Origin of the sequence: Lentibacter sp. XHP0401 (assembly GCF_025751535.1) — a bacterium.
Lineage (GTDB): Bacteria > Pseudomonadota > Alphaproteobacteria > Rhodobacterales > Rhodobacteraceae > Lentibacter.
In genome coordinates, this window is the sequence record NZ_JAOWLC010000015.1 from 1 (window position 1) to 56412 (window position 56412).

The 56412-nt window shown below is 57.3% G+C and carries 54 protein-coding genes, 1 tRNA gene, 1 pseudogene and 1 riboswitch (1 of these 57 only partly in view); of the genes and pseudogenes, 22 read left to right on the forward strand and 34 right to left on the reverse strand.

The window, feature by feature from the left end:
- Window positions 1-203: 203 nt before the first annotated feature.
- From OE750_RS16715 to OE750_RS16730, 4 genes are read left to right on the forward strand one after another with little or no spacing between them, the layout of a single operon-like run.
- Window positions 204-2315 (forward strand): N-6 DNA methylase, encoded by a 2112-nt coding sequence (locus OE750_RS16715; protein ID WP_263765455.1) that lies wholly within the window; start codon window positions 204-206, stop codon window positions 2313-2315.
- Complete coding sequence (locus tag OE750_RS16720; RefSeq protein ID WP_263765456.1) at window positions 2312-3538, forward strand: restriction endonuclease subunit S; 1227 nt, start codon at window positions 2312-2314, stop codon at window positions 3536-3538. The genes OE750_RS16715 and OE750_RS16720 overlap by 4 nt, the downstream gene beginning before the upstream one ends.
- A 44-nt stretch (window positions 3539-3582) precedes the next feature.
- Entirely contained in the window at window positions 3583-6651 is a 3069-nt protein-coding gene (locus tag OE750_RS16725) for a type I restriction endonuclease subunit R (RefSeq protein WP_263765457.1), read from the forward strand.
- On the forward strand, window positions 6641-7366 hold the full coding sequence (locus tag OE750_RS16730) for a M48 family metallopeptidase (protein ID WP_263765458.1): 726 nt from the start codon (window positions 6641-6643) through the stop codon (window positions 7364-7366). The genes OE750_RS16725 and OE750_RS16730 overlap by 11 nt, the downstream gene beginning before the upstream one ends.
- Before the next feature lie 87 nt (window positions 7367-7453).
- Here OE750_RS16730 and tnpB read toward each other — a convergent pair whose 3' ends face one another.
- Entirely contained in the window at window positions 7454-7804 is a 351-nt protein-coding gene (tnpB, locus tag OE750_RS16735) for an IS66 family insertion sequence element accessory protein TnpB (RefSeq protein ID WP_263765459.1), read from the reverse strand.
- A 737-nt stretch (window positions 7805-8541) separates the two neighbouring features.
- Between tnpB and OE750_RS16740 the strand changes: the two genes are divergently transcribed.
- A complete protein-coding gene (locus tag OE750_RS16740) occupies window positions 8542-9297 on the forward strand; it encodes an SDR family NAD(P)-dependent oxidoreductase (RefSeq protein WP_263765460.1) in 756 nt (251 codons plus the stop codon).
- Window positions 9298-9336: 39 nt separating this feature from the next.
- Here OE750_RS16740 and OE750_RS16745 read toward each other — a convergent pair whose 3' ends face one another.
- From OE750_RS16745 to OE750_RS16755, 3 genes are all read right to left on the reverse strand, one after another.
- Window positions 9337-10050 (reverse strand): class I SAM-dependent methyltransferase, encoded by a 714-nt coding sequence (locus OE750_RS16745; RefSeq protein WP_263765461.1) that lies wholly within the window; start codon window positions 10048-10050, stop codon window positions 9337-9339.
- A 119-nt stretch (window positions 10051-10169) separates the two neighbouring features.
- Window positions 10170-11504, reverse strand: a complete 1335-nt coding sequence (locus OE750_RS16750; RefSeq protein ID WP_263765462.1) for a sulfatase-like hydrolase/transferase — start codon at window positions 11502-11504, stop codon at window positions 10170-10172.
- A gap of 125 nt (window positions 11505-11629) precedes the next feature.
- Window positions 11630-12463 (reverse strand): tryptophan 2,3-dioxygenase, encoded by an 834-nt coding sequence (locus OE750_RS16755; RefSeq protein ID WP_263765463.1) that lies wholly within the window; start codon window positions 12461-12463, stop codon window positions 11630-11632.
- Window positions 12464-12595: 132 nt separating this feature from the next.
- On the opposite strand from OE750_RS16755, the gene OE750_RS16760 reads away from it, so the two are divergent.
- The 8 genes from OE750_RS16760 to OE750_RS16795 are packed head-to-tail and all read left to right on the forward strand — an operon-like array spanning window position 12596 to window position 20519.
- Window positions 12596-14890, forward strand: coding sequence for a bifunctional salicylyl-CoA 5-hydroxylase/oxidoreductase (locus OE750_RS16760; protein WP_263765464.1), 2295 nt, complete (start codon window positions 12596-12598; stop codon window positions 14888-14890).
- Window positions 14887-15642 (forward strand): SDR family NAD(P)-dependent oxidoreductase, encoded by a 756-nt coding sequence (locus OE750_RS16765; RefSeq protein ID WP_263765465.1) that lies wholly within the window; start codon window positions 14887-14889, stop codon window positions 15640-15642. The genes OE750_RS16760 and OE750_RS16765 overlap by 4 nt, the downstream gene beginning before the upstream one ends.
- Window positions 15639-16133: a MarR family winged helix-turn-helix transcriptional regulator gene (locus tag OE750_RS16770; protein WP_263765466.1), complete on the forward strand. Its 495-nt coding sequence runs from the start codon at window positions 15639-15641 to the stop codon at window positions 16131-16133. The genes OE750_RS16765 and OE750_RS16770 overlap by 4 nt, the downstream gene beginning before the upstream one ends.
- Window position 16134: 1 nt before the next feature.
- On the forward strand, window positions 16135-16935 hold the full coding sequence (locus OE750_RS16775) for an enoyl-CoA hydratase family protein (RefSeq protein WP_263765467.1): 801 nt from the start codon (window positions 16135-16137) through the stop codon (window positions 16933-16935).
- Window positions 16935-18095 carry an acyl-CoA dehydrogenase family protein gene (locus tag OE750_RS16780; protein WP_263765468.1) on the forward strand — a complete coding sequence of 387 codons (1161 nt, stop codon included), beginning with the start codon at window positions 16935-16937 and terminating at the stop codon, window positions 18093-18095. The genes OE750_RS16775 and OE750_RS16780 overlap by 1 nt, the downstream gene beginning before the upstream one ends.
- Window positions 18095-19723, forward strand: coding sequence for a benzoate-CoA ligase family protein (locus OE750_RS16785; protein ID WP_263765469.1), 1629 nt, complete (start codon window positions 18095-18097; stop codon window positions 19721-19723). Before OE750_RS16780 ends, OE750_RS16785 begins: the two co-directional genes overlap by 1 nt.
- A complete protein-coding gene (locus OE750_RS16790; protein ID WP_263765470.1) occupies window positions 19720-20124 on the forward strand; it encodes an acyl-CoA thioesterase in 405 nt (134 codons plus the stop codon). The genes OE750_RS16785 and OE750_RS16790 overlap by 4 nt, the downstream gene beginning before the upstream one ends.
- Complete coding sequence (locus tag OE750_RS16795; protein WP_263765471.1) at window positions 20121-20519, forward strand: RidA family protein; 399 nt, start codon at window positions 20121-20123, stop codon at window positions 20517-20519. Before OE750_RS16790 ends, OE750_RS16795 begins: the two co-directional genes overlap by 4 nt.
- A gap of 12 nt (window positions 20520-20531) precedes the next feature.
- Here the strand turns inward: OE750_RS16795 and OE750_RS16800 are convergent, their stop codons facing one another.
- From OE750_RS16800 to OE750_RS16860, 13 genes and pseudogenes are all read right to left on the reverse strand, one after another.
- Entirely contained in the window at window positions 20532-21386 is an 855-nt protein-coding gene (locus OE750_RS16800; protein WP_263765472.1) for a DUF6544 family protein, read from the reverse strand.
- Window positions 21387-21410: 24 nt separating this feature from the next.
- Complete coding sequence (locus OE750_RS16805; RefSeq protein WP_263765473.1) at window positions 21411-21902, reverse strand: cupin domain-containing protein; 492 nt, start codon at window positions 21900-21902, stop codon at window positions 21411-21413.
- Window positions 21899-23212, reverse strand: a complete 1314-nt coding sequence (locus OE750_RS16810; RefSeq protein ID WP_263765474.1) for a TRAP transporter large permease — start codon at window positions 23210-23212, stop codon at window positions 21899-21901. The genes OE750_RS16805 and OE750_RS16810 overlap by 4 nt, the downstream gene beginning before the upstream one ends.
- On the reverse strand, window positions 23209-23781 hold the full coding sequence (locus OE750_RS16815; protein WP_263765475.1) for a TRAP transporter small permease: 573 nt from the start codon (window positions 23779-23781) through the stop codon (window positions 23209-23211). The genes OE750_RS16810 and OE750_RS16815 overlap by 4 nt, the downstream gene beginning before the upstream one ends.
- A gap of 118 nt (window positions 23782-23899) precedes the next feature.
- Window positions 23900-24676: an ABC transporter ATP-binding protein gene (locus OE750_RS16820; RefSeq protein WP_263765476.1), complete on the reverse strand. Its 777-nt coding sequence runs from the start codon at window positions 24674-24676 to the stop codon at window positions 23900-23902.
- Window positions 24673-25260: pseudogene (locus OE750_RS16825) on the reverse strand (FecCD family ABC transporter permease); the annotation flags it as partial. The gene OE750_RS16820 and the pseudogene OE750_RS16825, both read right to left, overlap by 4 nt.
- Window positions 25260-25461: riboswitch (cobalamin riboswitch) on the reverse strand. It overlaps the preceding pseudogene by 1 nt.
- 153 nt (window positions 25462-25614) lie before the next feature.
- Window positions 25615-26379 (reverse strand): SDR family NAD(P)-dependent oxidoreductase, encoded by a 765-nt coding sequence (locus tag OE750_RS16830; protein ID WP_263765477.1) that lies wholly within the window; start codon window positions 26377-26379, stop codon window positions 25615-25617.
- Between the two features lie 79 nt (window positions 26380-26458).
- Complete coding sequence (locus OE750_RS16835) at window positions 26459-27313, reverse strand: alpha/beta fold hydrolase (RefSeq protein ID WP_263765478.1); 855 nt, start codon at window positions 27311-27313, stop codon at window positions 26459-26461.
- A complete protein-coding gene (locus OE750_RS16840; protein ID WP_263765479.1) occupies window positions 27310-28389 on the reverse strand; it encodes a branched-chain amino acid ABC transporter permease in 1080 nt (359 codons plus the stop codon). The genes OE750_RS16835 and OE750_RS16840 overlap by 4 nt, the downstream gene beginning before the upstream one ends.
- 10 nt (window positions 28390-28399) lie before the next feature.
- Window positions 28400-29392, reverse strand: a complete 993-nt coding sequence (locus tag OE750_RS16845) for a branched-chain amino acid ABC transporter permease (RefSeq protein ID WP_263765480.1) — start codon at window positions 29390-29392, stop codon at window positions 28400-28402.
- Between the two features lie 12 nt (window positions 29393-29404).
- Window positions 29405-30109, reverse strand: coding sequence for an ABC transporter ATP-binding protein (locus tag OE750_RS16850; protein WP_263765481.1), 705 nt, complete (start codon window positions 30107-30109; stop codon window positions 29405-29407).
- The gene (locus OE750_RS16855) at window positions 30106-30885 is read right to left on the reverse strand and encodes an ABC transporter ATP-binding protein (protein ID WP_263765482.1); all 780 of its coding nucleotides are present in this window, start codon (window positions 30883-30885) and stop codon (window positions 30106-30108) included. The genes OE750_RS16850 and OE750_RS16855 overlap by 4 nt, the downstream gene beginning before the upstream one ends.
- A gap of 73 nt (window positions 30886-30958) precedes the next feature.
- Window positions 30959-32155, reverse strand: coding sequence for a substrate-binding domain-containing protein (locus OE750_RS16860; RefSeq protein WP_263765483.1), 1197 nt, complete (start codon window positions 32153-32155; stop codon window positions 30959-30961).
- Window positions 32156-32267: 112 nt separating this feature from the next.
- Here OE750_RS16860 and OE750_RS16865 point away from each other — a divergent pair, with 112 nt between their 5' ends.
- The 3 genes from OE750_RS16865 (at window position 32268) to OE750_RS16875 (ending at window position 34478) form a co-directional block, all read left to right on the forward strand.
- Window positions 32268-32861, forward strand: a complete 594-nt coding sequence (locus OE750_RS16865) for a LuxR C-terminal-related transcriptional regulator (RefSeq protein WP_263765484.1) — start codon at window positions 32268-32270, stop codon at window positions 32859-32861.
- Between the two features lie 194 nt (window positions 32862-33055).
- Window positions 33056-33370 carry an ArsR/SmtB family transcription factor gene (locus OE750_RS16870; protein ID WP_263765485.1) on the forward strand — a complete coding sequence of 105 codons (315 nt, stop codon included), beginning with the start codon at window positions 33056-33058 and terminating at the stop codon, window positions 33368-33370.
- Window positions 33371-33425: 55 nt separating this feature from the next.
- Window positions 33426-34478 carry a permease gene (locus OE750_RS16875; RefSeq protein WP_263765486.1) on the forward strand — a complete coding sequence of 351 codons (1053 nt, stop codon included), beginning with the start codon at window positions 33426-33428 and terminating at the stop codon, window positions 34476-34478.
- A 3-nt stretch (window positions 34479-34481) separates the two neighbouring features.
- Here the strand turns inward: OE750_RS16875 and OE750_RS16880 are convergent, their stop codons facing one another.
- The 5 genes from OE750_RS16880 to OE750_RS16900 are packed head-to-tail and all read right to left on the reverse strand — an operon-like array spanning window position 34482 to window position 38960.
- Window positions 34482-35207, reverse strand: a complete 726-nt coding sequence (locus tag OE750_RS16880) for an SDR family NAD(P)-dependent oxidoreductase (RefSeq protein WP_263765487.1) — start codon at window positions 35205-35207, stop codon at window positions 34482-34484.
- Complete coding sequence (locus tag OE750_RS16885) at window positions 35204-35749, reverse strand: DUF3833 domain-containing protein (RefSeq protein WP_263765488.1); 546 nt, start codon at window positions 35747-35749, stop codon at window positions 35204-35206. Before OE750_RS16885 ends, OE750_RS16880 begins: the two co-directional genes overlap by 4 nt.
- A 6-nt stretch (window positions 35750-35755) precedes the next feature.
- A complete protein-coding gene (locus OE750_RS16890) occupies window positions 35756-36925 on the reverse strand; it encodes an SAM-dependent methyltransferase (protein ID WP_263765489.1) in 1170 nt (389 codons plus the stop codon).
- Window positions 36925-37671 (reverse strand): DUF1365 domain-containing protein, encoded by a 747-nt coding sequence (locus tag OE750_RS16895; protein WP_263765490.1) that lies wholly within the window; start codon window positions 37669-37671, stop codon window positions 36925-36927. The genes OE750_RS16890 and OE750_RS16895 overlap by 1 nt, the downstream gene beginning before the upstream one ends.
- On the reverse strand, window positions 37668-38960 hold the full coding sequence (locus OE750_RS16900) for an NAD(P)/FAD-dependent oxidoreductase (protein WP_263765491.1): 1293 nt from the start codon (window positions 38958-38960) through the stop codon (window positions 37668-37670). Before OE750_RS16900 ends, OE750_RS16895 begins: the two co-directional genes overlap by 4 nt.
- A gap of 105 nt (window positions 38961-39065) precedes the next feature.
- Here OE750_RS16900 and OE750_RS16905 point away from each other — a divergent pair, with 105 nt between their 5' ends.
- Window positions 39066-39719 carry a sigma-70 family RNA polymerase sigma factor gene (locus tag OE750_RS16905; RefSeq protein ID WP_412176239.1) on the forward strand — a complete coding sequence of 218 codons (654 nt, stop codon included), beginning with the start codon at window positions 39066-39068 and terminating at the stop codon, window positions 39717-39719.
- On the forward strand, window positions 39716-40348 hold the full coding sequence (locus OE750_RS16910) for a ChrR family anti-sigma-E factor (protein ID WP_263765492.1): 633 nt from the start codon (window positions 39716-39718) through the stop codon (window positions 40346-40348). Before OE750_RS16905 ends, OE750_RS16910 begins: the two co-directional genes overlap by 4 nt.
- Window positions 40349-40462: 114 nt before the next feature.
- On the opposite strand, the gene OE750_RS16915 is transcribed toward OE750_RS16910, so the two are convergent.
- From OE750_RS16915 to OE750_RS16930, 4 genes are read right to left on the reverse strand one after another with little or no spacing between them, the layout of a single operon-like run.
- Window positions 40463-41290: a metal ABC transporter permease gene (locus OE750_RS16915; RefSeq protein ID WP_263765493.1), complete on the reverse strand. Its 828-nt coding sequence runs from the start codon at window positions 41288-41290 to the stop codon at window positions 40463-40465.
- A gap of 5 nt (window positions 41291-41295) precedes the next feature.
- Window positions 41296-42153 (reverse strand): metal ABC transporter permease, encoded by an 858-nt coding sequence (locus OE750_RS16920; RefSeq protein ID WP_263765494.1) that lies wholly within the window; start codon window positions 42151-42153, stop codon window positions 41296-41298.
- On the reverse strand, window positions 42150-42998 hold the full coding sequence (locus tag OE750_RS16925) for a manganese/iron ABC transporter ATP-binding protein (RefSeq protein ID WP_263765495.1): 849 nt from the start codon (window positions 42996-42998) through the stop codon (window positions 42150-42152). The genes OE750_RS16920 and OE750_RS16925 overlap by 4 nt, the downstream gene beginning before the upstream one ends.
- A complete protein-coding gene (locus OE750_RS16930) occupies window positions 42998-43882 on the reverse strand; it encodes a metal ABC transporter substrate-binding protein (protein ID WP_263765496.1) in 885 nt (294 codons plus the stop codon). The genes OE750_RS16925 and OE750_RS16930 overlap by 1 nt, the downstream gene beginning before the upstream one ends.
- Before the next feature lie 144 nt (window positions 43883-44026).
- Here OE750_RS16930 and OE750_RS16935 point away from each other — a divergent pair, with 144 nt between their 5' ends.
- Window positions 44027-44695 (forward strand): SDR family NAD(P)-dependent oxidoreductase, encoded by a 669-nt coding sequence (locus tag OE750_RS16935; RefSeq protein ID WP_263765497.1) that lies wholly within the window; start codon window positions 44027-44029, stop codon window positions 44693-44695.
- A 125-nt stretch (window positions 44696-44820) separates the two neighbouring features.
- Window positions 44821-45744, forward strand: coding sequence for an XdhC family protein (locus tag OE750_RS16940; protein WP_263765498.1), 924 nt, complete (start codon window positions 44821-44823; stop codon window positions 45742-45744).
- A gap of 113 nt (window positions 45745-45857) precedes the next feature.
- Here OE750_RS16940 and OE750_RS16945 read toward each other — a convergent pair whose 3' ends face one another.
- The 7 genes from OE750_RS16945 to OE750_RS16975 form a co-directional block, all read right to left on the reverse strand.
- Window positions 45858-47339: a protein adenylyltransferase SelO gene (locus tag OE750_RS16945; RefSeq protein ID WP_263765499.1), complete on the reverse strand. Its 1482-nt coding sequence runs from the start codon at window positions 47337-47339 to the stop codon at window positions 45858-45860.
- Window positions 47340-47780: 441 nt separating this feature from the next.
- A complete protein-coding gene (phoU, locus tag OE750_RS16950; protein WP_263765500.1) occupies window positions 47781-48491 on the reverse strand; it encodes a phosphate signaling complex protein PhoU in 711 nt (236 codons plus the stop codon).
- A 10-nt stretch (window positions 48492-48501) separates the two neighbouring features.
- The gene (gene pstB / locus OE750_RS16955; protein ID WP_263765501.1) at window positions 48502-49299 is read right to left on the reverse strand and encodes a phosphate ABC transporter ATP-binding protein PstB; all 798 of its coding nucleotides are present in this window, start codon (window positions 49297-49299) and stop codon (window positions 48502-48504) included.
- A 17-nt stretch (window positions 49300-49316) separates the two neighbouring features.
- Window positions 49317-50609: a phosphate ABC transporter permease PstA gene (gene pstA, locus OE750_RS16960; RefSeq protein WP_263765502.1), complete on the reverse strand. Its 1293-nt coding sequence runs from the start codon at window positions 50607-50609 to the stop codon at window positions 49317-49319.
- A 10-nt stretch (window positions 50610-50619) separates the two neighbouring features.
- Window positions 50620-51996 (reverse strand): phosphate ABC transporter permease subunit PstC, encoded by a 1377-nt coding sequence (gene pstC / locus OE750_RS16965; protein WP_263765503.1) that lies wholly within the window; start codon window positions 51994-51996, stop codon window positions 50620-50622.
- Window positions 51997-52068: 72 nt separating this feature from the next.
- Window positions 52069-53112, reverse strand: coding sequence for a substrate-binding domain-containing protein (locus tag OE750_RS16970; protein ID WP_263765504.1), 1044 nt, complete (start codon window positions 53110-53112; stop codon window positions 52069-52071).
- 286 nt (window positions 53113-53398) lie between these two features.
- Window positions 53399-54346 (reverse strand): phosphatase PAP2 family protein, encoded by a 948-nt coding sequence (locus OE750_RS16975; protein WP_263765505.1) that lies wholly within the window; start codon window positions 54344-54346, stop codon window positions 53399-53401.
- A gap of 237 nt (window positions 54347-54583) precedes the next feature.
- Between OE750_RS16975 and OE750_RS16980 the strand changes: the two genes are divergently transcribed.
- Entirely contained in the window at window positions 54584-55462 is an 879-nt protein-coding gene (locus tag OE750_RS16980) for a glycerophosphodiester phosphodiesterase family protein (protein ID WP_263765506.1), read from the forward strand.
- A gap of 127 nt (window positions 55463-55589) precedes the next feature.
- On the opposite strand, the gene OE750_RS16985 is transcribed toward OE750_RS16980, so the two are convergent.
- Window positions 55590-55665: transfer RNA gene (locus OE750_RS16985), tRNA-Lys, on the reverse strand.
- Window positions 55666-55761: 96 nt separating this feature from the next.
- Here OE750_RS16985 and dapF point away from each other — a divergent pair.
- Window positions 55762-56412, forward strand: the 5' portion of a protein-coding gene (gene dapF / locus OE750_RS16990) for a diaminopimelate epimerase (protein ID WP_263765507.1). 171 nt of this gene lie beyond the right edge of the window; the window shows 651 of its 822 coding nt (coding positions 1-651); its start codon is at window positions 55762-55764; its stop codon lies off the right edge, out of view.

Consider the following 56412-nt stretch of genomic DNA (forward strand, 5'->3'; position numbering starts at 1 on the left):
CAGTGGTTATGATGAGCCAACAACACTCTCTTATCAAATAACGCTATTTGGACCCATAAGCGCTGACGTCAGACAGTGGAACCAAAGAAATCGGCGAGGGCATCGACACTGCTATCGCAGGCATCGCCGAGGAGAATGACCTCAAGAACGTAATCGACCGCGCCTATTTCAACGATACCGAAAAGTTCGGGCGCGGTGCCAAGATGATCACCACGCTCACCGCTCTGATCAACATTTTCAGCCGCGAAGAGTTGAACTTCAGCCGCAACCGGGCAGATGGCGACGACATCCTCGGTGACGCCTACGAATACCTGATGCGAAACTTCGCGACGGAGTCAGGCAAAAGCAAAGGGCAGTTCTACACCCCCGCCGAGGTCTCGCGCATTGTAGCAGAAGTCGCAGGCGTCAATCGCGCCAGTAGCCCACAGCAGACGGTATATGACCCCACCTGTGGTTCCGGCTCGCTGCTTCTGAAGGCTGCAGACGCAGCCGATGTCAGCCTGACCATCTATGGGCAGGAAATGGACATCACCACCCGCGGCCTCGCCAAGATGAACATGATCATGCACGGGCGCGAGGATGCCGAGATCGCTCAGGGCGACGTCATAGGCGAACCGCAATTCAAGGCATCCGAGACCGAACTCCAGACCTTCGACTTCGTTGTGGCCAACCCGCCCTTCTCTGCCAAGGCTTGGGGTTCAGGCTTGACCGCCGATACCCGTTTTGGACGCTTTGATCTCGGCATGCCACCAGACAAGAACGGCGACTTTGCCTTCCTGCTCCATATCCTCGGCTCGATGAAGGCCACAGGCTCCGGCGCGGTCATTCTACCCCATGGGGTCCTTTTCAGGGGCAACAAGGAATCTGAGCTGCGCGAAAAGATCCTCAAACGCGGTTACATCAAGGCGATCATCGGCTTGCCTGCGAACCTGTTCTACGGCACCGGCATCCCTGCCTCGATCATCGTGCTCGACAAATCCGGTGCCTGCGCTGATCGCCCGGTTTACATGATCGACGCCTCCCGTGGCTTCATCAAGGACGGCAACAAGAACCGCCTGCGCGAGCGTGACATCCACAAGATTACCGACGCCTACACCCGCGAGGCCGAGATCAAAGGCTACAGCCGCCTCGTCCCCTACACCGAGATCAAGCGCAACGACTTCAACCTGAATATCCCACGCTATATCGACGGCTCCGATCCCGAGGATCTCCAAGACATCGAGGCGCACCTGAAAGGCGGCGTGCCGAACCGCGATATCGACCTGCTGGCCGAATTCTGGGACGTCATGCCGGGCGTGCGCGCTACCCTCTTTGGGCCAAACCCACGTGCAGGCTATTCTGATCCTCTGATCGAACCGGAGGAGGTCCGCACCACCATCCGCAACCATTCCGAATTCGACGCCTTCAGGAAGCAGGTTCAGACGATCCTCAACGGCTGGGAAGACCAGAACAAGCCGCTCATGGATGACATCCAGATCGGCGACAAGCCGAAAGACCTGATCCACACCATCGCCGAGGACGTGCTGACCCGCTTTGCCGAGGCACCGCTCATCGACCAGTATGAGGCCTATCAGCGGCTTATGTCCTACTGGGCGGAGGTTATGCAGGATGATGTGTTCATCGTCGCCCACGATGGTTGGGAGGCCGCGAAGGAACTGCGCGAGGCCCGCAAGGAGACCGACGCCAAGGGCAAGGTCAAATGGCTGGAAGAGGCCGACCTGACCGTGAACAAGGTGCGCCTTGTGGCCGATGTCATCCCGCCCCGGCTGATCGTTACGCGGTTCTTCCCGGACATGCAGCAGGCGCTGGACGATGCGCAGGCCAAGGCCGAGGAGCTGGGCCGCGAGATCGAGGAAATGGTCGAGGAACACGGGGTCGAAGGCGGGCTGCTGGCCGATGCACTGACGGAGGCGGGCAAGCTGACCGCCGCATCGGTGAAGGCGCGCACAAAATCCGGCGAGGCAGAGCCGGAGGAGGCAAAGCTGCTGAAACTGGTGACCAAGCTGATGACGGCCGAGACGGCGGCGAAGAAGGCCGTCAAGGAAGCCGAGGAGGCGCTGACCGAGGCCACGCTGAAGAAATACCCCGAATTGACCGAGGAAGAGATCCGCACGCTGGTCGTGGATGACAAATGGCTGACCGACATCGCCGAGCTGATCGAGGCCGAGATCGAGGCACGGACCGAGCAACTGACTGCGCGGGTTCGGGTGCTGACGGAGCGGTATGGGCACACGTTGCCGGAGGTGTCAGGGTCTGTTGAGGCCTTGTCGCTCAAGGTGTCTGAACATCTTCGCGCGATGGGCTTTGCAGAATGAACATGGACGGACAAAGCATAGCGGCTGATTGGCGTGAGATAGATCTCGGAGAACTTGCAACGTTCCGGACCGGACCCTTTGGAAGCACTTTCCACAAATCGGACTACGTAGTCGGGGGAACCCCCCTCATAAATCCTTCACACATCATCGACGGCGACATTGTCCCAGATGAAACCGTCACCGTGCGCCCTGAGCTTGCAAAGCGACTCAGTGTTTTCGCCCTACGCGAAGGTGAGATCGTAATCGGTAGGCGCGGAGATATGGGCCGGTGTGCTGTTGTGAAGCGACATCATGAGGGCTTCTTGTGCGGCACAGGCTCTATGATCGTGCGCCCCCGCCTTGGCACCAATCCACACCTGCTGCAATCGCTGCTCTCGAGTCCGGAAATCATTGCCAAAATTGAAGAAAACTCGGTCGGCACGACCATGATTAACCTGAACCAAGGGACCTTGTCAGCCTTGAAAATCAGGATGGCAGCGGAACCAAAAGAACAGGAAGCCATCGCCGAGGCGCTTTCGGATGCGGATGCGCTGATCGAGGGGCTGGAGCGGCTGATCGCCAAGAAGCGGCTCATCAAGCAGGGCGCGATGCAGGACCTCCTGACCGCCAAGCGCCGCCTTCCGGGGTTCTCGGGTGAGTGGACGAGAGCCCCACTTCGACAGCTATGCTCCCAAATACAAGACGGCACCCATTTCACGCCAACCTACGTCGAATACGGGACACCATTTTACAGCGTTGAAAACGTGACCGCTCGGAACTTCGATAATTGCAAATACGTGACGCCAGAAGCACACGAAGCGATGGCCAAGCGGTGCAGGCCAACACGCGGCGATATTCTCATGACCAGAATCGGCAGCATCGGAGATACCTATCTCGTCGACTGGGATCACGAGGCAAGTATCTACGTTAGCCTATGCCTGTTGCGTCCGGGGAAATCTATCGACGCCAGGTATCTCTACGCCTACTCGCGCTCAAGCATGTTCGTGAAAGAGGTTGAAGAACGTTCGTTGCCGAACGCAATTCCCAAGAAGATCAACCTTGGTGACATTGCTGACGTTAATATCTCAATTCCTATTGACCCAACTGAGCAAGCTGAAATCGCCTCTGTCCTGAACGACATGGATGCCGAAATCCAAGCCCTCGAAGACCGCCTCGAAAAGGCGCGGCAGGTGAAAGAGGGCATGATGCAAAACCTTTTGACCGGGCGGATCAGGCTGCTCTGACAATATTTTAAGCAAGTGAATTTCAAGAGATAGGGATAAGGGCCATGAGCAAGATCGGCGAGGCAGAACGCAAAGCGCAGAACAGGGTCATCGACCTGCTCAGCGCACACCAGATTGACGCCCCCGGCGGTCTCGGCTGGCGCTACCTCGGCGATTGGCAAAAGCGCGACGGCAACGCCAATATCGAAGAGGACCTGCTGCGCCCTTGGCTCCTGTCCCGCGGCTACGCGCCCGACATCGTCACCCAGGCCATCACCCTGCTGAAACGCGAGGCGCGGATGGAGGGCACCAAGCTCTACGAGGCCAACCAAAGTTTTTACGAGATGCTCCGCTACGGCGTGGCCGTCGCCCCCGGCCCGGGCGAGGCCCCCGTCACCGTCCGCTTCATTGACTGGTCTGACCCCACCGCCAATGACATGGGCGTTGCCGAAGAGGTCGCCATCAAGGGCAAGGACGCCAAAGCCTGGAACAAGCGCCCCGATCTGGTGCTTTACGTCAATGGCATCGCACTGGGTGTGGTGGAGTTGAAGAAATCCACCGTGGGCGTCGGCGAAGGTATCCGCCAAACCCTGGATAATCAGCGGCCCGAGTTCATCCAGCATTTCTTTACCACCGTTCAGATCACCTTCGCCGGCAATGACAGCGAGGGGCTGCGCTATGCCGCGATCCAGACACCACAGCCCTATTGGCTGGCCTGGAAGGAAGACAGCGAAATCACCGGCCCGCTGGACCGTGATGTCACGCAGATGATGACCCCCGCGCGGTTCCTTGAGATCATCCACGACTTCACGCTGTTTGACGCAGGGAAAAAAAAGATCACGCGCCCAAACCAGTATTTCGCTGTGAAGGCGGCACAAGACCGTGTGCGGGAAAAGCAAGGTGGGATCATCTGGCAGACGCAAGGGTCCGGCAAAAGCCTGATCATGGTGATGCTCGCCCGCTGGATCAGGGAGGCATTTCCGGATGGCCGCATCCTGATCGTCACCGACCGCAAAGAGCTGGACAGCCAAATTGAAGACGTATTTGGGAACACAGGCGACAAAGTGCGCCGCGCTCGCAGTGGCAACGACCTGATGGCCGCTCTGGCCGACCCTACCGACAGGATCATTTGCTCACTCGTCCACAAATTCGGCAAGCGCGAAGAGGGCGAGATGGAAGGCCTGATCTCCGACATCCAGAACGCCAATATCGGCGCCCCTGTCGGCGAATTCTTTGTCTTCATCGATGAAGCCCACCGCACGCAATCCGGCAAGCTTGCGAATGCAATGCGCAAAGTGCTGCCAGAGGCAATGTTTGTCGGCTTTACAGGCACGCCATTGCTGAAGTCCGACAAAGGCACGTCGTTAGAGACATTCGGCCCTTACATCGGCAAGCCTTATCGCTTTGATGAGGCGGTCGAAGATGGCGTGGTATTGGACCTGCGCTATGAGGCACGAGACATTGACCAGAGGATCAGTGCGCCGGGCAAAATCGACGCCTGGTTCGAGGCGAAGACCAAAGGGTTGACCCCGAACGCCAAAGCGACCCTGAAGCAGCGCTGGGGCACTTTGCAGCGTGTGCTGTCGAGCCGTGACCGGCTGGAGCAAATCGCCAACGACATCATAATGGATATGGAGATGAAACCGCGTCTGCATTCTGGCATGGGCAACGCTATGTTGGTTGCGGGTTCAATCCCAGAGGCTTGCAAGTTCTTCGAAATATTCAAGAAATCTGGTTCTGTCCTGGCTGAAAAATGCGCGATTGTGACCTCATACAAACGTGCGGCGCCTGAAATCACCGGCGAAGAAACCGGCATGGGCGAAACAGAAAAGCAATATGTCCATCGCGTCTATACGGACCTCCTGGGCGAAACCTCAGAAGAAGATTACGAAGAGGAAGCACTGCGGCTGTTCAAGAAAGAACCGGGGCGGATGAAGCTGTTGATTGTCGTCAGCCGCCTCCTGACTGGCTTTGATGCGCCGACGGCCACATACATCTACATCGACAAGCAGATGCGCGATCATGGTCTTTTCCAGGCAATCTGCCGCGTTAACCGTCTCGATGGTGATGACAAGGATTTCGGCTATATCGTCGACTATAAAGACCTGTTTCGGAACATCGAAAGTGCCGTCGAAGATTACACCTCCGAGGCATTCGATGCCTTCGACAAAGAGGACGTTGAAGGCTTGATCACTGATCGTGCCGATCAGGCAGATCAGGATCTACGTGTTGCCCGCGACGCTTGGTTGGGCCTTATGGATTGCGTAGAACAACCAAAGTCGGATGCAGAGATTTTCACATATTTTTCCAGCCCACAGGGCATCGACAACGATCCGGATGCAGAAGAAAAATCGCGACGCCGTCAGGCGCTCTACAGGATTTCCGGACGCTATGCCCGAGCATACGCCAACGTAGCCGCAGAACCCGAAGGAACCGGTTTCAACGATCTTGAGTTGGGTGAATGTCGGCGCGAGGTGGAGCGTGCTATCGGGATCAGGGATGCGGTAAGACTACACAGCGGCGACGCCGTGGACATGAAGCTTTACGAGCCTGCCATGCGGCACCTGATCGATAGTTACATTCGGGCTGAAGACTCAGAAATCATATCCCACCTCGACGACATTAGCCTGATCGACCTGGTTGAAAGTAAAGGGGCCGCTGCAGAAGAGGATCTACCTCCGGCATCAAAACGCAAACGCGAGAATGTCGCTGAAGCGATCGAAAACAACGTCAGAAAACTGATTATCGAAGAAAGTCCGGTTAATCCCCGGTTTTACGAGAAGATGTCCGAACTGCTGACTGATCTTATCCGTCAACGGCGCGAAGATGCTATTGAATACGCTGAATATCTTGAGCGCATCGCCGCACTCGTAAAGGATGCCAAAGCTGGCCACGGTAGAGAATACCCCAAAACGGTGGATAGCACAGGCAAAAAGGCACTGTTTGATAACCTTGGTGCCAACGAGGAGCTGGCGTTGAAAGTCGACACCACCGTGCGCGAGACAGCCCCATTCGGCTGGCGAGGTAATGCAATGAAGGAAAGAAAGGTGCGACGCTGCTTGGAACAAGCCCTGGATGACCCGGAAACGGTGGAGCAGATATTTGAAGTATTGAAGAACCAACATGAATACTGAGGTTTCGCAGATCGGAGGTCTCGAAGTCGAGATCGTGCGCAAGAAGATCAAGAATTTACACATCGGTTGCTATCCGCCTGAGGGTAGGGTCAGAGTCGCGGCTCCAGAACTTGTAACTACAGATGCGATTAGGCTCGCTGTCTTAACTAGAATACCCTGGATCAAACGTAAGCAGGCACAATTTCTTCAACAAGAGCGCCAGTCCCCGCGCCGCTACGTTTCCGGTGAAACGCATTTTCTGTTTGGGCGGCCTCTTAGGCTAGAGGTTCAAGTATGGGGAAAAAAGGTTCATCGAGTTTCTCGGCGGTCCGGTGAACGTCTACTTTTGAACGTTCCAATGAACAGTAATGCAGATCAACTGCATCGCTGGATGAACGCATGGTATAAAGCAGAACTTCGGAAGTTGGTCGCGCCACGCATTGAAACATGGGCTATGCGAATGGGCGTGCAACCTGAGAAGTGGGGAATTCGTTCAATGAAGACTAAGTGGGGTAGTTGCAATCCTAACAAAGGCATTGTGTGGCTGAATGCTGAGTTGGCCAAGAAGCCGGAAAAGATGATCGACTATGTTATTGTTCATGAGCTTGCCCACTTCGTTTCATCTAGGCATGACGAACTTTTCACATCTGTGCTGGATCGGGAAATGCCCTCGTGGCGGCAACTTCAACGCGAATTGAATGCACTGCCGCTCGCTGCTTGGGAGGCCCATGACTAATGTCTCTTTGGGTTGGCCTTTAGTATTTCAATTCGGACTTGAGGCGTAATACAGCCCGAATAGAAAGAATGGAACTACAGGCACACTCTAGGCATGTTGGGGATGGTAATAGGGAGCGCTGGCTACACGGCGCCAATCAATCCCTTCAAGAAGGGATTCAAATTGTGCTTTCGTCATTGTGATTATGCCACCTGACATCTTTGGCCAAACGAACCCTTTGCCTTCGATCCTTTTGTAGATCAAAACAAGGCCAGTCCCATCCCACATGAGAACCTTTATTTTGTCGTTGCCCTTGGAGCGAAAGACAAAGAAAGCCCCCGAAAACGGGTCCATTTCAAAGTTGTTCAGAACACAGCTGGCAAGACCATCCATACCTTTGCGGAAGTCGACTGGCTGCGTGGCCAAGTAGATTTTGTATGTGTTGGATGGTGCGATCATGTTGTCTGTCTCATAGTCTTGACTATTGCACTGAGTGCCGTTTCAGAAATGTCGACTGGGAACTCCAATCGAACGTCGCCGAAATCCATAATGGCCACCCCGCTACCTGAGGATGAGGGAACGGACACATTGGGTCGGTTTCCTTCAGATGTGATTTGAACAGGTGCGAACGCCGGCTCATCTCTGCCCAGAAGTTCTCCTCGGCTTCTGCGATCTGCAACGGACCATTTTCGGACCAAGCATTCATGCGCACCGATTTCGGCAGCTATTGCGCCAGGCGTTGCACCATCCTCTCGGATCCGACGTGCCGCTTCTATTTTGAGCTTATTGGGCCAGATTTTCTTATCTGAGGGGGTGCGCTCGATCGTGAAACCCCAGACTTCGTGCTTGGACATGTTTGCCTCCGTTGCTTGCGAAGACTGTTATACAATTCACCGGCCAAGATAGTTTAGGGGGTAATCAAGGGGTCAGATGCAACGCTTACCCTAACTGCGCGCAGGCGCTGACTTAACGCACCTGAAGGTGACGAACAGTCAGCGGTTCGATCCCGCTATGCTCCACCAAAACCACCTTCTCTGCGAAACACCCCCCAGCACCTCCAACTGCGCGCAGGCGCTCTAAAGGCGGTTTTACCTGCGCCTTTAGCAACGTCTGTTGCGGTGAATGACAAAGATCAACGCGGTCGCATTCCATCGGTGAGACAATGAATCCGATCAGTCAATTTGAAGGAATGTCTCATGCAGTTTGATTTTCAGAACAAAACGGCAATCGTTACGGGTGCTGCGTCTGGTCTTGGCGCGGAAATTGCGCGGGACCTGGCGCGCTACGGGGCTACGGTTGTTCTGGCGGATGTAGACGAAGCTGGGCTTTCAGCTGTGGCTTCGGAGATCAAGGCATCCGGCGGTGTGGCCTTGACCCACAGAGCAGACACAAGCGCCGCCGCTGATGTAGAAGCTTTGGTGGAATTTGCTGTCGCGCAGACCGGTGGGCTGCATCTGCTGGTGAACAACGCCGGGATCGGCGGGGATACGGCGCCTGTTGGCGAATATCCTCTGGAGGGCTGGCACAAGGTGATTGATATCAACCTGAACGGTGTCTTTTACGGGATGCGCTACGGCATTCCCGAGATGGTCAAGGCGGGAGGCGGTGCTATCGTCAATATGGCCTCGATTTTGGGGTCTGTCGGCTTTGCCAACTCAAGCGCCTATGTGGCCGCGAAACATGCTGTGGTTGGCCTCACGAAAACGGCGGCAATAGAATATGCGGCGGCGGGTGTGCGGCTGAATTCGGTTGGCCCGGGGTTTATCGCGACACCGCTTCTGGAGAAAAATCTCGACGCGGACACATTGGGCGGGCTTGCCTCCCTGCATCCGATCGGACGCTTGGGCGAGGCAGCAGAGGTTTCTGCGTTGACCTGTTTTTTGCTCTCGGATCAGGCCAGCTTCATAACCGGAAGCTACCACCTTGTAGATGGCGGCTATACTGCGCAGTGATATCTGCTGAGGCGGGCGCGCATTCGGTTCGGGTTTGCTTTATTTCTGAACCCTTGAGTGCGTCGGCCTCAGTGCTTCGGCCTTGTCGATCACTACAATTGAATCGTGCACGTGAATGCCGCTGAATTCGCGCGCCAGTTCTGGCAGGCGCGGTTTGCCTTTGTGGTGATACCACATATGCATATCGTCTATCATCTTGCGCACCGTGTTGAAAAAATTTCCCGGAGCTTTGAACCCGCCGCCAAAGCGCGGATAATATGCGGTGTGCAGGTCTTCGATCATGTAAGTGCCGCCTTGGGTGAGGAGCGGAAACAGCACTTTGAGTGACGTATCGACATGTGGCATCCGGTGACTGCCATCATCAAGCACCACATCAACGCCGCCCATTTCTGCCACGACCTCTGCCAGAAACGCAGGATCATCCTGCGATCCGATCCGCACCATGCCTGACTGGCCATCGTATTGCGCACAGGCAGGGTTGATATCAATCCCGCAGATCACCGCGTCTTTGCCGAAATAGCGCCGCCACATCTGAAGACTGCCACCATTGTTCACTCCGATTTCAAGGAACTTGACGGGTGTGCCGCGATACCGGCTGAAATAGCGGTCATACAAAGGCAGATAATGATGCCATTTGTGCACCTTCACCCCTTCGTTATTTGCATAAATGTCCAGCAAATCACCATCAAAACCATAGCGCTCACGAATATCCGCGGCGACATCGCCGTCTTCGGGGAACCTGAATTTTTTCATCTCTGCCTGTCCTGCTCGCTTTTGTGAAAAGCCTGTCTGCCATGCGATGATATCGCTGCACTACGTTTAGGGGCAAGTGCGCATAGGGGCTTACTGTCGTTCCTGCACGGTTACGCGCTTCAAGTACCGGTTGGGGCTGTCTCGTCGAGTGTCAGGCCGTATTCCTCGCTGGCTTTGAGAAGCGCGGCGTAGACATCCTGAAAGGCCGGGTGATCCGAGCCAAGGCTTTTGTATTGCCACGGGTCTTGGTTGAGGTCGTAGAACTGGGTTTCGCCGCCTGCGTAGCGAATAAGGCGGTATTGGCCTTTGCGCACAGCGACGTTGTTGTAGTGAAAGGTCGGCACGGCACGCTCAGGGGTTCTTGCGCCTTCAAGGTATGGTCGCAGGGAGCTGCCAGCACAGTTTTCAAGCGGGGGAAGGCCTGCGTAATCAAGCAGGGTTTGGCCCACATCCAGCAGCGGAACAGGATCGTTTACCACAGCGGCGTCTTTAATTGACGGGTCATGGACGATCAGCGGGACATTGGCGACCTGCTCCCAGAGCGTTGTTTTGCCGAAGCGGTTTCTTTCACCAAGGTGAAAGCCGTGATCGGACAGGATGACCACAATTGTATTATCGGCGTGCCGCGAGGCTTTGAGCGCATCCCAGACGCGGCCGAGTTGCTCATCAACATAAGTGTAAGCGGAGTAATAATTTCGCACGCTTTTGCCCCAGAAACTTGCGCCTTGCTTCTCCGGGTCAAAGGCCTCGTTTTCCTTGCCCTTTTCATAGAGGCATGGGTCGTAGGCCTCATCCCAAGCCGCAGGCTTTTTGAACTTGCGGTGATCATAGGCTTTTTTGTGCGGTAAAGGCGTCACGAAGGGGCCGTGCGGGCTGTGGAAGCCGATTTCGCGGTAGAACGGTTCTTCGGCGTCGTAACTTTGCAGAAAGTTGATGGCCGAGGTTGCGGCCTGGGTATCATAGAGCGCGTCAAAATCTTTCTCATCGGTCAGCGCGAAGCCTTTGCGCCAGCCGCCGGTGCGGACATGGGGCTGCTTGGGGGGCATTCCTCCCAGCCCGCCAAACTGCTTTGGTCTGTCGGAATAGAGCGCTTCACTGACTTCTTCGGGAAAGCCGCGGCCATGGTGAACCTTGCCACCCGCCGAGCAGAAATAGCCAGCGTCCTTGAGCTTGTGAGGCCACATTGTGCTTGGTTCGATCTTGTCGAAAAAGCGGGTTTTGTTCTCGAATATCTGCGACTGCTGCGGGCTTTGGCCCGACATGAAACTTGTCCGCGAGGGGCCGCAGACCGGCGACTGGCAATAAGCGGCCTGAAAGGCTGTGGAGCGCTCGCATATTCTGTCGAGATTGGGTGTTTTGAGCTCTTCACCGAAAACATCACGATACTTCCAGAAGGCGACGGCATCATCAAAGCTGATCAGAAGAATGTTCGGTCTTGGAGGACGGGAGGCCACTGGGCAACGACTTTCAAAAGCGTGTTAACTGCTTGATTTATCATATTGTGGCAGTTTCCCGCAGCTTATCGAAAGCTGTGTGAAACGGTCAAGCGCTATTCGGCTTTGTGCGGCGGGGCGCGGGGTTAGAGCGCGCCGCGGACGTTCCATAGCTCGGGGAAAAGCTCCACTTCCAGCATTTTGCGCAGGTATTGCACGCCGCTTGTGCCGCCTGTGCCACGCTTGAAGCCGATGATGCGCTCGACCGTGGTGACATGATTGAAGCGCCAGCGGCGGAAGTAATCTTCCAGATCAACCAGCTTTTCGGCGAGTTCGTAGAGGTTCCAGTATTTGGCGGGGTCTTGATAGACTTTGAGCCAGGCCGCCTCGACCGCTTCATCGGCTTTGTGGGGCGCGCGGTGGCGGAAGATTTCGGGGGCAAATGTGGCGCCTGTTTCGGCTGCCAGCGCTTTGAGCGCAACATGGTAGAGCGACGGGCGCGCCAGTTCGTCTTCGAGCAGCTGGTGCAGCTCGGCGCGGTGCTCGTGAACCTTCATCAGGTTTTCGTTACGGTTGCCAAGGACATATTCGATGAGGCGATACTGGTGCGACTGAAAGCCCGAGGATTTGCCCAGCGTCTCGCGAAATGTCGTGTAATCACTCGGGGTCATGGTGCGCAGAACATCCCATGCGGAGTTGAGCTGATCAAAAATACGGCTGAGGCGTGCGCACATTTTGAAAGCGGGTTGATACTCGCCTTTCTCAAGCAGCGCGCGGGCGGCGGCGGCCTCGTGCAGAGCCAGTTTCATCCAGAGTTCGCTTGTCTGGTGCTGGATGATGAAAAGCATTTCGTCATGCGCTGTGGAAAGCGGCGTCTGGGCGTTGAGTATCTCGTCCATGTGGAGATAATCACCATAGCTCATGTCACGCGCGAAGGACATTTGAGCGCCATCTGTTTCCGGGTTGTAGCTTTCACTCATAGGGCTTCCTCTGGATTTGACGTAAGCGTATTTGCGGATCGCAACTATTTCAAGCCTAAAACTTTAAGCTTGAAATAAGTTTCTGCCTGCGCAAGGTTGTATGTGTAACCTATACGGAATCAGGGAGATGTCATGCGTGTAGCGTGTTTGGGCGGCGGTCCTGCGGGACTTTATTTTGCAATTTCAATGAAACTGCGTGACCCCTCTCACGAGGTTGTTCTGTTTGAGCGCAACAAGGCAGATGACACCTTTGGCTGGGGCGTTGTGCTTTCGGACGATGCACTGGCGAATATGCAGGAAAATGACCCGCAATCTGCCAATGCGATCCGCGACAACTTTGCTTATTGGGACGATATCGCCGTGGTGCATGACGGTGTGCGCACCGTTTCGGGCGGGCATGGCTTTGCGGGCATTGGCCGCAAGAAAATGCTGCTATTGCTGCAAGACCGCGCGCGGGAGCTGGGCGTTGACTTGCGGTTTGAAAGCGTTGTCGGCCCTGTTGAGGACTACAAGGACGAATTTGACATTGTGGTTGCTTGTGATGGCATCAATTCCAGTGTCCGCACTGCTTGGGCCGAGCATTTCAAGCCTGATGTCGATGTGCGCGAGTGCAAGTTTATCTGGCTTGGCACACATCAGAAATTTGATGACGCGTTCACGTTTATTTTCGAGAAGACAGAGCACGGCTGGGTCTGGGTTCATGCTTACCAGTTTGATGACGACACAGCGACTGTGATCGTCGAATGTCAGCAGGATACATGGGACAAGATCGGCTTTGAGAGCATGAGCAAAGCCGAGATTATTGCCAAATGCGAAGAGATTTTCGCCGATCATCTTGGCGGGCACAAGCTGATGTCAAACGCGGATCACTTGCGCGGCTCGGCTGTGTTTATGAACTTCCCCCGCGTGCTCTGCGAGAAGTGGCACCACGAGAATGTGGTGCTGTTGGGCGATGCTTCGGCCACGGCGCATTTCTCGATCGGGTCCGGCTCGCGGCTGGCGTTTGACTCAGCGATTGCTTTGGCACAGTTGCTCCATGAAGAACCGAATATGGAGCGCGCCTTCGAGCGGTATCAGAGCGAGCGTCGGCTTGAGGTTTTGAAACTTCAGTCGGCAGCGCGCAACTCGCTTGAGTGGTTCGAGCAGGTCGAGCGCTATTTGGGCATGGACCCGGTTCAGTTTAACTATTCGCTTTTGACACGCTCGCAGCGGATTTCGCATGAGAACCTGCGCTTGCGCGACCCTGACTGGCTTGCAAGCGCCGAAAAGTGGTTTCAGCAGCACGCGGGCGCACCTAAGGAAGCCCCTGTGCGGGCGCCGATGTTTGCGCCGTTTGCATTGCGCGACATGAAACTGGCGAACCGTGTCGTGGTGAGTCCGATGGCACAGTATAAGGCTGTGGACGGCTGCCCGACCGACTGGCATTTTGTGCATTATGCCGAGCGCGCCAAAGGCGGCGCGGGGCTTGTTTACACCGAGATGACCTGTGTAAGCCCCGAGGGGCGGATCACGCCCGGTTGCCCCGGGCTTTATGCGCCCGAGCATGAGGCCGCATGGGCACGGCTGACCTCGTTTGTGCATGATGAGACGGAAGCGAAGATTTGCTGCCAGATCGGCCATTCGGGGCGCAAAGGCTCAACGCAAGTGGGCTGGGAAGTTATGGATGCGCCATTGAAGGCGGATAACTGGGAAATTGTCAGCGCTTCCGATGTAGCATGGTCGAAGAACAACGCCACACCGCGCGCGATTACGCGCGCCGAGATGAACACCGTGAAGGCGCAGTTTGTGAGCGCGGCGGAAATGGCCGAGCGCGCAGGGTTTGACATGATCGAGCTGCACGCGGCGCACGGGTATTTGATTTCGTCGTTTATCTCGCCGGTGTCGAACGTGCGCTCTGATGAATACGGCGGGAGCCTTGAAAACCGGATGCGCTATCCTCTGGAAGTGTTTGAAGCGATGCGCGCGGTATGGCCTGCGGCAAAGCCCATGTCTGTACGGATTTCGGCAAACGACTGGGTGGGCGATGCAGGTGTGACACCTGACGAAGCGGTCGAGATTGCGCGGATGTTTGACGCGGCCGGGGCGGATATTATTGATGTATCCGCAGGCCAGACCAGCACCGAGGCGCGGCCTGTTTACGGGCGCATGTTCCAGACGCCGTTCTCGGACCGTATCCGCAACGAGGCGGGCTTGGCGACAATGGCTGTCGGCAACATTTATGAGGCAGATCACGCCAACTCTATCCTGATGGCCGGGCGTGCAGACCTTGTGGCCGTGGGCCGCCCGCACTTGGCAGACCCATACTGGACGTTGCATGAAGCGGCCAAGATTGGTGACCGCGAGGGGCGCTGGCCTCTGCCCTATGAAGCCGGACGCGAACAGCTTTGGCGGCTCGCCGACCGTGAGGCCGAGACGATCAGGGCATGAGTATTGCGGGCAAACATATCGTGATATCGGGCGGCGGCAGCGGTGTTGGCGCAGCCATGGCCGAGGTGTTTGCGAAGGCAGGCGGCAAGGTGAGCATTCTGGGGCGGCGGCTTGAGCCGCTTCAGGAAGTGGCGGCGCGCACGGGGGCTTTGCCTGTTGTTTGCGACGTGACAGACGCGGGCGCAGTCAAAGCGGCGCTGGAGACGGCCCGCGAAACGCACGGGCCTGTGCATGTGGCTGTGGCCAATGCAGGCGCGGCCTTGAGCAAACCTTTTGCCAAGATGAGCGCCGAGGAATTGAACTCGGCGCTTTCTGTCAACGTATTGGGCGTGTTCAACCTGTGGCAGGCGGCTTTGCCTGACATGAAAGCAGAGGGCCGGGGGCGGATGATTTGTGTGGCTTCCACCGCGGGCCTTAAGGGCTACCCCTATGTGGCGGGGTATGTGGCGGCAAAGCACGCGGCCGTAGGCCTGACCAAGGCGCTGGCGCTTGAGCTGGCAAAGACAGGGGTGACCGTGAACGCGCTGTGCCCCGGATTTGTGGAGACGCCGCTTCTGGAGCGCTCGATCGAGAACATCGTCTCAACCACGGGAATGAGTGAAGAAGACGTGGCGAAAGCCCTGAAGAAAGACAACCCGCAGGGGCGATTTGTGCAGCCTGAAGAAGTGGCCGAGGCCGCGCTTTGGCTGTGCTCGGAGGGCGCAGGAAGTGTCAACGGGCATACGCTGACGATCTCGGGGGGCGAGGTATGAGCGCCTTGGAGAAGATATCGGATAAAGCCACAAGCAAGACCGCAGATAAGACCACCAGCAAGGCACGGCTAAGGCTTTGGCTGCGGTTGCTCAAGGCTTCGAAGCTGATTGAAACAGAGCTGCGCGAGCGGATGCGGCGGGAACTGGACACCACCCTGCCCCGTTTTGATGTGATGGCGGCACTGAGCCGCAACCCTGAGGGGCTGAAAATGTCGGCTCTTTCCGGGGTTCTCAAGGTATCAAACGGGAATGTGACGGGGATTGTGGAGCGACTGGTGGAAGACGGCTTTGTGCGGCGCGATGCTGTGGAAAATGACAGGCGCGCTTTTTTGGCGAAGCTGACAGACGCAGGGCGCGCGGAATTTGCGCGGCAGGCCGAAGCACATGAAGCCTGGGTTGATGAACTTTTAGACGATGTAGAGCCCGAGCGCGCCGAGCGGCTGGCCCAGTTGCTGGGCGAAGTGGCCGCGCATATGGAAGAGGAAAACTGAGATGAGAACCGATGTTAAGCATTTCAAATGCGCTGTGAAAGACGGGATCGCCACTGTGGCGCTTGACCGCCCCGAACGAAAAAACCCGCTGACTTTTGAAAGCTATGCCGAGCTGCGCGACTGGTTTCGTGACCTCGTTTATGATGACGAAGTGAAGGTTGTTATTTTTGCCAGCAACGGTGGCAATTTCAGCTCGGGCGGCGATGTGCATGACATCATCGGGCCGCTCACCAGGATGAGTATGAAAGAGCTTCTCAACTTCACCCGCATGACCGGCGACTTGGTGAAAGCGATTGTGAATTGCGGGCGACCTGTGATTGCGGCGATTGACGGTGTGTGCGTGGGTGCGGGAGCGATTATTGCGATGGCTTCGGATCTTCGGATAGCAACGCCTGAAGCCAAGGTTGGCTTTTTGTTTACGCGCGTCGGCCTTGCGGGCTGTGACATGGGCGCTTGCGCAATTTTGCCGAGGATCATCGGGCAAGGGCGCGCAGCCGAGTTGCTTTATACCGGGCGGTCTATGAGCGCCGAAGAAGGCGCAGCCTGGGGCTTTCACAACAAGTTGGTTGAAGCCGGTGCTTTGGATGCGGAAGCACTTGAATGGGCCACGCGGCTCGCGGCAGGGCCGAATTTTGGCCACATGATGACCAAAACGATGCTTGCACAGGAGTGGTCCATGTCGATCGAGCAGGCGATTGAAGCGGAAGCACAAGCGCAGGCGATTTGTATGCAAACGGGTGACTTCGAGCGGGCGTATAACGCGTTTGTTGCGAAAGAACGCCCTGTATTTGAGGGCGACTGATGGCAGACCGTAGCTTCCTTGACTGGCCGTTTTTTGAACCGCGCCACCGTGAACTTGCCGAGCGGCTCGACGCTTGGGCAAGCGCTGAACTGAGCGGAATTGACCACAGTGATGTTGATGCGGCGTGCCGCGCGCTTGTAGAGGCTTTGGGCCGCGACGGCTGGCTTGAGCACAGTGGTGCGGAAGGGGATGAGAAGCTTGATGTGCGCACGCTTTGCCTCATTCGCGAGACGCTGGCGCGGCATGATGGCTTGGCAGATTTTGCGTTTGCGATGCAGGGGCTTGGCACCGGGGCGATCAGCCTGTTTGGCAGTGATGCCCAGAAGGCCGAGTGGCTGCCTTTGACCCGAAGTGGCAAGGCTATGTCTGCGTTTGCTTTAACAGAGCCGCAGTCAGGCTCGGATGTGGCGAACTCGACGATGACGGCTGAAGAAGACGGCGACAGCTTTGTTCTCAATGGCGAGAAGACGTGGATTTCAAACGGCGGGATTGCGGATGTTTACACACTTTTTGCCCGCACCGGCGAGGCTGAGGGCGCACGGGGGCTGAGCGCCTTTATCGTGCCTGCGGGGCTTGTTGGATTTGAGGTAACCGAGCGGCAGCAAGTGATTGCGCCACATCCTCTGGCGACATTGCGCTTCACCGATTGTCGCATTCCAAAAAGCGCTTTGCTGGGTGAACGCGGGGCAGGCTTCAAAATTGCCATGTCGGTTTTGGATGTGTTCCGCTCGACTGTTGCGGCGGCGGCGCTTGGCTTTGCAAGGCGTGCTTTGGACGAAGCTTTGACACGGGTAAGTGAACGGCAAGTTCAGGGTGCGCCGCTGTTTGAGCTGCAAATGGTGCAGGGTCATATCGCGGATATGGCTGTCGATATCGACGCGGCGGCGCTGCTGATTTACCGCGCAGCCTGGGCCAAGGACAGTGGTGCTGCGCGGGTGACGCGCGAGGCCGCGATGGCAAAGCTTTTCTCGACGGATCAGGCGCAGCTTGTTATTGACCGCGCCGTGCAGTTGCACGGGGGTGACGGTGTGCGCCACGGACAGAAGGTTGAAGAACTATACCGCGATATACGCGCCTTGCGGATTTATGAGGGCGCAAGCGACGTGCAGCGTGTTGTGATTGCACGGCAGACTATGAGCGCTTTTCTGGGAGGGAAGTGATGCTTGGACTTTCGGCACATGAAGATACATTCGCGCGTGACAACCTGCCTGACGCGGCGCTTTGGCCCGAGATGAACCTAGCGGGGTTTGACTACCCCGAGGTGCTCAATGCGGGCTATGAGCTGACCGATGCGATGGTAGCCAAGGGATTTGGCGACCATACCGCGCTGATCGGCAACGGGCGGCAGCGGACCTATAAGGAGCTGACCGACTGGACCAACCGCTTGGCGCATGCGCTTGTTGAGGAGCTTGGCGTGAGGCCGGGAAGCCGTGTGCTTATTCGCTCGGCAAACAACCCTGCAATGGTTGCGTGCTGGCTGGCAGCGACAAAGGCAGGGGCAGTTGTGATCAACACAATGCCGATGCTGCGGGCGGGCGAGCTTGGCCAGATTGTGGACAAGGCAGAAGTTGAATTTGCGCTCTGTGACATGCGGCTGATGGATGAAATGGAAGCCTGCGCGGCGGACAGCGCCTTTCTCAAGCGGGTTGTCGGATTTGACGGAAGCTCGAACCACGAGGCAGAGCTTGACCGCATGGCGCTTGAGAAGCCTGTCCGCTTTAAGGCTGTCCAGACAGGGCGCGACGATGTGGCTTTGCTTGGCTTCACCTCGGGAACCACGGGCGAGCCGAAAGCAACGATGCATTTTCACCGCGACTTACTGATTATTGCGGATGGTTATGCGCGCGAGGTTTTGGGTGTGACGCCCGAGGATGTATTCATCGGTTCACCGCCTTTGGCCTTTACCTTCGGGCTTGGGGGCCTGGCTATTTTTCCGCTGCGGTTTGGGGCGACGGCAACTTTGCTTGAGAATGCCTCACCACCAAACCTGATCGAGATTATCCAGAAGTATAGGGCAACTGTCTGCTTCACTGCGCCCACCGCTTACCGCGCGATGCTACGTGCGATGGAAGAAGGCGCGGACCTGAGCAGCCTGCGCGCTGCTGTTTCGGCGGGGGAGACGCTGCCTGCCCCTGTTTACGAGGAGTGGATGGCCAAGACGGGCAAGCCGATGTTGGACGGGATCGGTGCAACGGAGATGTTGCATATCTTTATCTCGAACCGCTTTGATGACCACCGCCCCGCCTGCACGGGCAAGCCCGTGACAGGGTATGAGGTGAAGATTATCGACGACAACGGCGCAGACGTGCCACGCGGTGAAGTCGGACGGCTGGCCGTGCGCGGGCCCACGGGCTGCCGCTATTTGGCGGATGCGCGGCAAGAGGTTTATGTGCAAAACGGCTGGAACGTGACAGGCGACAGCTTTGTTATGGACGAGGACGGGTATCTGCATTTTGCCGCCCGCAACGATGACATGATCCTCTCGTCGGGCTACAATATTGCCGGCCCCGAAGTTGAGGCGGCGCTCTTGAGCCACGAGGCTGTTCTGGAATGTGGCGTGATTGGTGCACCCGATGAAGACCGTGGCGCTATTGTGGAAGCGCATGTGGTTCTGGCCGAGGGCTGGGCGGCGGATGACGCAACTCGAAAAGCGCTTCAGGACCATGTGAAGGCAAAGATCGCGCCGTATAAGTATCCGCGTTCTATTGTATTTATCGAGGCACTGCCAAAAACGCAGACAGGTAAAATCCAGCGGTTCCGCTTGCAGGCAGGAGACCCTGAAAAATGACATTTCAGTTCAGGCAAAAGGTGCTTTTCAAACACTGCGATCCTGCGGGAATCGTTTTTTATCCACGCTACTTCGAGATAATCAACGACTGTGTCGAAGCCTTTTTTGACGAAGTGCTTGGCTGGCCTTTTGAGGTGCTTCTCAAGAACGGCGGCACGCCGACTGTGCAGATTGCCACCGAATTTCTGGCGCCCAACAGGCACGGCGACATGCTTGTGCTGGAGTTGACATGCACAAAGCTCGGGCGGACGAGTATGGGCATCGAAATTGAAGCGCGCACAGACGGAAATATCAGATTTCAAGTGAAGCAGACATTGGTTTGTGTGGATGCCTCAGGCAAACCCGCTCCATGGCCAGAGGCAGTGCGCGAGGCACTGAAGGAAAAAGGAATGATACAATGAGCAACACGATTATCCAGCCCGAAGGATGGGCTCCGGCCAAGGGCTATTCCAACGGGGTGCTCACAAAAGACGGCACACTTTATGTGGGTGGCCAGATCGGCTGGACGGCTGAGCAGCGCTTTGAAAGCCACGATTTTATTGGCCAGATGGAACAAGCCCTGAGCAACATCATGGATGTTGTCACAGCTGCGGGCGGCGGAGCCGAGCACATCACGCGGCTCACATGGTATGTCACGGACAAGGCAGAATACCTTGCCCGCCAAAGCGAAATCGGCGCGGTGTATCGCAAGATTCTCGGGCGCAATTTCCCTGCGATGACTATGGTTGTGGTTGCGGGGCTTGTTGAAGACGAGGCGCTTTTGGAGATCGAGGCGACTGCGGTCATCACCAACTGACTTTTCTTAAGGTTAGCCGTTGGTATAGCCAATCTCGACATCAAAGAAGATGTGATACTGCCCGGTTCCGTAGTGATTGCCGGCTGTGAGCTTTGTGGGCAGGGTGAAGCCTGCAAAGCTGCCGTGGGCGGTGATATCGCCGCCGAATGGCTGGCGCCGGAATGTCTTTTCGGGGTTTTCATCGCTCCAGCGCAGAAAGCTGACCGAGAGAAGGCGGCCTGATGTATCAACCTTTATTTCAACGCTCTGTGTGAGTGCGCCGAGGGTGACTGTGACTTCGGCACTGTTTGTGCCTGTGGCGGCCCATGTGAGGCTGTCCCAGCCCGCTTCGGCGGCAGGAAGAAATGCTGCGGGCGTAAAGAGAAGTGCATCGCCCACGAGACGGCCAAAGGCCGAGAGCAAGTGATCGGCATTGCCCCCTGCACGGGCGAGCGGGAACAGGCCAAGGAGGCGAAAGCGGCTCCAGCTTTTGCCATCGCACAGGCCATCACTGCCTGTGATAGAAAGTGTTTCACCCATTTTGACCGACCAGAGTAAACCCAGAGGCGGCGCGATCACCTGGCGTGCCTGCATGGGCTGCGGGTTGGGTGCGTCTTTTGATCCGAGATCGAAGCTGCCTTGCATCTGCACATCGGCAACCGTGGTGAGCGGAGTGCCAGCGGCTATGCTAAAGCGGAAGAAACGCTGGGCAGCGTCAGGCAGGCTGTCGAGCATCGTCTCGTTGAAAACGGGCGGTGCGGCCGGCTGGCGGGCCAGCAGACGCGCGATGATGCTGGCGTCTTGAGCGCGGTCGCGGCGGGCCATGATAACGAGAAAAAGCGCAGCACAGACGAGAAGCGCGAAGGTTGTGAGCAAGACAGTGAGCATCTGCGCGTCCTTCGCTGGCGAGCGTTACTTTTTACCGACAGGGCCGCTTGGGCGCACGATATTTTCGTGATCGACAAGATCCCATGGCATGTTTTGATTACGGTAGATGCGTTTTTGCAAGCGGGGATAGTCGGCCACATCATGCGCGAGGCGCTCGCCGACAACAAGGCAGCGGAAAGTCCCGGAGCCTGTGTTTTTGAGAGAGTGAGCCGCACCACCTTTGCGGTAGCCGAGGAAATCTCCTGCTTTAACGGGGTGCTCCTCCTCGCCGATGTAGGCGGTGGCTGTGCCCGAGAGGACAAACACCGCTTCGTCCTCGAAGATGTGCGCGTGATGTTCCGTTGTCTCATGGCCCGGTTCAACCTCGATCAGGTGAAAGCCGAAGCCTGTGAGGCCGGTCAGATCACCCAGCGATTTGTTGAGCCGCTGGGCGTTATCGTTCAGAAAGTGCGTCTTCGCCGTTCCGTCGAGCGCCGCGATTTCCTCGGCGGTAACGATATAGCGCTCTTCGCTCACGGGATCAGGAACAGTGTGATTGCGGGGAAGAGCACAAGGATGACCACGCGGATAAGATCGGATCCGACAAACCACATGACGGCGCGGTAAGTCTGGGTCATGGGTGTTGTCTTGTCCATCGCGTTGATGATGAAAAGATTCATGCCCACAGGCGGCGTTATCAGCCCGACCTCGACCACGATGAGCACGAGGATACCAAACCAAATTGCGACATGCTCGGGGGTCATGCCGAAATCAAGCTGGCTGATCACGGGAAAGAAGATCGGGATGGTGAGAAGGATCATCGAGAGGCTGTCCATGAGGCAACCGAAAATAAGGTAGAATGCCAGCACGATGATGAGAACTGTCCAGGCACTGAAGCCCTGCCCGACGACCCAAGCAGAGAGCTCCTGCGGCACTTGGGAAAGCGCCAGGAAGCCGTTGTAAAGCGCAGCACCGAGGACGATGAAAAAGATCATGCCTGTCGCTGTGGCTGTGGCGATGATGCTTTCCTTGAACACGCTCCAGGTCATGTTGCCTGAAACCAGCGCTATGAGGCCTGTGCCTGCCGCGCCGATGGCTGCGCCTTCTGTGGGAGTGAACCAGCCCGCGTAGATACCGCCGACAACAAGGCTGAAAACAACGAGCACGGGCCAGACATCAACCAGCGCGCGCCAGCGCTCGGCCATTGGGGTGGGCTCGCGGGTGCCTGCCGCATCAGGGTGAACGCGCACGTAGATAGAGATGGTGATGATGTAGCCGAGGGCTGCAAGGATGCCGGGAATGAAGGCTGCAAGGAAGAGCTTGGCGATGTTTTGCTCTGTCAGGATCGCGTAGATGACGAGGATGACAGAGGGCGGAATGAGGATGCCCAATGTGCCACCAGCGGCGAGCGTGGCTGTTGAGAAGCCGCCTGAGTAACCATAGCGGCGCAGCTCCGGCAGGGCGACACGGCTCATGGTGGCGGCTGTGGCGAGGGACGACCCACAGATTGAACCGAAACCCGCACATGCGCCGACAGCGGCCATGGCGACGCCACCTTTGCGGTGACCCAAGAAGCTTTCGGCGGCTTTGAACAACGCCTGCGACATACCTGAAAGGGTCGCAAACTGGCCCATAAGCAGGAACATCGGAATAATGGTAAGGGAATAGGAAGAAAACGTGCCGTATGTCTCGGTTTTGAGGCGGGACATGAACATATTGGTATCGCCCGTGGCGAGCCAGAGGCCACCTATGCCTGCAAGCAACATGGCGAGACCGATGGGCGCCCGCAGGAAAATCATCAGAAGGAGGGCGGGAAAGGACAGAAAGCCCAGTTCAAGCATAGTCAATGGGAGGCTCCTTCGGAATGAGGCATATAGCGGCGGCCAGTGGCAGCCTCGGCAACGCGCGCAAAGGCGCAGTAGAGCGCGACAACACAGGCCATGACAGAGCCGAACAAGCTAAGTGCGTAGGCCCACCAGATTGGAAACTGAAGTAGAAAGGTTGTTTCGCCGTATTGCATTTTACTCATCATCCCCTCGTAGAGGCGCGCCGTGATAAGAAGGATTGCAACTGTGAGCACAACTTCCCAAAACGCCATAAGCGCCTTGTTTGTGCCGCGGGGGAGAGCGGATGTGAAGATATCAACCGTTGCATGTGAGCCGTAAAGCTGGGTGATCGGGAGAAAGGCGAAGATTGCGAAAGCAACGCCTGCTTCGAGCAATTCGAAATCGCCGGTAATCGGCCCCACGCCTGTGCCGATAAGCCAGTCACCAAAGCCGCCGATATAGCCCGTATGCCCCAGTGTGTTGAGACCCCGGCCAAAGACGCTGACGAAAGTGAGGACCACCAGCGCACAGAGCACAAGGCCACCGAGCACGGCCATGACCCGGGCAAGTAGTGAAATATATTTGAGCATTGGCTCCCCCCAAACAACTCTCTGGCGACTCATATCATCGACCGATCGGTCGAAAATATTAGTTGCGCGTATAACTACACAGAAGCGTAAAGCGATCAACCCCGTGTTTCTACTTATTTCACTTAGAGGATAACGAGCGCGTGACCCCGATGGGCTGGAAAATCGGGCCTTGGGCTGTGGCTTCATAAAATACCTGAATGCCAAAGACCGTATTGAGCCGCTCCGGGGTGAGCACTTCGGCGGGCGCGCCATCGGCCACGAGGCGGCCCTTGGAGAGCATGAGGATACGTGTGCAATGCCGCGCGGCAAGGCCCAAGTCGTGCAGCGAGACGATCACGGATTTGCCCTGCGTGGCGAGGGCGGCGAAGCTTTGCATCGTGCCGATCTGGTGGGCAGGGTCGAGTCCTGCGATGGGCTCATCGACCATCAGAAGCGGGGTTTGCTGCGCCAAAGCACGGGCGATGAGAACGCGGGCCTGCTCGCCGCCGGAGAGCTGGTTGGCGAAGCGGTGGGCAAAGCCTGTCAGCCCCATCTCGGCAAGGGCAGCATCAACAGCGGCGCGGTCTTCCCTGCGCAGTTTGGCTCCACGCGGGAGGTGCGGGATACGGCCCAGCGCGACCACGGTTTCAACCGTCATGGGCCATGCGATATCGCGCGCTTGCGGCAACCAGGCCACGGCGCGAGCGCGCTCTTGGGCCGTAAGGACAGCCAGAGAGCTTGTGCCTTTTGAGGGCATCAGGCCGAGGGCTGCGCGCATGAATGTCGTTTTTCCCGCACCATTGGGGCCAATGAGGCCAACGCACTCGCCCTGCCCTATCGTGACGGTGACATCGTCCACCACAGGACATTCGCCGCGCAGTGCGGTGAGGTGCGTAAGAGAGAGAAGCGCGCTCATGATAGCTCGCTTCGTGTTTTGTAGATGAGGTGCAGAAAGAGCGGTGCGCCAATGATGGCCATGACAACCCCGATTTTGAGATCACTTTGAGGCAGCACAAGCCGCACCGTTATATCGGCGGCGAGCACCAGCGCCGCGCCGCCAAGCGCCGAGGCCCACAGGAGCCGCGAGGGACGACCGCCCACAAAGGGGCGCAGGATATGCGGCACAACGAGACCGACAAAGCCGATGGCCCCGGCAACAGCCGTGGCCGCACCGACCACACAGGATGTGCCGAGCACGAGCGACAGGCGCAAGCGGGTGAGGTTGATCCCCATCGAGCTGGCCGCATCTTCGCCGAGAGTGAGCGCGTCAAGCCCGCGTCCCAGCGTGCCGAGGATCAGCCAACCAAGGGCCATAAAAGGCAATGCCAGCCAGACATGCAGCATGGAACGGTCTGCAAGCGAGCCCATCATCCAGAAGATAATTTCGCTGGTCGCGTAGGGGTTGGGCGAGAGGTTGAGCACCAGAGAGGTGAGCGCGCCAGCCATGGCCGAGATGGCTATGCCTGCGAGAATGAGTGTCATCGAAGCGCCGCGCGCACCGGTAGGGTGATCAGTCTGGCAGGTCTCCTGACTTGCGGGTCGTTGCTTGGCTGAGCCTTCCCACCCTTGGTTCGGGGGCAGTGGCCTATGTCAGCTTCGCTCGCCGCTTACAGTTGCGGGGGCAGTTGTGGATTGGGCCCGAAAGCCGCACCACATTCCCTATTCACCGGCAGATGCCGGACCAGAATGATGAAGCCCTATTACGACTCGGCCTTAAGCGTCAAGCTTCCAAAGCCGCGTTCGCCTGAATATGCTTTTTTCTTGCTAAAAATATCCACAGGGGTGAGGCCGCAGGCCGAGGGGCGCGTGCGCCCCTAACCAGACAAACCTGTGCGCCGTAGGCGCTCCGCTGGATCAGTCGGCTGTCCAGCCGCCATCAATGAGCATCGAAGTTCCCGTGACAAGCGCCGAAGCCGGCGACGCGAGATAAAGAACCGCGCCCATGATATCTTCGACCGCGCCAACACGGCCCAGTTTGATCTTTTCTTCGATCCAGGCGACGCGGGCGGGGTCGGCAAATGTTGGTTCCGTCAGGGGCGTGCGAATGAATGTCGGGCAGATGGTGTTGATGCGGATGCGCGATTTGCCCCATTCGATAGCCATGGCTTTGACCATGCCCTCAACCGCATGTTTAGACGCGCAATAGACCGCGCGGTCCACCCCCCCGACATGGCCCATCTGGCTTGAGATATGGATGATGCTGCCTTCAATTCCTGCGTCCTGCATGGCCTTCGCCGCCCACGCCGACAGAAAGTAAGCGCCGCGCAGGTTGATGTTCATCACGGCGTCAAAATCGTTCGGTTCGGTTTCAACCGCGGGAGAATGTTTGGCATAGCCTGCCGCATTAACGACAATGTCAAAGGCGGCTTGCTCGGCCAAGGCCGCTTTCATCGCCTCAAGGTCGGACACATCAAGCGCGAGAGCCTCCGACGACCAGCCCTGCCCTGCCATTTCACCGACTGTCGCTTGCAAGCGCTCAACGCCCCGCGCGGCACAGACCACATGTGCGCCCGCCTCTGCGAGCGCAACGGCACAGCCCTGCCCGATGCCTGAGGACGCGCCTGTGACAAGTGCGCGCTTGCCTGTGAGGGTCATGGAGGGCGTTCTGGGAAGGGTCATGGCTCATCCTGTGGCATTGTTTGAGGCCGCAGTTTGGCGCAGCTTGTAGAGCTTGTGCAAGCCGTAAAACCCGAAACCGTTAGCTGGCGGCGCTCAGTTCGGCGATGACGTGGCGCAGGAGGGCAGCATCTTCCGGATTGGCCAGTGCGGGCGCGTGACCGCAGCTTTCAAACAGGGTAACTGCGGGCTTTGGCCCCTGTTCTTTCATGCGCGCAAGGATATCAGGTGTGAGGATGTCCGACTTTGCCCCAGCTAAAACGTGGGTTGGTAGCGTGATGCGTCGGTAGCGGTCCCAGCTGGTCAGTTCTGCGGCAGAATACTCAAACTGCTGGATGATGCGTGGATCGTAATGCAGCGTAAAGCGCCCGTCGGAGCGGCGGCGCAGGGAGCTTCGGACCATCCGCTCCCAGAAGCTTTCGGGCGCGGGGCCGAAAGGGTCGTAGACCGTGTGCAGCCAGGCCGCAGCCTCTTCAACACGGTCAAACTCGGGCAGGTTGCCTGCATAGGTGAGAATCCGCTCGATTGCTTCTTGCGGCACTTCCGGGCCCGTATCATTGATAATAAGATAGTTAAGGCGTGCGGCCAACGGGCTGGAGGCCATCCGCATACCTATGAGGCCACCCATCGAAGTGCCGAGCCATCCGGCCTTATCAATCGCGAAGTGGTCAAGCATATCGACGGCGATGCCGGTGTAATATTCGATAGAGTATTCGGCCTTGGGATTACTCGACCAGCTTGAGAGGCCCCGACCGATGGTATCGGGGCAGAGCACAAAATGGGTGTCGCTCAGGGCACGGGCGAGCTCATCAAAGTCGCGGCCTGTGCGGGCAAGGCCGTGCCACATGACCAGGGGCTTGGCGGCAGGATCGCCCCAACATGTCACATGCAGCTCGTGGTCCAGCACCGAGACAAAGCTGTGGCGCGGCGTGCTCATGAGCGTGCGCCTTTGTCCCATAGGGTGCCTGCAATGCCTTTAGGGAAGAAATAGACCAAGAGGATGAAGATAATACCGAGCCAGAGAAGCCAACGATCAGGCTCGAACAACTCGGGCAGGAACGGAACCCCGTGCAGGGCCTCGGAGGCGACACCCATCAGATCGCGCAGGTAGTATTGCGCGATGACCAGAAGCACTGCCCCGATGACGGCGCCATACATTGTGCCCATTCCCCCGATGACGACCATCAGCAAAATGTCGATCATGATGCTGAAACTGAGCGCTGTGTCGGGGCCTGTGTATTTGAGCCAGACGGCATAGATTGACCCTGCCAAGGAGGCTGTCACAGCCGCGATGCAGAACACGAAAGTGCGGTAGGCGACAACGCGGTAGCCTATCGCCTCGGCGCGGGCCTCGTTCTCGCGGATGGCTTTGAGCACAGTTCCAAGCGGCGAGGCGACCATGCGCAAGCAGAGGATGAACAGCACGAGGCATGTTGAGAAGACGAAGTAGTAAGCCGCCAGTTTGCCGTTGAGCTTTACGCCGAAGAGCCGGGCAACTTTGCCATCGGCATCGACCATGAGCTTATTGGCAGTTTTGAACAGGTCCGGGGCTTTGTAGGTGATCCCGTCTTCGCCGCCCGTGAAGCCCGAGAGCTGCGAAGCCAGCACGAGCGCAACCGAGGCTGTGGCCAGTGTGATCATCGCAAAGAAGATCGCTTTGACGCGCAGCGATAGGAGGCCCACCGCTATTGCCACAACAATGGACACCACGAGGCCCCCGGCAGCGCCGAGCAAGACAGCATCCCATCCCGGCCCCATCTCCTTGAGCGCAATCGCCGCGCCGTAGGCTCCGAAGCCGAAGAACATGATATGGGCGAAGCTGACAATGCCTGTGTAGCCGATGAGCAGATCGTAGCTTGCGACCAGAACGATGAAAATACAGATGCGCGCAGCCACTTCGAGCGAGCGGGTGTCTTGAAAGAGGAAGGGCGCGAAGAGAAGCAGCGCGCCTATGGTGAGCACGAGGCCTTTGATGAAGAGCGCACCTTTGGGGGATTTGGTTGTTTGTGTCATATCATGCGCCTCATTTCACAGCCGGCTTAAGGCCGCTGGGCCGCCAGAGCAGAATGGCCATCATCAACAGCATGTTCGAGGCCAGCGCCAGTTTGGGTGCGAGAAAGCCGATATAGTTGGCCATGAGGCCGACCATGATTGCGCCGAGGAGTGTGCCTTCGACAGAGCCTAGACCGCCGATGATCACCACGATGAAAACGACGATCATCATCTCGCCTCCCAAGGCGGGGGTGATCAGGGTTTCGTAGCCCGCCCACATTGCCCCGCCGAGCGCTGCGAGCGCCGATCCGACCATGAAGACGCCCACAAAGAGGCGGTCAATCCGGAAGCCGAGTGCCTCGACCATCTCACGGTTTTCAACGCCTGCGCGGATGAGAAGGCCTATCCGCGTACGCTTGAGCACGAGGAAGAGCGCGATATAAACCGCGAGGCCGAGCACAAAGGCAAAGGCGCGGTAAATCTCGACTGTCACGTTGCCGAAAAGCCATGACCCTTCGAGGAAGGCGGGGCGCTGGACGGTGATGGGCGAACCGCCCCAGACAGCGAGGATGATCTGTTCGGAGACAATCAGCGCGCCCATGGTAATGAGGATCTGGCGCAAGTGATCGTGATAAACCGGCTTGATGATAACCACCTCGAAGAACCAGCCTGCAACAAGACCAAAGGCCAGCGCCGCTGAAAACGCGAGGAAAATGGCGAGGAGATTGAGGCCGATATGGGCCGAGCCGAGCCAGCCTGACATGTAGGCCAAAGCACTTGCCGAGATGAACGCGCCGAAGCTAATGAAGGCGGAATGGCCGAAGTTGAGCACATCCATGAGGCCGAAAATGAGCGAAAGCCCCGAGGCCATGAGAAAGATCATCATGCCCATCGCGAGGCCCGCAACTGTGAGCGTAACCCAGCTTGAGGGCGCGCCGATGAGCACGAAAGCAACGAGCGCCACGAAGACGGGGAGAAGGTAGACCCCGCCGAAGCGCTCCAGAGTTTGGGAGAGTTGATTCATTTGTCTATTCCTTCACGCGGACAGGCTGAGAAGCTGCTCTTGCAGAGCGGTGTCAGCGGCAAAACCGGCCATTGTGCCAGTGTGGACAATGCGGCCATCATCAATCACGGCCATGTCGCGGCCGAGCCTTTTGGCGAAGTTGAAGTTTTGTTCGACAAGCAGGATTGTTGTTGTCTCGCCGATCTCCAGAAACGCCTCTGCCATCGCATCGATGATCGAGGGGGCGAGGCCTTTTGTGGGCTCGTCGATCAGGATAAGCGCGCGCGGCTCGATGATGGCGCGGGCAACGGCGAGCATCTGCTTTTGCCCACCCGATAGCGACCACGCCTGCTTTGTCCAGAACTGCTCAAGCGCGGGGAAAAGTTGATAGATGCGTTTGAGGCGGGTGGCGTCAAACTTGCCCTTGGCTGTGGCGAGAACCAGGTTTTCCTCAACCGTCAGGCCACCGAACACGCCCATGTTTTCGGGCACAAAGGCAATCCCTTTGCGGGCGATATCGGAGGCGTGCAACCCTGATATATCCTCGCCTTTGAAGTGCACCGAGTTGGCGCTTGGCGTCCAGAGGCCCATGATAGAGCGCAGCGTTGTTGTCTTGCCGGCGCCGTTGCGGCCCAAAAGAACAAAAACGCCGCCTTCGGGAACATCAAACGTAACATCGTGCAGAACGTGATACTGGCCAATAGAAGTTTTCATTTGGTTAACGGACAGAAGGGTCATGCCGCATCCTCCCCTGATGAGCCGAGATAGACCTCGCGCACGACCTGGCTTTGCATCACCTCGTCGGGAGGGCCATCGGCCAGAAGCTCTCCATTGTGAAGCACGATGATACGGTCGGCCAGCGCTCGGACAACGCTCATCTTGTGCTCGACCAGAAGAATGGTTTTGCTTTTGTCTTGTTTCAGTTTTGCAATCAGTTCGAGCACATCGGGGGTGTGATCAAGGCTCATACCTGCGGTTGGCTCGTCGAACATGTAAATATCGGGTTCCATCGCCATGAGCAGCGCCACTTCAAGCTTGCGCTGATCGCCATGCGGCAAGGCGGCAGCGGTCATATGGGCTTTGGCGGAAAGCTTTGTTTCCTCAAGGTAGTGTTCGGCCTCTTCCGTGAGCGACGCAAAGCGCGACACGGGGCTGAAAAACCGCCACCCGTGACCAGAACGCGCCTGCACGGCAAGGCGGATGTTTTCCAGAACCGTGAGAGCAGGAAACAGATTGGTCAGCTGGAATGCGCGGCCGATGCCACGACGGGCGCGCGCCGAAGGCGCAAGGCGGGTGATATCTTCTCCGCCTTTCAAAACGCGGCCTTCGGAGGCGGGAAGCTGACCTGAAATGAGGTTGAAGTAAGTGGTTTTGCCAGCGCCGTTCGGGCCGACGATGACGGTCAGCTCACCGGGATTGAACGCACAGCTCACAGCGTTGACTGCAACATGCCCGCCAAAGCGGATTGTCAAATTTTCTGTCACCAGAGCGGGTTCGGACGCAGAGGCTCGCATAAGGCTCTCAATTTGGTTGGAGTTGAAAAGAGGCTCCGGCGCGCGTGGTGCGCCAGAGCCAAGGGTTGGCCGATCAGTTGTTGCGGCCGATCGGAATGTTCATTTCCTCCGGCTTGATCTCGCGGACCAGCTCGGGGATTGCCCATTCGACTGCATCATCCACTTTGATCTTGAAGTGATACATGGATTGCAGCGCCTGATGGTCTTCAGCGCGGAACGTCATTTCGCCTTTCGGTGTGTCCCAGCTCATGCCTTCCATTGCCGTGATCAGCGCTTCTGTTTCGAGTTCTTCTGCTGTTTCAAGAGCTTTCACCACAGCAAGCGCAGCTGACATGCCACCGGCAGTGAAGAAATCTGGCGGGCCGTCGAAGCGTGCCTGATGCTCTTTCACGAGCCAGTCGTTGATCTCGTTTTTTGGCGCTTCGTAGTAATAATAGATCGCGCCCTCCATGCCGGGCACGCGCTTGTATGTCGGAAGCACGGGAAGGATGTGACCCCCTGTCGAGATTTCGATGTCAAAACGCTCGGGCTGCATGGCCTTGATTTTGCCCATCGGATCTCCACCGCCTGCGACGTAGATCAGGATAACCTTGCGGCCTTCCTTATCTTTCAGAGCATTGAACATGCGCTCGGCCGCGGCTGTGAAATCGGTTGTGCCCTGGGGTATGTATTCCTCTGTGACAACAGTAGCACCCGAGCCATCGAGCGCCGATTTGAAGGCGTTGATACCGTCACGGCCAAAGGCGTAATCTTCTGCCAGAGTGGCCACAAAAAGGTTTTCATCGGGTTGCAAAGCAATGGCTTGTGCTTGCATGTCCATCGAGCTGTTGCGCGATGTTTTGAAGACGTAGCGGTTGCTATCGGGGCCGGTGAGGCTGTCGGCGACGGCGGGTTCGATGATCAGGAGTTTTTCGTATTCTTCCGCGATCGGCAGCAAGCCCAGCGAAACGCCTGAAGAGGTGGCGCCGACGGCCAGCAGAACATCATCATCGCCATAGGCCTCGGCCAGAACGGCGCGGGCGACATCGGGCTTGAACTGGGTGTCTTTCATGATCAGCTCGATTTTGCGGCCTTTGACCATGCCTGTGCCGTTGGTTGCGTATTCGATTCCGAGTTCGAACCCTGTCTGGGATTGCTTGGAAAAAGCCTCGAAAGCGTGGCCCGACATGCCGTGAACGAGAGCAATTTTGATGGGCTCTTCGGCCCATGCGGCTGTGGCCATAGCAAGGCCTGCGACGGCGCCGAACACCGTTTTGATAAGTGGTTTCATGTTGTTCCTCCCTGAGTGATTGTGCGAGACCCTGTGACGTTGCCACAGGGGGTGCGCTCGCATACAATCGTGCTAAGAGAGGGTCGCTCAGAGGCTGCGATTGCGCAATATTGTGAAAACACGTATCGACGAAAGCTTTGAAACAGGGTGCTTTGACGAACTGGCCTTTACCTATGCGCCAGTGGGCCTTGTTGTGACCGAAAACCGTGTGATCCGCGACTGTAACCTCGCCTTCGCAGCTATGTTCGGCTATGAGCGCGATGACCTGCGCGGACAGACATTTGCGCGGCTTTACCCGAGCGACGAAGAGTTTGACAACATCCGCGACCGCGGGATCAAGTCTTTGAAAGAACACAATACTTACTGGGACGAACGCATTATGGCGCGCAAGGATGGCAGCCTGTTCTGGTGCCGCACGCGGGGGCATAGCTTTACCCCTGACGAGCCTTTGATGCGGGCGGTCTGGAGCTTTGCCGACCTGAGCCAGATACGTCCCTACCAGCCGCTCACGCGGCGCGAGAGGGAGATCGTTTCGCACCTGTCCGACGGGCTGACGAGCAAGGAAATCGCTCTCAAACTTGACCTGAGTTACCGCACTGTCGAGGTGTATCGCGCGAAGCTTTTGAAGAAGTTCGAAGTGAGCAACACGCAGGGTTTGATACAGGCTTTGGGCGGGCTTGGCGGCGAACAAGTTGTGAAGCGGTAAGGCTGCGCACGGTGGGGTTAACGGGTTTGAAAGCCGCTGATTCCCGGGGGGGTGAAACCCGTGCACAATGCGTGCACCACCCGTGCACCGCGCGATTCAGGATTTGGTTAACGGAAATTAAGTTAACGGGGCGTTCGGAACACTGCTTTTGCAACATTCTTGACATAACTAGAAATGTAGTTATGAATCACCCCATGATGACACAAACTTCAGCCGCCCTCGCCCTTGCCGCTCTTGGCCATGAAACCCGTCTTGCTATCTTCCGTCTTCTTGTGAAGGCGGGGAATGACGGGCTGAACGTGGGCGAGATTGGCCAGCACCTTGGCATGGCCGCGTCCACTCTGGCGCACCATTTGGGCGCGCTTGTGGAGGCGGGGCTTGTAGAGCAGGAGCGGCAGGGCCGCCAGATTGTGAACCGTGTGGACTTTGGCGTGATGAACCAGACCGTTTCGTTTTTGACAGCGGAGTGCTGTGTCGGGGTCAAGCTCACACAGGAGGATGCGGCGTGATATGCGCGCCGATTTTTCTTCAGCTTAATATAACCAGATTTCTAAGGATATCGAAATGACTGATCAAAGCCTGCCGCCCCGCTCGACCCTGGCCGTGGTGCTCCACACACTCTGGAACCGTGAGAAAGTCTGGCTGTTTTCGGCCGCTTTGCTTGCGGCTTTGTTTCTTGTCGATTCTCAGCAGGGGGCGACGAGTGCAGCCTTTACGGCGCAGAACCTTCTCAATGTTGCACCCTTCCTTTTGCTTTCGATCGGGATTGCAGCCTATGCGGGCGCGACGGGGGCAGACGGGCTTATCGCGCGGGCTTTCACCGGCTCGCCAATGGTTATGATCCTGATTGCGGCTCTCGCGGGCGGGCTTTCGCCCTTTTGCTCCTGCGGGGTGATCCCACTGATTGCGGCCTTGCTGGCGATGGGCGTGCCTTTGTCGGCCGTCATGGCCTTTTGGCTGGCTTCGCCCGTAATGGACCCGTCGATGTTTATCCTCACCACAGGTGTGCTCGGCTTTGAATTTGCCATAGCCAAGACGATGACGGCGGTTGGCCTCGGGGTGTTTGGCGGCTTTGTTGTGCATATGGTTGCGCGGGCGGGCGGGCTTGCCGACCCGTTGCGCGAAGGTGTCGGCAACGGCGGCTGCGGAGCCTCGAATGTGCGCACGGTGAAGCCTGTTGTCTGGACATTCTGGCGCGAGAACCCACGGGTGACGAAGTTTTGGCGCGAGGGTCTGAAGACCACGCTTTTTCTAGCCAAATGGCTGACGTTGGCGTTTTTGCTCGAAAGCCTGATGCTGGCGTGGTTGCCTGCCGATCTGGTGGCCAGCGCCCTTGGCGGAACGGGGCTTGCCCCCATCGCGATTGCCACGCTTGTGGGCGTGCCTGCTTACCTCAACGGCTACGCGGCCCTGCCGCTTGTGGGCGGGTTGATGGAGCAAGGCATGGCGCCGGGGGCCGGGCTGGCCTTTCTTGTGGCGGGGGGTGTCAGTTCCTTGCCAGCGGCTGTGGCTGTCTGGGCCTTGGTCAAGCGGCAGGTGTTTTTGCTTTACCTCGGGCTTGCGCTGACGGGTTCGTTTGCCAGCGGATTGCTGTTTCAGCTCTGGATGGCGATTTGAGGTTTAATTGAAAAGCTTGAGCCAGAGGGCGCGCGGGGTGAAGCGTGCCAAGCTGAAGAGCCATGCGAAAGGGCGCGGGAAGGCTGTATCAAAGCGGCCTTTCCGCATTGCCTTCAGCACCTGATCGGCGGCTTCATCAGGGGTCATGATCTGCGGCATGTTGAATTTATTCTTCGCTGTGAGGCGGGTTTTGATGAAGCCGGGGTTGATATTTTGAACCTTGATCTGGGTTGTCTTCAAATCGGCATAGAGCGTTTCGCCCATGTGCATGAGCCCGGCTTTTGATGCGCCGTAGCCAATAGAGCCGGGCAAGCCGCGATAACCTGCGAGAGAGCCGATGAGAACGATGTGCCCTCGGCCAGCCGCCGTGAACTGCGGCACGATATGGCCGAGCACATGCAGCGCACCAGTGAAATTGACGGCGCTCATCGTCTCAACGCTGTCTGCATCCCATGATTGGGCGCTCATCGGGTCGTAATAACCCGCGAGGTAGACCACGCCATCGACTGCGCCTGCCTTTTGGGCCCCAACGGCCACAGAGGATTTATCGGTGACATCAAGCGGCGCGGTTGTGGCGTTGGGCAGTTTGTCGGCCAGCGCTTGCAGCTTGTCCTTTGAGCGCGCAGAAAGGACAAGGTGTGCGCCCTCGGCTGCGAGCTTGTGCGCCAGTGCTTCGCCGAGGCCTTCGCTTGCGCCGACGAGCCAGTATTTCTTGCCTGCGAATTTCATTTAACCGGCCTCATTGTTGCGATGAGTTCGGCTACTTTTATGCCGAACTTGCGCATCTGGGAGCGGTTCAGGATATTGCCGTTTTCCATGAGGTAGAGCCAGTCGGTCACATCGAGCACATGGCTGCCCGCCTCTTCTGTCAGGCGGATTTTGTAGCGCATGGAGACAGCGTTGCCTGTTTGCTGGCCGCGGGCCTCACCGATAACATCGCTGGCTGTGGCGGTAAAAGCACCGTTTTCGCCCATTGTCAGATGCCATTTGCGCGACTGGGGGTTGCCTGAATCATAGAGAAACTCTTCGGCGAGTGACCCTGTGTTGCCCTCCCATTCGCCTGTGAACTCTGCGGTGAAGCGGGCGGCAACGCGGCCACTTGGGCCATAGATCATTCCTTCGGACTCAAGCTTGCCGACAAGGTGTGTGCGAATATCAATCACCGGCGTTTTGGCGGCGTAGTCATCGGGCTTCTGGCTTTTGAAGGAAAAGCCCGGACGAAAGGCGATCAGCGCCAGACCGGCGATGACACAGAGCAGGAGGGTGATCATGAAATGTTACCTTTTATGCGCGTGAGACAGCTCGACCTGAACAACATCGGTTTGGCGCATCCCGAAAGCGGCGGCGCACATCTGTAAATAGAATTGCCAGCTGCGCAGGTGCGCATCGCTGTAGCCGATCTGCTTGATCCGCTTCACGTTGGCTTCCATCCGCTCTGACCAGATGCGCAGGGTTTGCGCATAATCCTGCCCGAAGGCGTAACTTTGTGTCACTTTCAGCCCTGCGCGGCGGGCCTCGTCGGCGATGACCGCGTCAGAGAGCAGCATACCGCCAGGGAAGGTATACTGGCGGATGAAATCGGAACTGGAACGGTAGATATCAAAGTAGGAGTCAGGCACGGTTATAGCCTGAATGACGGCGCGGCCTTCACTTGCGAGGCGTTGTTTGAGCATGGCGAAGTAGCTTGGCCAATAGCGCTCGCCCACGGCCTCGATCATCTCGATGCTCACGATATTGTCGTATGTGCCTTGCGTGTTGCGATAGTCACAAAGCTCGATAGCAGCGCGGCCATCGAGGCGGGCGTCGGCATAGCCTTTTTGAGCTTTTGAGATGGTGATGCCTGTCACGTTGCGGCCGGCTTCGGCGGCACGCTCGGCGAAGCTGCCCCAGCCGCAGCCAACTTCGAGCACCGACTCCCCAGAACCAAGGCGCGATAGGACACGGTCCAGCTTGCGGTTTTGGGCGCGGGTCAGATCATTGTCGCCGTGGGCAAAAATGGCTGAGGAATAGCTCATGCCCTCGTCCAGCCAGAGTTGGTAAAACTCGTTGCCAGTGTCGTAATGCGAACTGATATTGCGCGCCGCACCTTTGATGGAATTGGCGCGCAGGATACGATCAACCGTGCGAAACTTGAGGGTGTTCCAGCGGTTTGGATAGGCATAAAGCTCAAGCGTGGCGAGGTTGGCAATGGCAACGCTGCCCAACGCTTCGATAGACGGGGTTGTCCAGAGGCCCGCCACATAGGTTTCTCCCAGGCCGACATCGCCGCGCGCGGCGATGGCTGTGACGGTGGACCAGTCATGGATAACCATTTCGGCCTCGGCTCCGCCGCCGTTGCCGAAGCTGTGGCGGTGGCCCTCGGGGGTGACGATATCAAGGCGGCCTTCGTCGATCTGCGAGCAAGTATCGAGGAAATCATGCGCAACGCGACGTGTGAGAAAACCCATTAGCTTACTTCCTTTTCCGGTGGCAAAGGGCGGCTGCGAAAGCGCGCGCCTTTGAAATAGAGTTTGACGGCCTGCCAGTGAATGAGCACCAGTGCCCGCAAGGGGCCAGTCGGGCGGCGCAGCGCCGCGCGCAGAACGGCGCCGTTTGTGAGCGGCGCACGGGGGCCAAAAAGAGTTGCAATCAGCCCCTCCTCGCCATTCTCGTGCGCGATGCGGATCGAAATACGCGTGGGCGTAATGTCATAATTGAATAGGTAGCTGCCCTGCACGTCCTGAAACGGCGAGACGTGAAAGATCTTTTTCGCCACGATACGGTCTTGCTTGCGGATAGGCGCAAAGCCTTCGCGCGCGCAGACATAGCTGTGACGGTCTCCCATAGTGTTTGACACTTCGGCGATCACGGCCACAAGATCGGCCCCCATGAAGGCGAGCCAGAAACTCACAGGGTTGAAGACATAGCCGAGAAAGCTTGGCTGCGTCAGCAAAAGGATGCGGCTTGGCGTGAGGCCTTCCCGTGCGAAAACCTCTTTGGCCCACGGCAGGCCCCTGCCCTCTTTCGGCGCGCCGCCGTGGTTTTTGTCGTGTACCGAAGCGAGATTGAAGCGGTTGCGCGAGAACAGCCCTAGCCGCGAGGGTGCTTCAGGATCAATCAGCACATAGTCCACACCGTAGCGGAAGGCGTTGTGGACGCTGCCGCGGCGGGCGTGGGTTGTGGCCCCTGCAATGTGTTCCGGCGCGAAGTTCATACCTTAACGCTTTCGATTGCGCTGCGCTCTATTTCGCGCGCGACATGCACGGCGCTGGCGAAGCCGTCTTCATGAAACCCGTGCCGCAACCAAGCGCCGGCAAACCATGTGTTGCGTGTGCCTTGGGCCGCCTTGATCTCTTGTTGAGCCTTCAGAGCGGGCCCGTCAAAGACAGGGTGACGGAATGTCTTTGTATCATAAATCAGTGCGTCGCGCACGGGTTTGTAAGGGTTGAGCGATACAAAGAGCGGATCGGCCTCAGGGATGTTTTGCAGGCGGTTCATCCAGTAGGTCACGCCGATAGAGGGGGCCTCTACGCTGCCATTGGCTTTGTAGACCCAGCTTGACCAGCACGCACGGCGCTTGGGCATCTGGTCTGTGTCGCGGTGCAGGATCATCCGGTTGTCCTGATAGCCTATGGCGCCGAGCATACGTGTTTCCTCAGCGCTCGGATCGGCGAGGAGCTTCAGCGTATCGTCGGAGTGGCACGCCATGATGACCTGATCAAAACGCTCCGTGCCGCCTTTGGCGTTGATCGTCACGCCATCCGCATCGCGCTTTACGTGACTGATAGGGGTGGCGGTGCGCAGCTTGACGCCTGTGGCGCGCAGGTGACGCTCTAGGCTTGTGACATACTGAATAGAGCCGCCCGAAACCGTATACCACTGGTGCTGGTTGGTGGCTGACAGCAGCGCATGGTTGGAAAAGAAGCGCACAAGGGAGCGCGCGGGAAAATCGCGGATCTCTTGCGTGGGGCTTGACCAGATCGCGCCGCAGATGGGCATAAGGTAATATCGCTGAAACCACGCGCCAAGGCCGAGCTCATCCATCAACTCGCCGATTGTCATATCATCTGAAGTGGCCGTTGCTTCGGCGCGGGCGTTGAACCTGAGAATATCGCGGATCATCCGCAGGTAACCGGGGCGGAGGGCGTTGCGGCGCTGGCCAAAGAGGTTGCCCAGCGATTGCAGACCATACTCCACACGGCCCTCGTCAATCGTTGCGCCAAAGCTCATGTTTGATTTTTCGACCGGCACATCAAGGTCATGGAACATGCGGGTGAGGTGCGGATAATTCACGTAGTTGAACACGATAAACCCCGTATCAACCGGCTGATCCCCCTTGAGCCCTGCAAGCTTGGTGCGGGCATGTCCACCAAGGCGCGGCGCGGCCTCGTAAAGCGTTACGTCATGCCGGGGGGAAAGTTTATAGGCCGCAGCCATGCCGGAAATGCCGCCGCCGACGATGGCAATCCGCTGGCGCTTGGGGGGTGGTGCATCAAAAGACATGTGAACTCCGCTTGAATATGAAGAGGTTACGCGCCGTTCTGACGGGCAGATCATAATGAGAGATAAAAAAATGATCCGGTCACGAAAGGACGGCGTAATGAGGTTATGTTGCACCTTGAAACACAACCCGACTTTGCACCTGCTCCGCCTCTTGCTAGGGTGGAAAGAACGCGCATTTCTCCTCCCGTTCAAGGTGAACCGAATTTGAAGACTTACTCTACAGAGACCGAACTCATGCTTGCGGTGCGCGACCAGAGAGACAAGCGGGCTTTCGGCAAGCTCTTTGACCATTTCGGCCCGCGGCTGAAAGGAGTTGCGATGCGATCCGGTCTCAGCTCCGGCCAGGCCGAAGACATGGTGCAGGACGTGATGCTGACGCTCTGGCGCAAGGCGCATCTGTTTGACCCGACACGCGCGCAAGTGTCGAGTTGGCTCTACCAGATAGCGCGGAACCGGCAGATCGATATTCTGCGCAAGGAAAATCGCCCTATGCCCGAGGCATTGAAAGCCGAGAGCGAAGCGGGCGACGAGAACACCGCCGAGGCACTCGGGCTTGAACAGGAGGTGAGCGCACTCAAACAAGCGCTGGCCAAGCTGAAGCCCGCACAAAGAGAGATGGTTGAAAAAGCCTATCTCGGAGAGCTGTCACACGGCGAGATAGAGGCCGAAACGGGCCTGCCACTGGGGACAATCAAATCGCGCATCAGGCTCGGGCTTGAGAAACTGCGCCACGAACTGGACGGAATACGCAAGACATGACGATCAAACATCATATCCCCGATGCGCTGATGCTGGAGTATGCCAGCGGGCGTCTGCCCGAACCCTTCGCACTTGTCGTTGCCGCGCATGTGTCGCTTTGCGATGAATGCCGCGCTCGGCTAGCCGCGCACGAGATGGCTGGCGGCGCCGTTATGGAGGCCCATGAGGGCGCTGAACTGTCTGGAGATCTGCGCAACAACGTCATGGCCATGCTGGACGATGCTGTGGAAGAGGCGCCTGTCTACGAGCGCTCCGGTATTTTCCCGGCTCCTGTTATGGAGGCCCTCAAGGGCCGCCCGCCAAAGTGGAAGCCCTTGGGTCGTGGCGTGCGCCAGTCGATCCTGAGCCACAACACATCAGGCTCCGTGCGCTTGCTCTATATTCCGCCGGGACTTGATATGCCTGAACACACCCATGGAGGACTCGAGCTGACATTGGTGCTGCAAGGGGCTTTCAGTGATGAAGGCGGGCGCTTTGGTGTGGGCGATGTTGAAGTTGCGGACGATGATGTGGATCACCAGCCTATCGCGGAAAAAGGCGAGGCCTGTATTTGCCTTGCAGCCACGGATGCTTCGTTGAAGTTCAATTCATTCCTGCCAAAGCTCTTCCAGCCTATCTTCCGTATCTAGGTTTTTTCTTGCCGAAAATATCCTAGGGGGAGGATTCAAAAGCTCTAAAGCTTTTGAATCAGGGGGACTAGTCCCCCAGTTGGTCGGATTTTCGCGAAGCGAAAATTCGAAGCTTCAAACAGCCGAACGCGCCTTGTTCTGCGCCAGCTTGCGCACAAACGCCATGATGAACATCGCCGTTTGAATGAGAATAATGGTTGGAGCAGGGGCACTATCAATGAAGAAGCTGAGATAGACACCCAAGAGCGACGACCCCAGACAAACCAGCACCGAGACCCAGAGCATGGTGCGGAACTCGCGCACCAGCAAAAACGCAATCGCACCGGGGGCGATGAGCAGGCCGATGGCAAGAATGAGACCCACGGCAGAGAGTGTCGCCACGATGGTGGCCGAAAGAGCTGTGAGAAGCCCATAGTGCAGCCAGAGCACGGGCAGGCCCGAGGCCTGCGCCTGGGCGGGGTCAAAGGCGTGCAGGAGCAGGTCTTTCCATTTGATCAGAAGCGCAGCCGAGACAAGCACGGCGATGATGCCTGTGGTCCAGAGTTCGCTCGTGGAAATGCCGAGCATGTTGCCGAAGAGGATGTGATTGAGGTGTGCGTTTGTCTCGATGCTCACGTAAAGCACAATCCCGAGGCCGAACATGCCCGAGAAGACAACGCCCATGACCGTGTCTTGCTTCACGCGGCTGTGCTCGGAGAGGTAGCCTGTGGCCAGCGCGCAGACCATGCCGGCGGCGAAAGCGCCGAGGATGAGCGGCGCGCCGAGGATATAGGCCAGCACGATACCGGGCAGCACCGCGTGACTCACCGCATCGCCCATCAGCGCCCAGCCTTTGAGGACGAGGAAGCAAGAGAGCAACGCCGTCGGCACAGAAATGAGCGCGACGATCAGGAAGGCTGTTTGCATAAATGGAAACTGGAAGGGGAGAAGCAGTTCGCTCATGCCACTTACTCCAGCGCTCGGCGGGTTTTGCGGCGCGCGGCCAGCCTGCCGTGCTTGGGCGCAAAGACAAATGCCAGAAGGAACAGCACGGTCTGCAAACAGACGATGATGCCACCTGTCGCACCATCGAGGAAGTAGCTCGCGTAGGCGCCTATAAAGCTTGTCACCGTGCCGATAGCGACAGAGGTAAAGATGAGCCGCGGGAAACGGTCGCAGAGCAGATAGGCCGTGGCCCCCGGCGTGACGACAAGGGCAATCACGAGAAACGCGCCGACAGTTTGCATGGCCGCAACCACGGAAGCAGAGAGCAGCACAAAAAACATCGCCTTGAGGCGTGCGGGGTTCATCCCGATTGAGCGGGCATGGCTTTCATCAAAGAAGGTAACCATCAGGTCTTTCCATTTCGCCAGAAGCACCGCGAGGGTGATGCCGCCGATGAGCGCCAGTTGGAGCGTGTCTTCAGGGGTGATGGCAAGAATGTTGCCCATGGTGATGCTTTGCAGATCAATGCTCACAGGTGAAACCGAGACGATGAAAAGACCGAGGCCGAAAAACGAGGTGAAGATGAGGCCGATGATAACATCGGTCTTCAGCCCCGAGCGCTCTGTGAGAAAGAGCATGGCCCCTGCCGCGAGGCCGCCTGCGAGAAAGGCCCCCAGCGCAAAAGGCAGGCCGAGCATATAGGCCCCGGCGACACCGGGAACGACGGAGTGGGACAAAGCATCGCCGATGAGCGACCAGCCTTTGAGCATGAGATAGGCCGACAGAAACGCGCAAACGCCGCCCACGAGCGCAGAGACCCACATCGCGTTGAGCATGTAGCTGTAGCTGAAAGGCTCTAGCCAAAATACAGGCCAGCTCATTGCTCGCGCTCCTGCCGTTGTGTCTGTTCGCCGTATTGCACGAAGGGGCGTTCATCATCTGTGAGGATGGTCACGGCGCGCTCATCGCTGTCTTCGTGAAGTGTGTCGCCGCCGATTGTAATGTGACGGAGCACGCCGCCGAAGGCTTCTTCAAGGTTGTCACGAGTGAAGACCTCATCGGTGTGGCCGTAGGCCAGAACAGTCCCCTTCACCAGCACTGTGCGGTCACAGAATTCGGGGACAGAGCCCAAGTTGTGCGTTGCAACAAGCATAACGCGGCCTTCATCGCGCAGCTCACCGAGGAGCTCGATAATCTGGTTTTCGGTCGTCACATCGACGCCTGTGAACGGTTCGTCGAGCAAGATCACCTGACCCTCTTGCGCCAGCGCTCGGGCGAGAAAAACGCGCTTGCGCTGCCCGCCTGAAAGCTCGCCGATCTGGCGCTTGCGAAACTCTTGCATGTTGACGCGGGTGAGAGCGAGATCAACCGCATCGTGATCGGCCTGCTTCGGGCGGCGCAGGAAGCCCATGTGGCCGTAGCGGCCCATCATCACCACATCTTCGACCAGCACAGGGAAGGCCCAGTCGACCTCCTCGGCTTGAGGCACGTAAGCGACGAGGTTTGATCTGAGCGCCTCTTTTACAGGCTTGCCGAGAAGCGTTATTTCGCCCTTGGAGATCGGCACGAAGCCCATGATCGCCTTGAACAGCGTTGATTTGCCCGCGCCGTTCACGCCGACAAGTGCTGTGACCGTGCCACGGGGGATTTCAAAGCTGGCATCGCGCAGGGCCGTGTGCCCGTTGCGGTAGGTGACGGTGACGCCGCTGGCGCAGATGCCTTGCATTATTTGGCTCCTTTGAGGCCGTTCGCGACCGTTTCTGTGGTGACGCGGAGAAGGTCAAGATAGGTTGGCACGGGGCCGTCTGCTGTGCTCAGGCTATCGACATAGAGCACGCCTCCGTAGGCTGCGCCTGTTTCGCGGGCGACTTGCTCGGCGGGCGAGGTGCTGACCGTGCTTTCGCAGAAGACGGCGGGAATTTTGTGTTCGCGCACGCCGTCTATCACGCGGCGAACCTGCTGGGGTGTGCCTGTCTGGTCGGCGTTCATCGGCCAGAGGTAAAGCTCTTGCAGGCCGAGGTCGCGCGCGAGGTAGCTGAAGGCGCCCTCACAAGTGACAAGCCAGCGGTTGTCTTCGGGGATCGTGTCGATCTGAATCTTGAGCGGCTCCAGTGTTTCGCGCAACTCGCCCGCGTATTTGTTTGCGTTGGCTTGGTAGGTTGCAGCGTTGTCAGGGTCTGCCATACTCAGGGCTTTTTCAATATTGGCGATGTAGATGAGCGCATTTTCAAGCCCCATCCACGCGTGCGGGTTGGCCTTGCCCTCATAGCTGCCAGAGCCGATCGAGATCGGCTCGATGCCCTCAGAGAGCGTGGCGGAAGGGACATCGCCCAGATTGGCGAGGAACTGCTCGAACCAGAGCTCGAGGTTGAGACCGTTCCACAGGATAAGGTCCGCATCGGAGGCACGGACGATATCACGGGGGGTCGGCGAGTAGCCGTGAATTTCGGCGCCGGGCTTGGTGACGGAGACAACCTCAGCCGCCTCACCTGCCACGTTTTGCGCCATGTCGGCAAGCACCGTGAAGGTTGTGACAACTTTGAGCTTGTCTTCGGCCAAGGCGGCCGAAGCCGTGAAGAGAGCCGTTGAGAAGGCGAGTGAGCGGATCATTTTTGTCTCCTGTTAGTGTCTTGGCATGTGTTGCTCGTGGAGTCAAAAAACTGTTATTGCAAATCATTCTCATTTGCAAGTGGAGCTTTAAGCTGTCGATCTTTGGCCACTTGCAATGACTGATTGTGGGCTTAGGGTGAGAACATGAGAGAGAAAGCCCTGATCATCGGAGCGTCTGGCGGCATTGGCGCGGCTGTAGCGCATGAACTTGAAACGCACGGCTGGGATGTTGCGCGGTTGTCGCGCGCCATGGACGGGCTTGATGTGCGCGAGCAAGCGAATGTGGACTCGCATTTGGGCGCGCTGGAGGGGCCATTCCAGCTGGTTCTTATGGCTTCCGGCATTCTGGCTTCCGAGGGTGCGGCCCCCGAAAAAGCGCTGAGCCATATACGGCAGAAAAGCTTTGAAGAGGTCTTCAAGGTCAATACCTTCGGGGTTGCTTATGTGCTTGGTCATGCCCCGAAACTATTGCCGAAGAAGGGCCGTTCTGTACTAGCTGTCTTGACAGCAAGGGTGGGCTCGATTGGCGACAACCGGATTGGTGGATGGTATGCTTACCGTGCCTCGAAAGCAGCGGCAAACCAGCTTGTGCGCGGTGCAGCTGTCGAACTGGGGCGCAGCCATAAGGAAGCCATTGTGGCAGCTCTGCACCCCGGGACTGTGGCGACAGATTTTACTGCTGATTATGCGGAACGGCACAGCACCGTGAGCGCGGAAACTGCGGCGAAGAATCTTGTGAAGGTGATGCTGGGACTGAAGCGCGAGGAAAGCGGGCAGTTTTTTGACTATGCGCATAAGCCGATTGAATGGTGAACGGATGACACCCTGCATATGACGCATTTGAGCCAAATTCTTCGGCGGATGATCACCCGTTGTTGACGGGTTTGCCAAAACAAGGTTAGCGCGAGGTTAACGCGCCTGACAAAAAGGACATAAACATGAGCGTTCCAGCGCTTGACGCCAGCAGTGTAATTGAGCCGATCCGCCAGCTTGCCGAGGCGGGCGGCGCGGGTGTGCTTTGTGTGATCACCCATGTTGAAGGGCCGTCTTATCGTCCGCTTGGGGCCATGATGGCTGTGATGGACGACGGGCGGCGCGTTGGCACGCTTTCGTCCGGCTGTGTTGAGGCGGATATTGCGCTCCACGCGGGCAAGGCGCTTGAAAGCGGTGCGCCTTATACGGTGCGCTACGGGAAGGGCTCGCCATTTGCGGATATTGTGCTGCCCTGTGGTGGCGGACTTGAGATAATGCTCGTGCCGCGACCTGATGTGGCGGTGCTGCAGGAACTGCTCGCCCATCACTTGGCACGGCAGGCTTGTGTGCTGGAAGTAAGCCAGCGCAGCGGCAATATCTGCGCGGTGCCTGAAGGGCGGACCGGCTGGACCGGCGATGTGTTCAGCGTCGCGATCGAGCCCGAAATTTACTTCTTTATCTTTGGCAAAGGGCCGGAGACGTCCACGTTTGCGGGGCTGGTGCAGGCGGCGGGCTATCCCAACCTTGTGCTTTCACCCGACGAGGAGACACTTGCAGCCGTGGCGGCAGCGGGATGTGCCACGCGGCATCTGACCCATGCGCATTGTCCTGAGGGGCTGGGCATCGACAACCGTAGTGCTGTTGTTTTGTTCTTCCATGACCACGAATGGGAGCCACCGATACTGGCGCAGGCCTTGGCGAGTGATGCGCTTTACATCGGTGCGCAGGGAAGTATGCGCGCGGCAGAGATGCGGCGGATGGAGCTTCATCGGCTCGGCGTTTCCGATGACGCATTGGCACGGCTCAAAGGGCCGATCGGGCTTGTGCCATCGGTCAGGGATGCGCGTAAGCTGGCGGTGAGTGTTTTGGCGGAAGTGTTGAGCCTTTAGGGATTGCGCTTTGCCTTCGGCAAATCGCCCCGCTGGGGGACTTTGTCCCCCTGATTCAAAAGCTTTAGAGCTTTTGAATCCTCCCCCTAGGATACTTCCGGCAATAAGAAAGGCTATGTGCCGCAAAATGTTTTGTATGGGCCGAAGCTTTCGGGGGCCGGATGCGTATAAGCCTCTGCGTTTGGCTGTGCCATGAAGGGAGTTTGGAGCAGTTTGAGAAGGGTATCAAAGGGAACCATATCACCCTCTTCGGCGGCTTTCAGAGCCTCTTCAACCATGTGATTGCGCGGGATGTAGAGCGGGTTGGCCGCGTCCATGGCATCGGCGCGGGCCTCTGGTGTTGTGGACTCGTTGGCGGAGCGTTTGAGGTAGGCGGCGAGCCATGTATCAAGCTCTTGGGCCGGGTCATCATAGAGCGCGCGCAAGGGGGCGCTGTCGCCTCGGACCGCCCCGGCGAGGGCGCGGAAGGCTTGAGTATAGTCTACATTCTGGCCCTGAAGTGTCATCAGGAAACCATTGGCGAGGGCGAGATCGCCCTCTTCTTCCAACGTGAGACCCAGCTTCTTGCGCGCGCCTTTGAGCCATGCAGCCTGATAGAGCGCGGGGAAGCTGTTGATCACTTCAGTGGCTAGCGCGATGGCTTTGTCATCGTCGGCATCAATGAAACCAAGGAGGCATTCGGCCAGCCGTGCAAGGTTCCATGCGGCGATGTTGGGTTGGTTGCCGAAGGCGTAGCGGCCCTGTTGATCTATCGAGGAGAAGCACGCCTTCGGGCTGTAACTGTCGATGAAGGCGCAGGGGCCATAATCAATCGTTTCGCCAGAAATGGTCATGTTGTCGGTGTTCATGACGCCGTGCACAAAGCCGACATTGACCCATTGCGCCACGAGCTCGGCCTGCCGTGCGGTGACGCTTTTAAGAAAAGCGAGATAGCGGCCCTCGGTGCCGACAAGGTCGGGGTCATGGCGGGCGATGGCATAGTCGGCAAGTTTGCGTAACATCTCCGCATCGCCACGCGCAGCGAAGAACTGGAACGAACCCACGCGCAGGTGAGAGGAAGCCACGCGGGCGAGCACTGCGCCATCTTTTGCGCCTGTGTCACGGTGGATTTTCTCGCCCGTGGTGACGGCAGCAAGCGCGCGGGTTGTGGGGATGCCAAGGCCATACATGGCCTCACCAATAAGATACTCGCGCAGGACGGGCGCGAGCGCGGCCTTACCATCGCCACCACGGGAAAAGGGTGTGCGGCCCGAACCTTTCAGGTGAATATCGCGGCGGCGGCCAAAGCGGTCGAGCACCTCGCCGACAAGAATCGCGCGGCCATCGCCGAGCTGGGGCGAGAAACCACCAAACTGGTGACCCGCATAAGCCATGGCCAAGGGGGCTGCCCCTGTGGGCGCGCGCACGCCCGAGAAGACAAGCGCGCCTGCCTCGCCTGCAAGGTCATCCGCATCAAGGCCAAGCTCTTCGGCCAGCGCCACATTGAGGCGGAGCATTTGCGGCGCGGGAACTTTATCGCCCTGCCACTGTGCATAGGCGCCTGAAAGCTCGCGGTGATAACTGTTGTCAAAGGCGAAATCGGGGAGTTTTGTCATCTGGTGAATGTCCTGCTCATTACGACTCTATGTAGGCGAATGAGCTGCGGGATCAAGTTTTGTAAACGTGTGGCAGCTTCACAGCATCAACAACAAAGGCTTTGTGCGGATCAGCAATTGACTGACAGACTACAACGCCGGACGCCCCCATTCGACACATGGTATATGGCCTCCCGACGAGGTCTATGAAAGCAAAACAGAACCCATGGAATTGGCAGCTTAAATGAGCCCCTGATCCATGTTAGCATGGCTGCTGACTGGTCGAGAACCCAGGGCCACTTCTGTAAAGGCTGTAAGCGTTTTCATGGTTTTTCCCAAGGTTTCAAAATCTGCCGCGAGGCTCGCTTTGGCCGGCTACAATGTTGTGACAGGTTTTATTGTTTACAGTTGCCGCAAAAAACCCGCCCCTTGCGGGGCAGGTGGGAAAGCTCATCTTCTGCTTTATTCTGCAGGGGCAGCCATTGACGTAAAATCGCCTTTCTGGCGGTCTTCATCGGGCATTTCACCTGTCACAAGATAAATCACCTGCTCGGCAATAGATGTGGTGTGATCGCCCATTCTCTCGATGTTCTTTGCGATGAAATGCAGGTGCATACAGGATGTGATATTCTGCGTATCTTCCATCATATGCGTCAGCAAGGAGCGGAACAGGGTGTTATACATCTCGTCAACTTCATGGTCGCGGGCGCGGACATCTTCGGCTTGCGCCACATCTCGCTTGATGTAGGCATCAAGCGCATCGCGGATCATCTGAATGACCGTGCTCTGCATGCCGCGCAACGCAGCGGCGACTCCTGCAACCGGTTTTGCATCGACAATAACAGTTGTGCGTTTGGCGATGTTTTTAGCGTAGTCACCGCATCGTTCCAGATTGGAACTGATGCTCATAACCGTAAGAACGGTGCGCAAATCGCTGGCTGTCGGAGATCGGGTTGCGAGGATTTTGGCGCAATCAAGCTTAATGTCCTCATCCAGCGCATCAATGGCACTGTCGTTTTTGCGCACGAGCTCGGCCTTTGCCAGATCATTTGTCTCAAGGGCTTGGGCCGCTTGGTCCATCGCATCTTCGACCAAGCCTGCCATTTTAACAAGCTTGGCTTGGGCGCCTTCAAGGTCGCGGTCAAAAGCGCTGGCGATGTGTTGTGTCGACATGGTGATGCTCCTATCCGATCCGGCCAGAGATATAGCTTTCGGTGCGGCTGTCTTTCGGGTTGGTGAAAATCTCGTCGGTGTTGCCGTACTCGACCAGACTTCCAAGATGGAAGAACGCTGTTTTCTGGCTGACACGCGCCGCTTGCTGCATCGAGTGCGTAACGATGACAACAGTGTAGCTTTCGCGCAGTTGGTCGATCAGTTCTTCAACCTGCGCTGTCGCGATAGGGTCAAGCGCCGAGCAAGGCTCGTCCATCAAAAGCACATCCGGTTCTGTGGCCACGGCACGCGCGATACAAAGGCGCTGCTGTTGGCCGCCTGAAAGGCCTGTTCCCGGGGCATGCAGGCGGTCTTTGACTTCGTCCCAGATGGCACCGCGCCGCAGTGATTTCTCGACGATCTCGTCGAGCTCGGCTTTTGTTCTTGCGAGGCCGTGGATCTTCGGGCCGTAGGCAACATTGTCATAGATCGATTTGGGGAAAGGGTTCGGCTTTTGAAACACCATTCCGACACGCGCGCGCAGTTGAACGGGGTCGATATTGCGGTCGTAGATGTCCTGACCGTCGATCAGAATGTCACCTTCGACGCGGCAGATATCAATCGTGTCGTTCATCCGGTTGATGCTGCGCAAGAAGGTTGATTTGCCGCAGCCTGACGGCCCGATAAAGGCTGTCACGGTGTGTTCCTTGATCTCGACGTTTACATCTTTGATCGCGTGGGTCTCACCGTAGTAAACCTGAACGTTTTTAGCGCTGATCTTGGTTGCGTGCGTGTCAATATCACGAGTGACTACTCTGAGGTCATCCATGGCCTCTCCTTTCGAGTTTACCATTTGCGTTCAAACTTGCTGCGCAAGTAGATGGCGATTGCATTCATAGCGATGAGGAAGGTCAGCAGCACGAGGATCGCTGCTGATGTCCGGCTCACAAAGCCGCGCTCGGGGCTGTCGGCCCAGATGAAGATTTGGGTGGGCAGCGCTGTCGAGCTGTCAAAGGGCGAGCCCGGTGCAGAGGTGATGAACGCGTTCATCCCGATCAGCAGAAGCGGCGCTGTTTCACCCAGGGCTTGAGCAAGGCCAATGATCGTTCCGGTCAGGATTCCGGGCATCGCCAGCGGAACAACGTGGCCAAAGACAACCTGTTGCTTTGACGCGCCCACACCCAATGCAGCCTCGCGGATGGACGGCGGAACCGCTTTTAGGGCCGCACGCGTGGCGATGATGATTGTCGGCATGGTCATCAACGCAAGTGTGAGACCGCCAACAAAGGGAACGGAGCGCGGCATGCCGAACCAGCCGATAAAGACCGCCAGTGCAAGCAGGCCGAAGACAACCGAGGGAACGGCGGCGAGGTTGTTGATATTAACTTCGATAAAGTCGCTGAGTTTGTTCTTCGGCGCGAACTCTTCGAGGTAGACCGCCGCGCCTATCCCCAAAGGAAACGCGATCAGAAAACATGTAAGAAGCGCCCAGAATGAGCCCAGCAACGCCCCCTTGAGGCCCGCAAGCTCGGGGAAGCGGCTGTCGGCGTTGGTGATCAGCGCCGTGTTGAGGCGTGACGTGATCACCCCCGCTTCATACAGTTGGTCGAAGTTGGAAATTTGAGTGTTATCAAGGCGGCGCAGGTTCTCGGGCGTGTCGCGATCAACCAGCTCTTTATAGAGTTGGTCATACGGATCGGACACCGGAACCCGCATTGTGATCGTCTGGCCTATCAGGGAAGGGTCTTCAACGATACGATTCCGCAGGTAAAACTGTGCCCCGTTCGAGAAGATGCCACTGGCGGTGCGCACGTCGGCGCGGCTGCTTGCATCTACATTTGGCAGATAAGGCAACAGCGCCGCCACGAGCACATCATCAAAGTTACCGCGCGGCAGTTTTCCGGCATCAACTTCCTCGGGGTCAACAAACACTTCCAGCGTGATATTGGTTTGCATGAAGGCCTTGTAGCCCGTCGCAATCTGCGACCAGAGAAGGATGAAAAGCATCAGGAAGGCGATGCTGATCGCTACGATACCAAAGCCTTGCAGAATATACTGCTTGCGATGACGCCGCGCCAAAGAGGCCTGCACTTTGTCGATTGTTGTCTGGGGAGCGGAGCCGTGTGAAATATCGGTCATGAGCTAGGCCTCAATCGTATGCTTCGCGGTATTTCCGGACAATCCGGAGCGCGAAAATGTTGATAATGAGCGTGACGATGAACAGCATCATCCCAAGCGCGAAAGCGGCAAGCGTCTTGGGGTTGTCAAACGATGTATCCCCGATCAGCAGCGTGACAATCTGAACCGTGACAGTCGTGACGCTCTCAAGCGGGTTGAGTGTCAGGTTTGCCATGAGGCCCGCAGCCATAACAACGATCATGGTTTCACCGATCGCGCGGCTGACGGCCAGCAAGACCCCCCCGACGATACCGGGGATCGCCGCAGGGAAGAGCACATTCATCACCGTTTCAGCGCGGGTTGCGCCAAGGGCAAGCGCGCCGTCACGCAACGCACGCGGCACAGCCGAAAGCGCATCATCGGCGAAAGACGAGATGAAGGGAACCAGCATGATCCCCATAACCCCACCTGCCGCAAGCGCAGTGTTCGGTGCAACATCAATGCCCCAAGCCGCGCCCAAACTGCGGATCGCGGGGGCGACAACAAGGATCGCGAAGAAGCCGTAAACAACTGTCGGAACCCCTGCGAGAACCTCAAGGATCGGCTTGCAAACAGACCGCACCGGTTTTGGTGCAAACTCGTTAAGGTAAATCGCCGATAGCAGGCCAATCGGGATCGCGATGACGATAGCGACGATGGTGATAACGATCGTGCCGACGATGACAGGGAGCCAGCCGAACGCACCTTCAGCCGCCACCTGATCGGCACGGATCGGGATTTGCGGCTCCCAACTTGTGCCAAACAGAAAGTCTGTCAACGGGACCAGCTTCAGGAACTTGACGGTTTCAAAGGCCAGCGAGGCAACAATCCCGACTGTCGTGAAAATCGCGATAACCGAGCAGAAGATCATGAGGCCCGAGATAATCCTCTCGGCGCCCTGGCGGGCGCGGAACTCGGCAGAAACCTTGCTGCGCGCAAAAAACATGATAGCGAGGCTCAGCAGAGCCGTGACAAGAACGAGGCCCAGCGCGGCAGATTGCAATAGACCGCTGAACCGCTCGGCGGCAGCGATTTTCCAGACCTCGGGCTCGCCAAAGACGCGGCCACCAGCGATAGACTGGATCTCCGCGAGGATCAGATCAACCTGACCCTTGCCCAATCCGTCCAGCGTTCCTTCCGGAAGGCTCGACATGACCAACCGATTCACAACAGCCCCTTGCAGCACCAGCCACAAAAGAATGACCACAAGAACCGGAACCAGAATCATCAAAAGAGCGAAAAGGCCGTGATAGCCGGACACGGAGTGAAGCCTTTGCCCACCATCGCGCAGGCCCGTTGCTGCGCGTCGGTTCAGGGCATAGGCAACCATGCAGGCGGCAAGAAGAATAGCGAAAGCCAAAGTTGTCATCGGGAATACTCGCTGAAAAGGAGAGGCCCGGGCCAGAAGTTCTGCCCCGGGCTTTCAAAGGCCATGACAGCCTTATTCTGGTGCTTTCATCGCAACACCGCCGAGAACAGCTTCCTGAAGCTCGTGAATACGGGCTTCTGCAAGCGGAACCAAGCCACGCTCGGAGAGGTAACCACCTGTCATCAGCGCATCATCCGACATGTACTCTTCGATAAACTCGTTCAGGTTCGGGATAACACCGCGGTGCGCGTTCTTGATGTAGAAGTAGAGCGGGCGCGACACAGGGTAGGACTTGTCTGCAATCGTGTCGATTGTTGGCTCTACGCCTTCGATCTGAACACCTTTCAGCTTGTCGAGGTTCTCATAGAGGAACGAGTAACCGAAGATACCGAATGCGTTTGCGTCTGCTTCGAGGCGCTGAACGATCAGGTTATCGTTTTCGCCGGCTTCAACAAACGGACCGTCTGTGCGCATACGCGAGCAGTTGTCGCCAACCCAATCACCGTCAAAGCCACCGTCTTTTACATAGGCCAGCTCTTCACAGCCTGCGTGCATTGCAAGCTCGACCCATGCGTCACGTGTGCCTGATGTCGGGGGGGGGCCGTAGGCGAGGATCGCGACTTCGGGCAGATCGGGGTTGATCTCGTTCCACATTTTGTAGGGGTTGTCGGCCCACTCGCCATCCACAGGAACCTGTGCGCCAAGTGCGAGGTAGATCTCGCCGAGTGTCAAGTTCCAATCGGTTTCGTTGGCGCGTGAAACAGCAACAGACAGGCCGTCAAAGCCGATCAGGGCTTCTGTGATATCAGTCACGCCATTGTCCTGGCAAAGCTGATACTCGGATGCTTTCATCGCGCGTGAGGCGCCTGTGATGTCTGCGTGGGCTTCACCAACGCCACCACAGAAGATCTGCATACCGCCGCCTGTGCCAGTGGATTCAACGATAGGCGACGGAGCACCTGTGTTGTTCGCGAACTGCTCGGCAACTGCTTGCGTGTACGGGAATACTGTTGAGGAACCCACAATGCGAATACCGTCACGGCTCTGTGCGAAGGACGCTGTTGTGGAGATGGCAGCAACCGCACATGCAGACGCGGTCAGTTTCAAGTAAGACATGTTTGCTCCTAGATTTACATCGGCCGCAGCTGCGACCGTGAGGACCAAATACGGAGCCACTGTAATGCTAACGTAAAAGTTTTATGAAGCTTTCATGACAATCACAGCGCCCTTCCCCACAACCAGCGATGTGCCTATCCGGCACCTGGAGACGAGCTTTGGTAACATAACAGGCAATTGAGAACGCCTTACATAACGTATGGCGTTCTCGCGTGTTTGGTTCCGGTTTTCGAGCTTTCAGGCATCGAAAACCTTTCGCTCTGACAGGAAAACAAGCCGTTGCGCGTCAGGCTGCCACGCAAGCGCGCCCTTGTTGAAACTGGGCTGAGGCCCTGCTTTTTCCATTGAAACGGTGCACCATTTTGATGGCCATCAGAGCGACAAACATCCCTGCAATCAGATCAACAAAGTAATGTCCCCCGAGCACAGGAGTCGAGGAGATCATAACGATTGAGTAAAGCCAGGCTGGAATGCTGAGCCATGTGTTCCGGCACACCGAGATAATCAGAATCCCGGATGCTGTGTGGAAAGACGGGAACGTGGCCAACCCGGGCATTCTGGCAGGATCAAGGACTGTCGCTGTCGAACTGTCGCGCAGTGCTTCCATATAGGGAAGGTGATAGGCACCCGGCACCCAACCCATTGGTTTGAAAAGCGAAAGATCCTGAAAAAGGGTGAGCACAGCGGCTTTGGCCGGAAAAGCCGCGCCGACAACGATGCAAACCACCGCTGTGATCATGAACGTATCAATAAACTCCCGAGCGCGCTCGATATAGCCAACGGAAACCAGCAAAAGCAAAATTACGAGGCTTAGGAAAGTCAGCGACGTGTAGGAAACATCCAACAACTGAAAGAGCTGTGGCCGTGAGTAGACCGCCTCGAAATAGGCCATCCAGTTCAGGTTCAAAGCCTGGTCCCAGCCAACCAACAAGTCGTCGACATAAGGAAAAGGTATCATCATCGAGAGATGGTTCAGTAACCGCAGATTGAGCCATGCAATGTGAAGAAAGAACAGCCCTTCAAACGCGTAGTGAAGGCGCACAAGAGATTTTGCAGGCTGCGCAGCTTGCTCCAACAGGCGCCGGGCGGCCACGAATATCGCCAGCAGAATGAGACCCTGCAAAAAGAACTCAGGCAGTTTAGCTGTCACGATCTCGGCCCGGCTGAACGTCAGAATTCCGATGTTGAGCACAGTCAAAACACCAATACAGACATAATTCGACCACCGGACCATCGGTGCTATAGGTGATGTGCGGTGGTTTTCCAAAATGAGCCTCACGATTTAGATGTTCCGAGTGAAGCTCGCGCCCAAAAACAGCTATTCTATGGCAGTATTGGGGAATCAGCGGGGCTGGAAAGGTTCGGGTGAACCCGTCACAGGCGGCAGCATGGACAATTTTTCCGGTTGTCTACATAACATTATTTTACAGGGTGTTTCTCAACACACCAATCAAATACAGACGGTCAGGCAATGAATTTCAACGAAATATCTCCGTCCCGGCTGCGCCCGACACATATCGCTGCCTTGCTGTCGGTCATCCTGGCAATCTTGCTTATTTTGCCAACGGAACCGGATGAATATGATGTACCACCGCCCACGGCCTTAAGCACATCGCGAGAAATGATCCTTATTTCGCATGCAGGTGCCGGCCTGCCCGAGGGCGCATATTCAAATAGCCTTGAAGCGCTAACGAGGGGCTATGATCATGGATTGAGCATGTTTGAGGTCGACGTTCATCTAACCTCCGATGGCTCTCCCGTTCTGCTCCATGATTGGGGGCCGGGTTTGCGAAAATGGTACCGCCTTTCTCCGATCGCCTGGATTAACTCCTACAGAAATGACGGTGAACCGTTTTTAACAAAAAAAGATTTCAATGCCCTCACTATGCGGCACGGCCTTACAGCGCTTGATCTGGACGGACTCGCGGCGTGGATGAAAACCCATCCAAACACACTGGTGAATTTGAATGTAAAAAAGGAAACGCAGCGCATCCTAACAGATTTCGCAGCTTCATATCCCAATCTCAAGTATCGCGTCATCGTCGAGGTCTACGACCTGGAAACCTTTTCGGAGATCAAAGCAATAGGATATGATAAGTTGCTATGGGTCGCTGATCATTACGACGATGCCAGCGTTCTTGCAGCGCTGAAAAGCCTCGATTTCTATGCAATAACCTTCGCCGCAAACAGCCAGACTTTGGACCGCGCTGAACTGCTCGAAAACATAGACATTCCGCTTTGGATTTATACGATAAACTCAGCCAGTATCGCCGTGAAATTAGCCGACGCCGGTGTTGATGGAATTTACACCGATAGCCTTATTTATATGCAGTCAAGCGATGTGAATTGAAACAACAGCTTGCGTCCCCTCCTGCGACAAAGACAATCTCAAATATGTGTATAGAGCCCGCCAGTTAGCCCGCCGCCAAAAGGCGCACCACTTATGCACCTGATTATCAAAACTATCAGAGAAAAAGTGGTGAGCCGTGATGGGTTCGAACCATCGACCTACTGATTAAAAGTCAGTTGCTCTACCAACTGAGCTAACGGCCCACTAGGCGGTCTATCTAGAAAGAGGAGGCGGGGCGGTCAACCCCGAAAATCACTAAATCGAGGCAGATGCTGGATTCTGTCAATGAGCGGGCGTATATGCGGCTTATGAACACGCGCGCGACACATATTCCCTTCATGAAAATGCACGGTTTGGGCAATGACTTTGTCATTATCGACTCACGCGGGCAGAATAGAATCATGACAGCCGAACTGGCCCGCGCCATGGGCGACAGGCATCGTGGTGTCGGATACGACCAGCTTGCCGAGATCACTGATGCGCCCGAGGCCGACTTTCACCTCACTTTCTGGAACAGTGACGGCTCTCAGGCAGGCGCTTGCGGCAACGCGACCCGCTGTATTGCGCATCATGTGATGCGTGACACAGGCAAAACAGCGCTACATATCACCACGGCACGGGGCGATCTCTATGCGCTGGATGCGGGCGGCGGCCTAACCTCTGTCAATATGGGCCAGCCGATGACGTCTTGGCAGGATATTCCGCTGGCACAGGAGGCTGACACGCTGGCGCTGCCGATCGAGGGGGCGCCTGTGGCCACGAGCATGGGCAATCCGCATTGCAGTTTCTTTGTGCCTGATGCCGAGGCGGTTTCACTTGAGGCTTTTGGTGCGGCGCACGAGCATCACCCGCTTTTCCCGGAGCGCACCAATGTGCAAGTGGCCAGCGTTATCGGCCCCGACCATCTCCGTATGCGGGTCTGGGAACGTGGCGTGGGCATCACGCAGGCC

Bases quoted from the DNA above. Each gene is read 5' to 3' on its own strand.
- OE750_RS16845 (WP_263765480.1), bottom strand. From the start codon at position 29,392: ATGAATCAACTCTCCCAAACTCTGGAGCGCTTCGGCGGGGTCTACCTT.
- OE750_RS16860 (WP_263765483.1), bottom strand. From the start codon at position 32,155: ATGAAACCACTTATCAAAACGGTGTTCGGCGCCGTCGCAGGCCTTGCT.
- OE750_RS16770 (WP_263765466.1), top strand. From the start codon at position 15,639: ATGAGCGCCTTGGAGAAGATATCGGATAAAGCCACAAGCAAGACCGCA.
- OE750_RS16755 (WP_263765463.1), bottom strand. From the start codon at position 12,463: ATGAGTGAAAGCTACAACCCGGAAACAGATGGCGCTCAAATGTCCTTC.
- OE750_RS16880 (WP_263765487.1), bottom strand. From the start codon at position 35,207: ATGAAATTCGCAGGCAAGAAATACTGGCTCGTCGGCGCAAGCGAAGGC.
- OE750_RS16850 (WP_263765481.1), bottom strand. From the start codon at position 30,109: ATGACCCTTCTGTCCGTTAACCAAATGAAAACTTCTATTGGCCAGTAT.
- pstB (WP_263765501.1), bottom strand. From the start codon at position 49,299: ATGGATGACCTCAGAGTAGTCACTCGTGATATTGACACGCACGCAACC.
- OE750_RS16790 (WP_263765470.1), top strand. From the start codon at position 19,720: ATGACATTTCAGTTCAGGCAAAAGGTGCTTTTCAAACACTGCGATCCT.
- OE750_RS16715 (WP_263765455.1), top strand. From the start codon at position 204: ATGATCACCACGCTCACCGCTCTGATCAACATTTTCAGCCGCGAAGAG.
- OE750_RS16815 (WP_263765475.1), bottom strand. From the start codon at position 23,781: ATGCTCAAATATATTTCACTACTTGCCCGGGTCATGGCCGTGCTCGGT.
- OE750_RS16855 (WP_263765482.1), bottom strand. From the start codon at position 30,885: ATGCGAGCCTCTGCGTCCGAACCCGCTCTGGTGACAGAAAATTTGACA.
- OE750_RS16760 (WP_263765464.1), top strand. From the start codon at position 12,596: ATGCGTGTAGCGTGTTTGGGCGGCGGTCCTGCGGGACTTTATTTTGCA.
- OE750_RS16730 (WP_263765458.1), top strand. From the start codon at position 6,641: ATGAATACTGAGGTTTCGCAGATCGGAGGTCTCGAAGTCGAGATCGTG.
- OE750_RS16720 (WP_263765456.1), top strand. From the start codon at position 2,312: ATGAACATGGACGGACAAAGCATAGCGGCTGATTGGCGTGAGATAGAT.
- OE750_RS16885 (WP_263765488.1), bottom strand. From the start codon at position 35,749: ATGATCACCCTCCTGCTCTGTGTCATCGCCGGTCTGGCGCTGATCGCC.
- OE750_RS16930 (WP_263765496.1), bottom strand. From the start codon at position 43,882: ATGATCCGCTCACTCGCCTTCTCAACGGCTCTCTTCACGGCTTCGGCC.
- OE750_RS16905 (WP_412176239.1), top strand. From the start codon at position 39,066: ATGTTGCACCTTGAAACACAACCCGACTTTGCACCTGCTCCGCCTCTT.
- phoU (WP_263765500.1), bottom strand. From the start codon at position 48,491: ATGTCGACACAACACATCGCCAGCGCTTTTGACCGCGACCTTGAAGGC.
- OE750_RS16915 (WP_263765493.1), bottom strand. From the start codon at position 41,290: ATGAGCGAACTGCTTCTCCCCTTCCAGTTTCCATTTATGCAAACAGCC.
- OE750_RS16840 (WP_263765479.1), bottom strand. From the start codon at position 28,389: ATGACACAAACAACCAAATCCCCCAAAGGTGCGCTCTTCATCAAAGGC.
- OE750_RS16780 (WP_263765468.1), top strand. From the start codon at position 16,935: ATGGCAGACCGTAGCTTCCTTGACTGGCCGTTTTTTGAACCGCGCCAC.
- OE750_RS16795 (WP_263765471.1), top strand. From the start codon at position 20,121: ATGAGCAACACGATTATCCAGCCCGAAGGATGGGCTCCGGCCAAGGGC.
- OE750_RS16835 (WP_263765478.1), bottom strand. From the start codon at position 27,313: ATGAGCACGCCGCGCCACAGCTTTGTCTCGGTGCTGGACCACGAGCTG.
- OE750_RS16980 (WP_263765506.1), top strand. From the start codon at position 54,584: ATGAATTTCAACGAAATATCTCCGTCCCGGCTGCGCCCGACACATATC.
- OE750_RS16765 (WP_263765465.1), top strand. From the start codon at position 14,887: ATGAGTATTGCGGGCAAACATATCGTGATATCGGGCGGCGGCAGCGGT.
- OE750_RS16745 (WP_263765461.1), bottom strand. From the start codon at position 10,050: ATGAAAAAATTCAGGTTCCCCGAAGACGGCGATGTCGCCGCGGATATT.
- OE750_RS16935 (WP_263765497.1), top strand. From the start codon at position 44,027: ATGAGAGAGAAAGCCCTGATCATCGGAGCGTCTGGCGGCATTGGCGCG.
- OE750_RS16920 (WP_263765494.1), bottom strand. From the start codon at position 42,153: ATGAGCTGGCCTGTATTTTGGCTAGAGCCTTTCAGCTACAGCTACATG.
- tnpB (WP_263765459.1), bottom strand. From the start codon at position 7,804: ATGATCGCACCATCCAACACATACAAAATCTACTTGGCCACGCAGCCA.
- OE750_RS16925 (WP_263765495.1), bottom strand. From the start codon at position 42,998: ATGCAAGGCATCTGCGCCAGCGGCGTCACCGTCACCTACCGCAACGGG.
- OE750_RS16820 (WP_263765476.1), bottom strand. From the start codon at position 24,676: ATGAGCGCGCTTCTCTCTCTTACGCACCTCACCGCACTGCGCGGCGAA.
- OE750_RS16830 (WP_263765477.1), bottom strand. From the start codon at position 26,379: ATGACCCTTCCCAGAACGCCCTCCATGACCCTCACAGGCAAGCGCGCA.
- OE750_RS16785 (WP_263765469.1), top strand. From the start codon at position 18,095: ATGCTTGGACTTTCGGCACATGAAGATACATTCGCGCGTGACAACCTG.
- OE750_RS16910 (WP_263765492.1), top strand. From the start codon at position 39,716: ATGACGATCAAACATCATATCCCCGATGCGCTGATGCTGGAGTATGCC.
- OE750_RS16975 (WP_263765505.1), bottom strand. From the start codon at position 54,346: ATGGTCCGGTGGTCGAATTATGTCTGTATTGGTGTTTTGACTGTGCTC.
- OE750_RS16740 (WP_263765460.1), top strand. From the start codon at position 8,542: ATGCAGTTTGATTTTCAGAACAAAACGGCAATCGTTACGGGTGCTGCG.
- pstA (WP_263765502.1), bottom strand. From the start codon at position 50,609: ATGACCGATATTTCACACGGCTCCGCTCCCCAGACAACAATCGACAAA.
- OE750_RS16800 (WP_263765472.1), bottom strand. From the start codon at position 21,386: ATGCTCACTGTCTTGCTCACAACCTTCGCGCTTCTCGTCTGTGCTGCG.
- OE750_RS16900 (WP_263765491.1), bottom strand. From the start codon at position 38,960: ATGTCTTTTGATGCACCACCCCCCAAGCGCCAGCGGATTGCCATCGTC.
- OE750_RS16870 (WP_263765485.1), top strand. From the start codon at position 33,056: ATGATGACACAAACTTCAGCCGCCCTCGCCCTTGCCGCTCTTGGCCAT.
- OE750_RS16945 (WP_263765499.1), bottom strand. From the start codon at position 47,339: ATGACAAAACTCCCCGATTTCGCCTTTGACAACAGTTATCACCGCGAG.
- pstC (WP_263765503.1), bottom strand. From the start codon at position 51,996: ATGACAACTTTGGCTTTCGCTATTCTTCTTGCCGCCTGCATGGTTGCC.
- OE750_RS16890 (WP_263765489.1), bottom strand. From the start codon at position 36,925: ATGGGTTTTCTCACACGTCGCGTTGCGCATGATTTCCTCGATACTTGC.
- OE750_RS16895 (WP_263765490.1), bottom strand. From the start codon at position 37,671: ATGAACTTCGCGCCGGAACACATTGCAGGGGCCACAACCCACGCCCGC.
- OE750_RS16940 (WP_263765498.1), top strand. From the start codon at position 44,821: ATGAGCGTTCCAGCGCTTGACGCCAGCAGTGTAATTGAGCCGATCCGC.
- OE750_RS16875 (WP_263765486.1), top strand. From the start codon at position 33,426: ATGACTGATCAAAGCCTGCCGCCCCGCTCGACCCTGGCCGTGGTGCTC.
- OE750_RS16970 (WP_263765504.1), bottom strand. From the start codon at position 53,112: ATGTCTTACTTGAAACTGACCGCGTCTGCATGTGCGGTTGCTGCCATC.
- OE750_RS16775 (WP_263765467.1), top strand. From the start codon at position 16,135: ATGAGAACCGATGTTAAGCATTTCAAATGCGCTGTGAAAGACGGGATC.
- OE750_RS16725 (WP_263765457.1), top strand. From the start codon at position 3,583: ATGAGCAAGATCGGCGAGGCAGAACGCAAAGCGCAGAACAGGGTCATC.